This window comes from Butyrivibrio sp. AE3009, from assembly GCF_000420845.1.
Classification (GTDB): domain Bacteria; phylum Bacillota; class Clostridia; order Lachnospirales; family Lachnospiraceae; genus Butyrivibrio.
On record NZ_ATVS01000003.1, the window covers coordinates 173,015 to 224,669 of the forward strand.

Below are 51,655 nucleotides of genomic sequence, written 5' to 3' on the forward strand. Positions count from 1 at the left end.
TCCCACAGTCCCGACAACACTTCTTGTTCCGATATCCAGTCCGAATACAATTTTCTGATCTGCCTGTTCCAAACTAGCCATCATTCTCTCCAATCCCCGATTTTGTCATCTATCTGTTTAGCCGAGTAAGAAAGATCGCCGCTGTTGTCTATTACAAATTCGCAGTGTTTTCTGAAGGTTTCATCGTCCAGTTGCTTGCTGAAGATATCCGTAATCTTTTCATCGCTGTAGCCCCTGGAACTTTTAAGTCTCTGCCTTCTCACATCTTCGTCGGCATAAACATACCAGAGTTCATCGGCTATTCTGTCGTAGCCGTTTTCGATAAGAAGGGCTGCTTCCACAAAAACAAAGTCATGCTCCTTCGTCTCTTTTTCCCTGTCTATATTATTAATAATAAAGGTATTTACTGCAGGATGCAAAATATTATTTACTGTTTTTAGTTTATTTTTATCATTAAAAATAGCAGAAGCCATTTTTGCCTTATCTATTTCGCCATCAGATCCCAAAATCTCTTCTCCCAAAAAGGCCACCAACTCGTCATAAGCGGGATATCCCTTCTTCTTGATGTCATTGGCCACGTCGTCGGAATAGATTATCAGGCAGTTATAATGCTTATCTATGTAATCCAGGACTGTGCTCTTGCCAGCTCCGATTCCCCCTGTTATCCCGATAATATTGGTTCTGTCCTTAGAAAGCACTTTTTTCATCCCCTATCACTTAGCCTCATACCAGTCAGTGCCGGTATGGCATTCAACCTCAAGCGGTACTGCAAGAATCGCTGCATTCTCCATCTCTTCCTGTAAAAGAGCTGTTACTTTGTCCTTCTCATCGGGCGCAGTCTCTATTACCAGTTCGTCGTGAATCTGAAGTATGAGTCTGGATTTAAGCTCCTCTTTCTTAATTCTGAAGTAGACATTGATCATTGCTATCTTCATGATGTCGGCGGCGGTTCCCTGAATAGGTGCATTCATTGCAACACGTTCTCCGAACTGTCTGAGGTTAAAGTTGCTCATCTTAAGCTCCGGGATAGGTCTTCTTCTGCCATACAATGTCACGCTGTAGCCTGTATTCTTGGCATCGCTGATGACCTTGTCCTGATACTCCCTGACTCCGGGGTAGGTCTCAAAGTACTTATCCATATATTCCTTGGCTTCGCCCCTTGAAATTGACAGATCCTGGGAAAGGCCGAAGGAACTGATTCCATAGACGATACCGAAGTTTACAGCCTTGGCATTTCGTCTCTGAAGTGGTGTAACCTCATTCAAGGGCACATGGAACACCTTGGAAGCTGTAATGCTATGAATATCCTCACCTTCGTGATAAGCACTGATAAGTCCCTGATCCTGAGACATATGAGCCAGAATACGAAGCTCAATCTGGGAGTAATCCGCATCTGCAAAAACGTACCCTTCCTTTGGAACAAATACTTTTCTGATAAGCCTTCCAAGCTCTGTTCTCATGGGAATATTCTGAAGGTTGGGCTCTGTGGAGCTGATTCTTCCTGTAGCTGTTATGGTCTGATTAAAGCTGGTGTGGATCCTTCCGTCCTCCTCTATGAAGGCAGAAAGGCCATCCGCATAGGTTGACTTAAGTTTGGCAAGTCCTCTGTACTCCAGAACGTCAGCAACAATGGGATAATCGGGAGCCAGCTTTTCCAGTACATCTGCAGCTGTGGAATATCCCGATTTGGTCTTCTTCTCAGCTGGAAGCCCCAGTCTCTCGAACAATATCTCGCCCAGCTGCTTAGGGGAATTGATATTGAACTCAGTACCGGCCGCTTCATAGATCTTCTTCTCCAGCTCTGTGATTCTTACCTGGAGCTTGTCTCCGTAGGACTTGAGTTCGTCCCTTCTGGCTATGATTCCTTCTTTTTCCATGGCAAAAAGGATATAGGAAAGAGGCATCTCAATCTCATAGAAGAGCTTGTCCATTCCGGTCTTCTCAAGCTTTTTCTTAATCGCAGGTGCCGCTGCAAAGCAGGTGTAGGCAGCCTTGGCAGCATATTCGGAAAGGAGCTTGTCATCTGCATTTCGTAGCGATTCCTTGCCGAAGTAGTCCTCTTTTTTCTTCAAAGGGAGCTTTAGATATTCACCGGAGATATCTTCAATCCTGTAGTCGTTCTTGATGGGATTGTTCACATAAGCGCCGATCAGAGTATCGAAGGCTCTCGGAGAAGTCTTGTAGCTCTCATCCTCTTCGGAATAGCCACTTACTCTCTCACTGATCTCAGAAGGAGTAAAAAATCCAAAGCTGTCCTTGATATCGAAGGTGGCAAGTGATACGCTCTTACTGAGCTCTGCAAGCTTCTGCCCCAGATAATTCTCTGTAATAAAGCCCTGAGGCTGTATAAAATACGCGCATTCTTTGTCAAAGCAAAGCCCAAGTCCCAACAGGTCCTTCTGCTTGGTATCCTTACTCTTATATTCTGTTAATGGGAAATAGGCGACAAAATTGTCGATGGACTTTTTGCCGTATTCAAGTGCCCTTGCGAATATATCTTCAACCTCATTCAGATCTGAGGTTGTCTGTATCTTAAGGCTTAAGGAAACAGAGCTTTTTGCATCGTTAAGAGGTGATATCTCGAAGAGCTTGTCCAGAAGTCCCTGCGAAAAATCCTCCGTAATTGCAACTCCGCTGCCTTCCTCTTCACTACCTGTAAGGGAAGCATCAAGCTGTGAAAGAGAAGCCTTCAAATTCTCCACCTGAGATGCCACAGCCACCGGCGTATTCTCAGCTCCGGTGATGCTCACATATACAGCTTCGTAGTCGCCGGATCTAACCATCCCGGAAAGTTTGTACAATGCTCCGTATATTCCGTTAATCGGGTTACCCTCTCCATCATAAAAAACGGGAAGAGAATAATAAGCATCTTTTATAAGTTCGTTACCATTGATAATCAGTTTCTGCTTAGTCATAAATCCTCTTTTGTCATCCGTGTCAGCTAAGGGTCATTGCAAGTATAACGGTAACCACCGTCATCGCTGCCACCAAAAGCTCAAGTACAATGCTGGTGGCCACAAGATATCTTCTGGCCTTGAGCTTCTTCCTGGCATCCTTTAGCATATTATCCAGTTCATATTTAAGATTAAAAGTATTACCGTCCTCAAGTCTCTTCATTCCTACCAGCACCAGGAATTGTATGGTTAGCTCCTCCCTGCATTCATCGCAGCTCTCCATATGTTCCAGGAACTGAGCCAGATCCTTGTTGTCCAGGTCGTCCTCAAGAAACGGCGATATCATTTTTTCCGCATCTTTACAGTTCATAATGAAATCCCAACATCTTGTATATTATAAAGCGTTCAAAGTATCTATTTCTACAATATATAGAATACAACAAAACACGCTGTTTTACAATGGTTTGGCACTGTTCAAAAGAGACGGAAGTGCTAGATCATTTAGAAAAATGACCTGCTACCTCCGTCTCTGAAAGTTCATTTTATGAAGCGAAGCTGTCCTTAATCCATGCCTTGATGTCAGATACACCATGAAGCTTGGTATAACCTTCCTCAGAAGTAATTACCAGTGTAGGTGCCTGCATGATTCCGAATCTCTCTACAAGTTCGGGATTCTCGTTAGCATCGAGAGTCTTGTATACTACTCCGGCCTTATCCAGCATTGCCCCTGCTATCTTGCAGTTGGGACAGGTCTGGGTCTTAAACAGCATTACGGACTCAGCAGTGATGTTATCAAGACTGTTTCCGGCTTCCTTGTTGGCCTTCTTAACTGCAGCCTCTACAAAGCTTGATGCCTTGGGACCTTCATGTGTAAGGACTGAGGTTCCGATATTGTAGACCTTCCTGTCCTTGTATTCCTGAGCCTTGCCGTCGTTCCAGTTGGCAACGGGACGATAATATCCTGTAATTCTGCTGTAGACTTCGGTCTTCTGTCCGCAGTGAGGGCATACAGCCTGCTCTCCGGAGAGATAACCGTGTTCCTTACATACTGAGTATGTAGGAGACATAGTGTAGTAAGGAAGCTTGTAGTTCTCGGCAATCTTTCTTACAAGGCTGGCAGCTGCCTTCCAATCAGGGAGCTTCTCACCCAGGAACGCATGGAATACTGTTCCTGATGTATAAAGTGTCTGAAGCTCATCCTGGATATCGAGAGCAGAGAAAATATCCTCTGTGTAGCCAACGGGAAGGTGTGATGAATTGGTGTAATAAGGTGTACCGTCCATATTGGCTGTGATGATATCGGGATAAAGTTCCTTGTCATGCTTGGCAAATCTGTAGGTTGTGGACTCTGCGGGAGTTGCCTCCAGATTGTAGAGATCTCCGTACTTCTCCTGATAATCGGAAAGACGCTCTCTCATGTGGTTAAGAACATCCTTGGAGAACTCCTGGGTTCTTGCATCTGTCATATCAGCACCGATCCACTTTGCATTAAGTCCCACTTCGTTCATGCCGATAAGGCCGATGGTTGAGAAGTGATTAGCAAAGGTTCCGAGATACCTCTTGGTATAAGGGTACAGTCCCTGGTCAAGGAGCTTGGTAATAACCTGTCTCTTGGTATGAAGACTTCTTGCCGCAATGTCCATAAGATGATCAAGTCTTGCATAGAAGTCCTTCTCATCAGCAGCCTGATAAGCAATTCTCGGCATGTTGATGGTAACAACACCGATAGAACCTGTAGACTCACCTGAGCCGAAGAATCCACCGGATTTCTTTCTGAGCTCTCTAAGGTCAAGACGGAGTCTGCAGCACATGGAACGCACATCGGAGGGCTCCATGTCTGAATTGATATAGTTTGAAAAATACGGTGTTCCGTATTTAGCAGTCATCTCGAATAAAAGCTTGTTGTTCTCTGTCTCACTCCAGTCAAAGTCCCTTGTGATGGAATAAGTGGGAATAGGATACTGGAAGCCTCTTCCGTTGGCATCGCCCTCAATCATGATCTCGATGAAGGCCTTGTTGACCATATCCATTTCCTTCTGACAATCGCCATAGGTGAAGTCTACTTCCTTGCCTCCGACAATGGCATTAAGGTTCTTAAGATCGTTAGGCACAGTCCAGTCCAGAGTGATATTGGAGAAAGGAGCCTGTGTGCCCCAACGGCTCGGTGTATTCACTCCATAGACAAAGGATTGAATGCACTGCTTAACCTCATGCTGAGACAGATTGTCTATCTTAACGAAGGGTGCAAGATAGGTATCAAAGGATGAAAAAGCCTGTGCTCCTGCCCACTCATTCTGCATGATTCCAAGGAAATTGACCATCTGATTGCAAAGAGTTGAAAGATGGCATGCAGGTGATGAAGTTATCTTGCCCGGAATTCCGCCAAGTCCTTCCTGAATAAGCTGTTTAAGTGACCAGCCTGCGCAGTAACCTGTGAGCATGGAAAGATCATGAATATGAATAGCAGCGCTTCTGTGAGCTCCGGCTATCTCCTCATCATAGACCTCGGAAAGCCAGTAATTGGCTGTGATAGCGCCGGAGTTGGAAAGAATAAGGCCGCCTACAGAATATGTAACTGTAGAATTCTCCTTAACTCTCCAGTCATTGATCTTGAGGTAATCGTCCACCAGATCCTTGTAGTTAAGAAGCGCAGAGTTGACGTTACGAACCTTTTCTCTCTGCTTACGATACAGAATATATGCCTTGGCAACATCAGCATAGCCGGATTCTGAAAGAACCTTCTCAACGCTATCCTGAATCTGCTCAACTGTAATTTTTCCATTGGAAATCTTGCTCTCGAAATCGGAAGCAACGCGAAGTGCTACAAGATCTATAACACTTGAATGATAGTCCTTATCCAAAGCAACGAATGCCTTGGTAATAGCCGCAGAAATCTTACTGATGTCAAAGTCAGCGACCTTGCCATCACGCTTAACCACCTGATACATATGAACCCCCTTCTATTTCAAAAACAACACATTTTCTCTCTCATATTTTGTGTTAATAATAGGGTAACATTAATACGTATCATCGTCAATATATAGTAAACATTTAAATATAAAATACTATATATTGTGGTTTATATTCAGAAAATTGGTTCACAAAGCCGCTAAAATAAATGAGAATTCATTCTCAAATGCCCCTGGCTTGGGCATTTGGTACATTTTGGGAAAGAACCACAAGATATTGTTTGATGTCCTCTTCGGATGGCGGATTTAGCGTTTTATCCGGCACGTTTTCCCGACAAACGTACTGTTGAAGGAAATATTTATTCGCGCCTTTTATCAATTCACCAATTTTTGCAATGTCGGAAACGTCATGATACTCCTTCACAAGCGTGGTACGAAATTCATATTCCGTTTTGCCTTGAAGAAGAATCTTTATGCTCTCCTCAACAGGCCTGGTGTCCAGATCCTTAACGCCAACGGTCATGCCGTATTTATCAAGGCTGTTCTTAATATCCATGGCGACATAATCCACAAGGCCTTCATCTGTAAGTTCAGCCAAAAGCCCAGGATGATAGCCGTTTGTATCCAGTTTGATAAGGAACCCTCTATCCCTGATCTTAATGATAAAATCCTTAAGTTCCTTCTGAATACAAGGCTCTCCGCCGGATATGGCAACTCCGTCCAAAATGCCCTTTCTCTTGTCCAAAAAAGTAAAGAACTCCTCCTCTTCCATGTAGTCATCAGTCAGATTCTCAACGAGCTCAAAGTTGTGGCAAAAGGGGCATCTGAAATCACAGCCGCCCAAAAAGACTGTGCAGGCCACATGCTCAGGAAAGTCCAGTAATGTCATTTTCTGAAGTCCGTATATCCTCATGAATTAAGTCTCCGTTCTCAAAAATCACTCTAATTATAGCAGATTGAAAATATTGGAGCAGAGAAAAGACCCGGACAATGCCGAGTCTTTTCTCTGTTATTTAATATAACACCCCAATCCGAAATGTTAGTCAATAATCTGTATATATCAGATCTCTTCGCTTCCCTTGAGCTCTTTGATTCTGCCAAGGAGCTTTTTCTCGTTGTAAGCAAAGAATAATACTGCTCCGATAAAGCAGGTAATAAGAGCTACTACAGCTGTTGTTCTGTAGCTTGCAGGTGTCTTGTCCACTGTGATTGAAGTAAATACTACAAGTGCAAGAGCCTGACCCATCTTGAATGCAAAGGTACGAGCTGCAAAGAACATACCGGATCTGTCCTCACCGGTCTCAAGTCTTGTGCACTCAGCTACGTCTGCAACACAGGCCTGAGGAAGAATTCCAAGGATAGCCATAGGAACAGCTGCCACTACAGCAACTATAAAGCCCCAGTGAAGTCCCTTGCCGCAGATGGATGTGATAAGGAATACAACGCAGTATGAAAAGAAACCGATAATGATAAGTGGCTTCTTGCCTATCTTCTTGGCAAAAACGTTAACAAAAGGATACAGGCAAACACTGATAAAAGTCATTGTTGCTGTAAGCAGGAATGTCCATGAATCCTCGATCTCCATGAGCTGTGTCTCATAGAAGGCAAGACCTGTCTGGAAAAGTGTGAGGGCAAAAAAGTAAATAACATCACTGTATACAAAGCGTCTGAACTGTCCGTTTGAGAAGGTGCTGATAAGTGACTTGAAGGGCTGTGTCTGACTGGGTTTGCTGTCAATATAATCCCGCTCGTTGATGTAGAACGCAGGGAAAATCATTGCAAGACATGCAATAGTTGCCATAATAGCAACAGCCATTCTGATCCCGCCTGCCTGTCCAAAGCTGCCCTCAAGAGCACCTGCAACGTTAGGAAGAAGGAATGAAATACTCTGTCCAACGATGAAGGTGAATGAAATAAAGGTTGATACGTTGATCCTGTGCTGCTGTGTATCTCCAAGCTCTGCAATAAGTGCGTTATAAGGTGTGCAGAACATTGTCATGAAGAGATAGAACACCATCAGAAGGATGAATAAAAGTGTATCGTTAAATACTATGCTTCCTGTCTGGGGAAGAACAAAAAGTGCGATAGTGCAAAGTGAAAAAGGAATAGCCATTACGCGCATAAAAGGAATTCTTCTTCCACCCTTATAGTTACTTCTGTCAGACCATCCTGCAATAAGAGGATCTGTTATAGCGTCAAATATACGTCCGCAGGCAAGAACAAGACCAAACAGAGTAAGCTTGAATACAATAGGATTCTGTGTGATCCCTGCTGCAAAAATACCCGTGTTGGGATTAAGATCACTTGGTTCACCTGTATAATAGTAAACCATCCAGTTACTTACGATTCCGGAAAGAAGACTCCATCCGAACTGTCCCAGTGCGAAGATCCATAATAATGCGTTTGTAATAGGTTTTAGCTGTTTCATTTCTTGTTTTCCTCCTTAAGCTTCATTGCAAGCTCAATCACTTTCTTCGCCCCATCATAAATTCCCGCCTGCTTATTTGCGACAATTGCTTCGCACATCTCATCCAGAAGGCTTGTCTCAAGGAACTGATCAAGCATCTGAATTGTATGCGGTATATCCCTGCACTCAAGTGTTCCGTCACCAATTTCAGCAGAGTGGATAGCCCCCCACATCTCATGCTTTCCTACTCTTTTGATAAAGAGCTTGGGTACAGGATAAAATGCCAATTCACTTGGCTTGGTTACAAGTACATCTGCGCTTCTCATAAGAAGGTTGGTGGCATATACAGCCTGGAAAATGTCCTTGTGATAAAAACCGTGAATTCCGGTTATTTCCTTATTCTCGTCAAGAGCATTGGTGGTGAAGTTAAGTGTATCCTCCCAATCATCCATATGCTCCTTCTTAAGAGCTGCCATCTCGGGAATCTCTCTTACGAGCTCATCCCAGACATTGCGGTAATCACCTACGTTTACATAAAGAGCTGCTTTCTTCTCTTTGATGTAAGGAATGAGGTGCTTAATTATCTCGGCAAAGATCTCTTTCTGAGCTCCTGCTCCACCGATGGTGAGAAGGAATCTCATGGGCTTGCCGTTTTTCCTGCGATTAAGTCTTGCCTGACAATCAGCTTCGATGTTGCTTACCAGCTCATAATCAATGTAGTGGCCTGTATAAACAAGGTCCTTCTGAGGCATGGGTTTGCAGACATTCTTCTTGTTCATTCCATTGAGAATACGATATCCCATATATGCATTTCTGCACTGTATTGTATGAAGTGAGCCCTCGGAGAGGTGAAGGGCCATAGGCCAGTTGTCGGGAATTGCATTGACAACATTCTTCATTCCTGCGTGAATGGCTGCCTGGGCGGGCCATACATGTGTTGCTACAACAGGCACTTCCTTGGGAACATTTTTATAAACAGGTGCCATAAGTTCGGCATTCTTCTGATCCTTGGCGTTATATGAAAGAGCTCTGAAGCCTTCATAGTTCGTAGGCTCCCAAACAAGCTTATTGAAAATAGGATTTTTGGAGAGCCTTGAACCTAATGAATAGAGATCATTCTGATGTCCTATTACCTTGGTACAGGTGGTCTCCGGATAGGAATTGAGATCCATCCAGTAAGGAGTGTAGCCAAGATGGTGAGCATAGGATGCAATCGCCATTGAGATACGGTAATGGCCAAAGCCCATGCGGATGTTACCTACGATAATACCCTTGTCCTTATCAATCTCCCCCCCTGAAGAATTGGCAGACACGACAATATTCCGGACACCCATAATAGGTCCAATCACTTGGTTTTCGGTAACATTTATCTTGTAATCTACAGTAGAATCATCCCCAAACTTTTTGATATAACTTTTTTTCGACTTCAAAGCGGCTTTATAATCGCTGTCCTTAACCCTGTTGCCAAATATCACTTTTGATTTTTCAGTCATCGCACTCCCTTTTCCGCCGACTAACCCTATCGGCTTTTCATAACATCTCTATCAAGGAAACCATGTTTTGTTTTTCAAGTTTCCACATTGAAATATTATCTTAATATGCACGAAAAAACAAGAAACGCTTTTTACAATTTTCGTTTCCTGCTTTTGTGCATTTTTACTTTTATGGAATGTTTTATATGACTGCAACGATGGCCAGATTCTTATTGGCCGCAAGATCAATAAATTGATTTCCGCTCTTTACAACAGGTCGTGACAGATGCACCGGATTGATGAAGATGATCTCTCCGGTCTTGCCGTTGTTGAGCATAACTCTGTTGGCTATAAAGGTGTTAACGATATTACTAAGGAACGTCATTATTGCATTTGGATCATATTTGTAGAGGCCCTCAGCCTCAAATCTGGCAATAACGTCAAAGGGGCAGACTCCCTCCCTGTAGGTTCTCTTGGAGGTCAGGTTGTCGTAAGTATTAGCAACAGCAACTATAGATGCTATCTCATCTATCTGCTCACCTTTAAGATGAAGAGGGTAACCTGAGCCGTCTCTCATCTCGTGGTGCATCAGAATGCTCTTTCTGATATGCTCGTCAATGTCCAGGCCTTTAACAAGTTCATAGCCTTTGGTAACGTGCTCTCTCATTGCGCGCTGCTCATATTCGGTAAGTTCCTGCTTCTTATTAAGAATATCCTCCGGAACATAGAGCTTACCTATATCATGCAAAAGCCCTGCCGCTGTGGCCACCTGTATCTTTTCCTCCGGAAGTCTCATCCAGGTAGCGAGCGTGTTACAGATAAGTGAGACATTCAAGGAATGAACATATACAGCATCGCTGTTGTCCCTTAGGTTATGGAGCATGTCAAAAATGCCGGCTGTTCCTCCCGCTTCCACGAAAAGATGATAAACCGGCTCAGTGAGCTTATCCACATCAAGCTCCATGGACTCGTTCACGATCATCCTGAAGGCCTCCTCAAGTTCCTCGGCATATTCCTCCAGGTTCTGTTTAAATCTGATGAATTCCTCCGAGCTCTTGACACGCTCGGCATAGGATGGAGATGATCCGGAAGCGCTCTTGGGCCTTGCCGGCGCTTCCTTCTTCACATCCTCCACAAAGACATTATAAAGGGAATAGGCCTTGATCCTGGCTATGTCCTTTTCATCCAGAATCGTACCCTTAGGCAGAACAAGTCTGTCATCGATAGTATAAATATTTTCCGAGGCAACCATCCCCGGCTCTAACTTATCTACTGATACCAGTCTCATAAACGCCACCCTGTCAGCTTAAAATAATGGAACTTTCCAACTATATTATAGCATACAGTTGACGGTATTGCGTCCGCATGTTTCAGCTGAATTTCCAGTAGATTCCGTAGCTTTCTTTATACTGGTTAAAATGGGTTGTGAACACAAGAGGTGTCTCCACTCCGGTAAGATCAAACTCTGTACCTTCCTCTCTTTTTATGAGATGCTGACCGATATTGCCGATAAAATCATCTACCGTCTCACCAGTGGTGATCTTAAGTTCATCGGATTCACAGCTCTTTCCTGCTGCAACACGAACAGCCACGCCGTGGCTTGTCTCGCTTATCTTAGCTGTTCCAAGTCTCGCAGACAGAAGGTAAGGTCCATAGCAGAATGCGTAGGTGTTCTTCCCGTCCTGAAGATTGTGAGCACATATTCCCATTGGAAGCTTCAAAGTGATACTTGCGCCTTCCCTGACAGCGCTTCCGGGCACGATAAAGAAACCGTCCGCCTCTTTGATCTCAGCCTCCTTGCCGTTTATTGTAAGCTGAGCAGCACCTTTAAGCCACTGAGGTTTTCTGAAGTAAATATCATCTTCCGCATTTCTTCCCTCATGAGGAATGATCTCAAAACTGACAACATCGCTCTTACCAAAATCACAGCTCTGAACCAGTCTGTAATCATCCATGTCAAGCTCCGATGAAATGTACATTGCCACCACAAGCTTTCTGCGGAACCTGAAGTAGATGCCTCTCTGAAGCTTGGTGAAATTCTCATAGCCCGTGCCGGTGCAGCACCAGAAGTTGCCATCCAGTGTATTGAAGACCTTATGGAATCCAGTGGCCATAGGCTGGAAATAGGTGGTAAAACCGGTGTCATGATTAAAGGACGCTGCAATGGCATTCAGAAAAGTATTGGCGGAATAATCCAGATACTTCTTATCTCCCGTCACCGCAAAGAGTCTTCTGGCAAATTTCAGCATATTGTAGGTATTGCAGGTCTCATTATTGACATTGGTCCTCTCGGCGTCAAGGATATTGTCTTTTCCGAAGTGCTCATCCTCGCTGTTTCCGCCTGTTACATAGGTGTGCCTCTGGATCACCATATCAAAAAAGGCTTTGGCATATTCAAGATATCTTGTTTCATTATTGTCTGCTTCATATCTTGCCAGAGCACCGATGAATTTTGGAATTGTGGTATTGGCATGAACGTTGTCAAAAAGATCCGTTCCATCCGCAAGGATCTTCTCAAACAAAGGCTCCTCATCAAAGGCATGAGCAGCATCCATTATCCTTCCCGGGAACTCAATGGCAAGGGGGCTTCCTTTTTCGCCCAACTCTTTATTTATGAGATAAAGCTCGTAAAGACAGTCGTTCATTCCGCCATATTCAATGGAAAGAACAGTCTTTCTTGTTTCCTCAGACCAGCTCTCACAGCGGGCTGCGATCCAAAGCCCCAGAGCGTTGTCGATCTTAAGCGCCTTCTCATTGCCTGCGAATTTATAGGCAGCGTTAAGGCCGGACATGATCTTGTGCATTGTGTACCACGGAACCCAAGCCTCTGTAAAAATCTCCCCAAGTCCCTTCTCCACATTGTCAAACTGAAGGGCCGGATTGTCTCTGAATTCCTTTGACGGCAATGTAGCCGCAAACAGATATCCCTCATAGACGGTTCCGCTTGTCTTCTCCTGACACTTAGCGAGGGAATCGATTATATAGTCAAGTCTTTCACTCACCTTCTTTTTGTCGGAAGCACTTATTCCGGGGTACGCAAAGGCCTGAGACAGCGCTGTGATGTAATGTCCCATGGTATGGCCTCCTATGAGCCCGTCTTCCCACATTCCGCCGTAGCGCTCCTTGTGCTTCATAAAAGCATTGAGTTCTTCGCCTTCCATTCCGGCGATGATGCCTGCCGTCTCACGAAAGCCCGCAAGAAGGCGGTCGGGATCAAGAAGAAGCAGGTTACTTACTTCTTTTTCAAAGGCTTCTTCAAAGTATCTGTCGGTAATCTTTGAATTAAAAAATCCTATGTCAATCCAATTGTTTTTCATACATGATTCTCCTAAAAAAATGTGATGTCATATCTCATTGTCTAAGAATAACATCACATTTTTATGATTAGAATGTTATAAAGTTTGAAATGGTATCAATTTGGAAGATGGATCATTCCTCCTCCAAATCATAGCTGATCTCATCCAGCTCCGCGTGGTAGAATTCGGACCAGCTGTACTGGTTCATATAATCTCCCACATATTTGTACTTGGAATCATTACCGTAGTCAAGCCAGTCGTAGAGATCACATTCAATCTTGTCCTTGGCAATTGCCATGCTGCCACGCTGCTTGAGAATGATACCGTCAAGCTTAAGCCTGGTGAAAGTATTCTGAAGGTCCTGCCTTAGGTTACAAAGATATGACAGCTTCTTTTCCGGATCTCCGTCATCCTCCCAGAGGGATGCGATGATCTCACCGTTGCTGGTCTGGGCACCTCTGTTATTTACAAGAAGTGCCACTATTTCCTTGGTCCTTGTATACTTAAAGGCCACAGGCTCCCCGTCAACAAATAGTTCAAAATTGCCGAAGGTCTGGGCAAAAACTCTTTTGTATCTCTTTTTGGTCTCGGGATAACGAAGCTGCTCCAGTTCCTTTTTTACCTCATTCCCGGAACCGGGCTTTTTTAGATATCCACTGGCATGAAGCTTCATGGCTTCGAAGGCATAGTCGGTATTATCCGTGAGATAAATCAGATTTACAAAGGGATTCAGGTCCTTCAGATACTTGCCGAGATCAAGTCCCGTCAGCTCGGGCATCTCCACATCCAGAAATGCCACATCTATCTCTTCTTCTCTTGCCTTGGCAAGAGCTGCCAGAGAACTGTCATAATAATAGCAGGTTGCATCGGGAATGGTCTTGGATAATAATTCCTTAATCTTTTTCAGGGATGCGCTGTCACTGTCTACTGCAAGTACTCTCACTGCGCACCTTCTTTCGGCAGGGATACGCTTTTGACCTGCTGATTCTTCCTCTGCTCCGGTGTCATGTGAAGAGGATCTGCCTCTCCCACCACCAGGGTTTCTCCGTCGTTAAGAGCCGCCTCATGAAGTGGCCCCGAGTTCATGTCTGCCAGTACCAGTGCAGCAAACCTGTCATAATTATCATCGTCTATAACGGGAAAATGATATTTCATTCGATACCAGTGCTCCGGATCGTAGCCGGCGTCACCGATGTAGAGCCTGTCAGCGGTATCAGCAACCTCTTGAACCCCGGCCTTTTCCCCGGGCTCCAATCCGGCGTCCTCACAAAAAAGAACACCGTAGGCCTTAAGGATCCTGTCCCTTACAGTTTCATCGCTGCCATTTTTATTTTTTCTCCCCGTAGGAGTGTCCATTACTTCGTAGTAATAGTCCTGGGACTCCTCACTTTCTTCAAAACTCACAATCGCATCGTAGAACTTTCTGATGTCGATATCTTTAGCTAATGATGCCATTGGTCCTCCTCATAAAATGTTTTATTATTCTATCTTATCACCAAAGTGCATCGGAAAGTACACTAGATCAGATAAGCATATTTCCCCAGAAGATCAAAGGTAAAGGCGACACTGCTCCCCTTGGAAAGCTCCATTTTAAGGGCCTTCATCAGGTGTCTCATGGTCAGCCTGTCACCCTCCGCAGCAGCCATTGAGCAGGCATTCAGGAACACAGTCTTGATAACGCTGCCGGTGAAATCCTTGAACTGCTCCGCCAGAAAATCGATATCGATTTCATCGTGGGGAATCCTGTCATTAATAAGGCTCTCCCAGATTTCCTTCCTCATCTCTGTATCAGGATTGTCGAAATGAGCCACATATCTGATCCTTCGCATAAAGGCAGGATCAATGTTTCCCTTTATATTCGTCGCCATTATGACGATCCCGCTGTAGGATTCTATGCGCTGCAAAAGATAAGAGATCTCATTGTTGGCATACTTATCCTTGGAATCCTTCACTTCGCTTCTTTTTCCAAATATGGAATCCGCCTCATCGAAGAACAGAACCACATTGGCTTTTTCCGCAAAAGAGAACACTTTTTCCAGGTTCTTCTCGGTTTCGCCTATGTACTTGTCCACTACATTTGACAGATTGATCTGATATAAAGGAATGGCAAGCTCTCCTGCTATGGCATTGGCGGTCATGGTCTTACCGGTTCCCGGAGGGCCGCTTAGAAGAAGACTCATGGCGCTTCCGTAGATGTAATTCTCCTTCTGGCCCCATTCATCGAATACCTTGTTGCCTATCCTCACGCTCTTGATGACATTTTCAATAACTTCCTTTATATCCACATTGAGCTTCACATCCTTAAGCCTGATCCTGGGATAGATTATCCTTCCCAGCTTAAGGTTTTTCTCCATACCACCCGCAGACAGTGCAAGCCTTGACAGGAACATGTTCCTGTCTTCACCGTCTCTTTTCTTTATGCTTTCCAGACCTCTTATAACGCTCATGGTCTCGCTGGCATTAAGGTGATAGCGCATGGCTGCTTCATTTGGATCAACATCAATATCATAGAGCTTTGAAAAGCCTGTCCATAAAAGCTTTCTCTCATCATAAGACAGCCTCTCGGGAAGCTCCAGAATGAGCGCATCTTTCCTTCGTCTTTTCTTGATCAGAGCAGCTGACGTGTCGCAGCAGATGATAAGCGGCACCTCATAGTCAACAATGACATCCGCCACATCCCTCTCAAAGGCCTCAAGTATATTCTCATCATTATCATTTGTAAGCTCATCCGTAATGCCGTATATGCAGATGCCCGCATTCTGCAGCATTGCTTCTCTCACAAGCTCACTTCGTAGTCTTAAAAAAAGCTCACGCCCGGAGCCCGTAAGGTCTTTAAGACTGATAAACAGAAAATCCCTGGCTATGCTTTTGGCAATATGCTTTGCCAGAAACCTTCTGCCTCCCTGCCTTGAGAGCTGAACTACCTTGCCGCCCTTATCAAAAAATTCCGAGCCCTCCTTGAGAATATCCAGGTTAATAAAGGGCTCATGGAGATCTGTGTCTTTATCAAACAGCTCACAATACATGGATAAAAGACCGGTCATTTCATCACTTCCTTCAAGGAAAGAGACCAGCCTGTCATCAAGCTTAAGCTGCTGATACATTATGGGAGAGGCGGTGGAATCAAGGTTAAAGAACACACGCAAAGGGAGGGCATATTCCAGCACCTCCTTCTCGGAGGGAAAAGGAACACCCTCGATTGCATAAGCCAGTCCCAGGCATACTCCGCATTTAAAGTATTTTTGAATATAATCATTGAGATCGGAATAGAAAAAAGCTGCCAGTGACAGATCAAGAAGTGATCTCATCACATTACTTTTTCCCAGCATATCAAGAAGAGCAAAATATCTTACGGCCTGATGGTCTGACAATTGTCTTTCCTGCTGCGCCCAGTTGTCAATGGCGTCCTTGTCCCCTCTTGAAACCGCATCCAGAAGCTGAGGATATTCCGCGACGGAATCCTCATAGCCCTTTTGTCTGAGTACTTCATCACAGCGCATCAGGATGAAGCTTACGTTGGTCTCCAGGTAAGTCATGTCTTTTACTCTTTTCCGAAAAATTGATCCAGCTGTCTTATTTTCTCTTCCAGTTCACCCAGTTCAGAAATATCCCTTAAATAATTCAGGTAGGAATCCAGAGTCGTGATCTGATTTCCCCCTGCCACATACAATATCAGATCGATAAAAACGTCCAGCTGGTCCAATACAGTGGCCAGGAAAAATCTGATATTCTCTCTTTCATACTCTGCTGCTCCGATGTTTATGGGCTTTCTGTAGCCGTAAAAGATCTGTCTCAGGGGCTTGTAGAGACAGAAATTTCCGAAGGAAGGAAACTCGCCTGTCGACAGTATCACATTGATATCGTTGATGGCAGATGCCACGATTCCGAAGTTTTCAGGTTCAACTTCCTTAGCCAGAGTAATATTAAAATGCACCGCCGGGTAGGGATAGTCCTCCCCGTTTGGGATTGCCTCAATGGCAGCTTCAATTATTGCCTCGGCGTCATTGACTCCTATGTGCTCCGCAACTGCCCTCAGTACGCCTTCACTATCCTCGCATTCCCCAAATAGCAGCTCAAAATCTTCCTTAAGATTTTTTCTTATCTCGTTAAATCCTGATACATCCTCATTGTTTGTTCCCATTTTCTCCCCCTTCAATTATGAAATAGATTCAAGAAGTACATTTCTCCAATCAGATGGTGCGCCTACGGAATCAAGAAGCTTTTTAAAGCTTACTCTTTGAACAAACTGATTGTAGGTTTCACCCTCGTTTCTCTTAAAGAATGTGCTGACCACTTCTTCTGCAAGCCTCCTGTCACCTTCATTTGGTGAGGCCTTAGAATTCATCAAAAGAGCATGAGTATCCACAGCCATGAAAACGCGCATCAGTGGAGCCAGGTAATGCTTATTATTTATACCGGTCTCTTCCTTTAAGATATCATTAAATCCGGAAACGCTGTCCAGTCCGCTGTCTCCAAGGACATAACCCACATTACTCTTTCTAAGCCCTTTTCCGATGGCGGCGTTAACAATTTTCCCAAGAAAACTTGTTACCTTGCCGGCAAGCTTAAAAGGAAACGATATCGGGTTAAACCAGGACATTTTTTCTCCAAGTCCCATAGTTGTTCCTGTGATATTCAGTCCCTTGGCAATACCATCAATAACAGAATTCGGAATTTCCCTTCCTGATTTCTGCTTTGCAAGTCTTAAGTAAAATGCCGCCTGGGAATTCTGATTGGCAGCATTTCCCAATTGCTGGGCATCACGCTCTTCATTACTGGGATTGACAATTACCCGCTTTGCTGTCTGCATAGCTGTATTAATTCGTTCGGAACTACTGCCAAGTCTGTTTAAGGAACCCCAGGATGCGATTACCGAAATTGCATCTTTCAGAACTCCAAACAGATCTTTTACAATTGAAACAATACCCTTGACGGGATCCGGAATCCATTTGAGAGAATCGAGTATGTCCGCTCCCCCGGAAATAAATCCCAGGACATTGTCAATAATCTTGGATATATGAGGCCATTTGTCATCCCCGGGCTTGATCTTTCTGAGCTTTCCCAGTGACTCAATGGCGTTATAAATATTCTTTATCATCAAAATTACAGTGTTGATCACATTGCTGATGCTAACGCCAAGGGTAGCATCCCCCAGCATTGCCATGACAGGTAAAGCCGCAGCGGAAATACCTCCCGCAATTCCAAAGCCGTACTTTTTGTCAAATTCCATGAGACTGCTGGTGGTACCAATATATTTAATATATTGTTTATCCATGAGTTCCTTGTTAACTCCGGGCAAATTCTTTGAATCACCCAAAGCAGCGCTTGTAATTCCACCCAGCGTGTCGATAAGTGATCCGTCAAGAAGGCTCTGTCCCAGATTGGTAAAGGAAAAAACGCCTTCTCTTCTGGACATAAAGCTCCTCTTAACATGCTGGTCCTGAACCACACCGGGATTCTCGTTATAATTGAGATAGTACTGGATGCTGGCGCTGTTGACATGCTTAAAAAAGTCAGACCTTCTGATGGCTCTTCTCAGTCTCTCCTGTTCATTGGTCTTTTTCCAGTTAGGGGTTCCGAAATACGTCGTCTGGGACTGATCCAGAATATCGTCTTTATTCTCGGAGAAAAATTCATCATTGATAAAAAATCCCCTTACCCTGTTGCCGGTTCTTTTGGATTTGGCAGTATAGATCTTGGAAGATTTCTGAGAAAAGAGGAGACTTCCGTTGGAGGCACGCTCATCCGCCACAAGATTGAAGGCATTCATTGCCTGTCGCTCGTCCTTGTTCACCTCGTTTTCAACCATAGCTCCGCCGGGGCCCACCTGATGTCTTGCCAGATATCCCTTGAAATTGTTGTCGATCTTAACGATTCTTCTGGGAGCATTCCCTTCCTGCTCATCTCCAAGGTTATTGATTCCTGCAGCGAAGGCCTCGAATTTGGCCATTGTGTGACGCTTGACCATGCCCTCCAGGACGTTATTTGAATTTTCATTCAAAGCTCTGGAAACACTGAATTCAAAATTGCTGTCATTATATGGATTATTGCGGGCATCATTGGCAAAGTTGTTGATGTTTTCAATGTTATATACACCTATATACTCAGATATATTCTTGGCAACAACTTCCTGCGGTGCCGGATTAGCAGCATCAGGTCGTTCAAAACCGGTCTTTAACTGATCCTCGGTCTTCTCCCTGGACATCATGTAATAATTTGCCATAAGCTTGTCATAAGCTCTGTATCTGGGCTTAAAAGTGTTCCTCTTATAATCTGCCAGATAATTATTCCAGCTTTCATTCAAAGAAGCAATCTGGGAAACGGCATTATTTGCTTCAACACGAGACTTTTGATAAGTTGCGAGAGCACTGTTTGTTTTACCTTCATACCTTCCGAATACTCGTTTAAGAAAACCCGGGTCCTCTGCCTGATGGGCCTGAATCCGGACTTTCAGACGCCTCAGCTCATCCGCATCCTCATTCTGGGCACTGGCTATCAGATTATCAATTGTTGCCACCATAGCATTAGCATCTGCTACACTCATGCGACTGCGGGCAAGAAGATATTCTCCGTACCTGATCTTTGACTCACGAATTTTTCTCTTGGCTAAAGCTGCCGCAGGAAGCATCTGATTATTTTTGTGATCCTGGTGCTGCCTTGCCATTTCCGCAGCCTCTTCAGCTGACAGTCGGTTTTCCTGTGCCATACGGGCCCGCAGAGTATTTCTTACGCCAACAGCTACATCTTCTCTATCAGCAGCGCCGCCGGCAAGTGCATTTTCCCCTGAATCCATAAAATTGTGTTTGTTAACAAGAGCATTACCGTTCAGGGTGCCAACATCACTGACAAGACCCTTTTCAAAAGACATTTTTTTCGGAGCTGCTTCTTTTACTTCAGGTGGCATAATATAACCTCCGTGTCGAATAGATCATTCTTCGCAGAATAGTTGATATATCGATTATTAATAGTGTAACATAGCAATCATACTCGCTCAACCTTGGGCAGTGAATGAGGTTTTAAGCTGTTTAAGCAGTAATCATGCTGCCTTCATCTTGTCAAAAATTCCGGTGATGGCAGATGCATCGGTCTTACCAATCTGATCCTTAAGTCCCAGTACCAGCATAACTGTCGTTGCCATTACCTTGGTCTCCCTTACGGGATTGAACTTGCTGGCGCAGTATGCAATGGAAGTTGCCATCTTCATACCCGTATCCCGGACAAGCTCATCCTCGTTTTCATATCCACTGCCCTTGCAAACGATATCAAGAACATCCCGGTCCATAAGCTCTGCCTGCATAACCTCCTTAGAGCCCGACAGCTGCTCATAGCTGCCTTTGATATCGGACACGAGCTTTTGTCCCTTATCTGTCTCGGTATAATAGCTCCTGAGCATTTTTCTGTCTTTGATACATCTTATGCAGTAAAAAGCAAACTGAACTCCAGCGTCCACAGCGCTCTTAACAAGGCTGGTGGCCACACCTGCATCAAGCTTTCCAAAAATTTCTTCGCCAAGGGCCATGCTCATATCAATGACATCTTTGGCAATAGCCATGTTCTGGATGGTATTGGCGGTTTCTTTGGACATGTGCTGAAGGTCTCTGTGCTCCTCCACAACATTTTCTTTTATCTTCTTTTGTCTCTCGTTCTCGAAGGCCTCCGCATCCTTAAGGGTCTTCTTATCCTTATCTCTTGTCTCCTGGCTGTTTGACATGTTCTCAGCCTTGTTAAGAAGCCTCTTATTTTGGATACTAAGGGCAATATCCCTGAAGCCGTCGATATATACCTTGTATTTATTTACCTTTCCCACAACCCAGGATACCTTATCCAGCATACTTTCTGCGAAGCCTGTAAAGAGCTCTGTGGAACTCTTGATAAATTCCACGCCCTCCTTGCCTATGGCGCCTTCTATAATGCCGGAAGTGACTTCTTTGGCCTTATCCTGTATAAGATCCACGAATTCCTGAGGCTTTTTAAGCAGCTCATCAACTTTCCCGTTGGCTTCTCTGTACTTGCTGATGGCAGATTTCACCACATCCAAAGTCTGTTTAACAAAAGGATTGGTGTCGTTATCTTCCTCAACTTCTCCCGTGTCCGGATCCACCTTGGACAGGACATAGGCGATGGCTTCGGAATATTTATTCTCAATGGTCTCCTTGATCGAAGTGGAAAGGGCTATTTTGACCACCGAATCGATGTCATCCATGTGTATCTTGGCATAGATCTTTTTCTTCATCTCCTCAGGCATTGCCCGAAGCTCGTTGTACTTGCCGGTGATGGCATGAATCTCATCCCTGATATCGCCGTACTGCTGCTCCACTTTATAATCGCCGATTATCGCATCAAGTCTCTTATCCTTGGCAAGCTCAGGCTTTTCCTCCATCTTTTTCCTGATAAGGTCACCTATCTTGTCAACCTTGATGCCCTCGGAGAAGGCTCCCACAATAAGCTCGTTTATCTCGTTGCCTAGGGAGGAACCGCTGGTGTACAGCTTTCCCACAAGCTGCTCCGTGACCATTCCCTCGATGTCGTAGCTCCTTGGATCGGTGGTGAGTATCTTCGGAAGATCCTTGATCCTCTTCTCTTTCTTCTCCTCATCGAGCTTTAACATCTCATCCAGCTTATCCATCCTTCTGTAGAGGCTGGGGCAGATAAGCTTGGTGACATCCTTTATTCCATTCTTAATATCAAAAATATTTACTCCGCCGACAGTGGCCAGATCTCCCAGGGCATCCTTGGTGATAAGCTTCTTGCCCTGCTGAACACCGGCTCTGAAGAACTGATTGCCGGTATTATGAATGTTCTGGCGAAGAATGCTGTAATCCATGGATAACTGTCCGTGCCTTGTGATATCACCGGCGCTTCGATACAGCTCTTCGTTACCTTCGCGAAGATCCAGCTCGTAGGTAGCTCTGTTGACAAACTGAAGTGCACGAATGAACAGCTTCCAGTCCACAGCCGTATCTCTCTTGAATATGTAGTATTTCTCCTTGGCAAGCACATCCTCAACAGTTTTGGCACTCTTAAAGTCCGCAGTGTCATCAACCTGCGTTGACAGCAGAGATTTAAAGGCATCGGCATACGCCGTCTCGGAGAGGGTCACACCCTTGTTGCCGCTCATGGTCTGATCTATGTACTCATCCATAAGTCTGAATCTTCCGGTCTCATTGGCAAAGCATCTCTCCTTGGAGGAACGGAAAATATTGAAGTAAAGATTTTTCTTTGATATATCAAGGAAATCTCTTCTTGCCAGGACCTTGATGAAGAGCTTTTTCTGGTTCTCATTAAGTCTGACATAACCGGAAAGAGCCAGCTTGGCATCCTCATAATCCTCGGAGACTCTGTCTTTTTCCGATTCCTTTTTGAGAAACTCCTCCAGTGAATCTCTCGTTATGGAGGCCGGATCCTTGTCCTTTACATGCTCTCTGTAGGCTTCAATGGCTTTCTTGTTACCGGTGGCCTCAATATATTTAGGTGCATTCTGAAGTGCATACCTTGTAAGCCTGTCTTTATCAAGCTCATCCAGAAGGTCGATGGCCTTGCTGAGTATGTGCCAGTCCACCAGGCTCTTTCTCTCATAGCTCTGTGTGTCAAAATCCTTCTTGCCAAGTCTGCTGTCCTTGAGGGACCTGTTGTCCTTTACCTTGAAGCTGAGAGCCGTGATGAGAGCCTGCATACAGGCTCCTCCGCTTCCAAACTTCTCCAAAGCCTTCTCCTGATTGTCTTCGGAGAACAAAAGCTTAAGCTCTTCCCTCTTATCCTCATCGATATGCTTGCCCGACTCCTTGGAACTGTCATCCAGAACAGCTCTGTTCTGAAGAATGGCGATAAGTCGGTACATATCAATGGCGTCCATCTTCTCAAGCCTCTTGGCTACCTTTTTCCTGTCCTCGATCTCACTGTTTGCTTTCTTTAGGGCAACTTTTGCCAGCAGAGGTGCTCCCATGGTAAGGGGCACTTTGGCTGCGGTCTTGGAATAATCAATGGCTTTCTCGTATTTTGACAGCGCCTCCTTATCAAGCTTCGCATACTCAAGGAGCTTGTCCTTGACGGCAACGGTATCAAATCTGTCCTTTCTGAGCTTGTCCACCTCATCCATCTGTTTTCCCTTGCCCAAAAGGGCAGCCTCATAGATGGAAGAGATACCGTCTCCCATTCGGGTCTTGTCTTCCTTGGTGATAGGATCCTTTTGTGACTTCATCTTGCCTGTTATGGACTTTGCAAATACCCATGCTTTTTCAAAGGCAGAGCTGCTGAAGGCCTCCTTCTCGTCGCCGAAGAAATCAAGACCTGTATTGGTAAGCTTGTAATAACCAAGGGCATAATCAATCTTAAAGTCATAGTCCTGACCTGCCATGTACCTGGTCAGCTCCTTAAGTCTTGGCTCCACTTCCCTGTCGCGAAGTGTGCTGCTTGTAAGCACGGAAACAGAACCGGCATCAAAGCCGATGGCTCCTTTTTCCATAAGCATAAGACCAAGGGCAAAGAGTTCCTTTTCCTCCTCGGTAAGCTTGTTATACTTCTTCTCGCAGCCGTGACTTCCTTTCTCCCTGATGAGCTTCTCTATGCTGTCTCTTCCCATAAGCTCGGAGAAATTCCTGTTACTCTTGTTATAGACCTTGCTGCTGACGGAATCATTGATGGCATCCCTGCAGATGTATCTGAGAGCCGTCTTGTCTGCTGCAAACTTTGACAGCTCCTCTTTCCATGCATTCTCATCAAAGCCGGAGCTTTTTCCCACACTCACTTCACTTATGATCTTCTCATGGAAATACTGCCTTAGTGCCAGCAGATAATTATTCTTGATAACCCTGTTTTCCTTCTTGTAATCCGCATCGGTATCAAGGGCCTCATCTGCGCACTTCATGAATCTGTTAACATAATCTATATAGGCATAGGCCTTTTTGGCCTTCTCCTCGAAGGTCTCCTTAGCCTTTTCATCCTGATCCTTTATTCCTATTCCCGTTGACAAAAGAGCTCTGAGATCCCTGGTGATATTGATTCTCTCCTGCTCAAGGGGAGCATAGCCGATTTTCAGATCTTCAATCTTTTTAAGCTCCTTGTAGTTCTTTCTGAAGGTCTTGTACCACGCTCCTTTGACGAAGCTTCTTTCTGCCCTGTAAACGCCCTTTATATCCTTATTTTCAAAGTTCTTCATGTTCCTGTAGGCATTAACAAGAAGGAGCCTCTGCTCGTCCTGACTGATCTTTTCTTCCTTTTCATCCGCGGTTCCAAGAACCCCCGCCATGTCATAGAGCCATTTCGCGTGCTTCTTGATCTCTGCTGAAAAAAAGCCATTTACATTTTTTTCCACAATAAGATCCGTCAGGAAGGGATCAAGGTCATAGTACTTTGATATTTCTTTTTTGATATAGTCCCTGCTCTTTTGCCAGTTGGTGTGGGAGAGGGATGTGCCCTTATCTGTTCCGATGGTGACCAGGGCTTTTCTCTTGAAGATATCCTCCAGCTCATCCGATACATTATCAAGTCCGATGAACTTATCCCTGCCCTCTCTGATGGTCTTCCTGTCAGCCTTCTTATCAATAATCTCCTTGCCTTTTTCCTTCATCTCATCGGAGATAACGGGTGTGCTGCCAGCGGTCTTTTTGTAGGTCTTCTCATAGTTCTCGATAAGAGCAGGAAGTTCGTTTAAAAAATCTTCCCTGGCTGTGAACATCATCTTTTTGGAAAGAGTCTTCATGAAGCTTGCGGCATTGAGATAGCCGGAGGTGGGTACATTTCTTCCTACTTTTCCATAGCCGAAGAAGATGCTTCCCGCTTCATTTCCAAGCTCCTTGATCTTCCTGTCAACAATATCTTTGTTGCTGTCAAATCTCTCGTAGGTCTTCTTTATCTCATCCTTTAGCGCCATTTTGGACGAAAGAACACTGAGTTTGGACTTGTCATTGTAACAGTCGGAAATCACCGCCTCGGCGCAGCTATAGACAGCTCCTATCTTCTTTGCCTTGCTCTTATCCTTTCCGACTACATCCTTCACCACAGAGTCTGTTGCCTCGGATATGGTTTTGTTTATGGAACCTTCATTGTAGCCGCTCTGACCAAAAAAATTCTTCTGCTCTCGCAGCATATCCTCTTTGATATGGGATATTTCGCCTTCAAGCTTGCCGTCATAGATAAGATCGAATCTCCGGTCTACGTAGATCTGCTTAAAAGCCTTCTGCATCTTCGAGGCATTAATCGCATCGATGTAACGGCCGAGCTTTTTGTCCACTTCACTCTTAAGATACTTCTCAAGAGTCTTCTGATCGCCGTCCATCATTACCTTGAACACTTCATTTTTTGAAATGAGCTTATCAGCAAAAAGCTCATACTTACCAAGCCCCCATTTCTTCAGAAAATCAAGCTGCTTGATAAAGTGCGTATATCTTTCCTTGGAAAGGGTTGCATCATTGGAACCGCCCGCCTTCAGGGCTTCCATCATTTTATCCTTTTCCTCGGTCACATGACCGTCAAAGGCATGTTTTTCAAGGACCTGAGTGACAATGTCATTAAGGTCAGAAACATCCAAAAGCTCAGGAGACATGGTCATCTCCATAAGCACTTCGTTGACTATGGCCTTGTTGTCCTTATGCTGTTCCCTGAGGTCCTTGACAAATTCCTTGTTATTTACAAGGTTTTTCTTGAGCATCACAGAGATTGATCTGATGGCACCTGTGGGCAGGAACTCAAGATCACCGATATCCTTTCCGCCGTTTGATAACTTACTTATAAGATTCTGCCTGAAGTATTCAATCTCATCTTTGTTAAGGACTGCTTTTATATCCTTACTGTCAAGAAAGAACTCTCCCATGATCCTGGCAGTAAAGCCCACGTCATGTCTCACTCTTTCTTTGCCAAGACTCTTGTAGTATTCAGCATAGGAAATATTGGGCTTGCTGACATCTATCCTGCCGTTCTTGTCGGACTTAAGGATTTTATCGAGCTCTTTTTTAAAGCTCTTTTTTTCATAGGTTCCCATGTTGTTCTTGAGCTCTTCGAGCTTGCCCCAGTTTTCGGCAGTGAGCCTGAGCTTCTTGTTCCTGCTGACCTTTTCTGCCTCACGGACTCCCTTGAGATTTGCATAGTAGGTATCGGCCCTCTTCCTTAGCTCAGAGGATTTCTGCTTAAGAACACCGCCTACGGTGCCATCTTCAGACAGGAATTTGGCAAATACGTCTCTGTCGGTCTTGGGGATCTGCAAAGTGTTCATAAGATGGCCAATCCTGGTTTCTGCTTCATATTCATCAGCAGCAATATATTTGATCCTCCTGATGCTGTCCTTGACCATGGCTGCGACCTGAACTTCTCCTCCGTAGACCAGAACAGGACCAATAAAGCTCTTAATCTTCTCTTTGATGCTCTCCGCTGATATCGAGGAGTAGCCAAGCTCCTGCACGAACTGATCGATAATAACAAGATTATCTGCGCTCTGGGCATTAAGGGCCTGCAGCTTGTCGGCAAAGCCGTCGTCCTCTGATCTTACAAGAAGATCGTTGATATCACTTTTGCTCCAGTATCTCTGGTCATTTTCGTCAATTCCCAGCTCCTGCGTGAACTTCTTTTTTCTGGTCGTAACTTTCTCAATAAGATCCTTGTTGTCATTCTTATAGTCTTTAAGGAGCTTATCTATATGGGCTCTGAAATCATCGATTTCCTCAAAAATTATCTTTTTGCTCTCATCATCGGTATTGATCTTTTTGGAGAGATAGTCATTGAGCTTATCCTTCATGGATGAAAGCTGTAATGTAAGATCAGGATGCTCATCGCAGACCAGCTTAAGGGTAACCTTGTTGGCGATAAGTCTTCTGTTTTTATCAGCGACGATTCTTGCAAGAGTCAGCTTGTCCTTCTCAAGGAGCTTCTGATCCTTGAGAATTTTCTTAAGGACAGATTTGTATTCCTTTCCGCTCTTTAACCAATCACCGATAACGATACCCTTTTCCTTGTCGGAAAAGCTCTGCTCATCTATGACAAGATTAACCTGGGCATCATCAACTTTTTTCTGAGCTGTGTTTATCACATTCGTTACATTCTGCTGGGTATAACTCTTAAGACCTTTGATGATATCAAGGATCCTGCAGCTGAGCTTGTATCTCTCTTTGCCGTAGTCATGACCATACAGTATCTTTTTGTGGCTCACCTGATAATATCTGGCAGTGGTCTCGGCAATTCTGAATACATCGTTAATATCCAGGGGGATATTGCCGCTTTTTTTGGCCTTGGAATAATTCTCGCCATAGTTTACCAGGGATCTGAAAGCGGATTCCATTTCCATAAATTCCTTGTGCTTAAGGTGGGTATCATCCTCCATGGCCTTCAGCACTTCCTTCATGGTCATGTTCTCAAATTTGTCATATTTGACATCAACAGCCTTCTTTTCGTCCTGATCCTCCTTAAGGATCTTCTCATATTTTCCAATCGCTCCTCCCACTATTTCATTAAAGGTGAGAATCTCAAGGGGAAAAAGAGGCACTTTTTTCTTAGCGGATTTATCCGAATGCCTCTCAAGTTCTTCATTTATAACCGCAGCAGCACCTGCGTTTACCGGTATTTCCGAAGTCTGAGTCCTTATCGCACTCTGCTTTTGTTCCTTTTTTTGTTGCATCAGGTTCTGATCGCCGCCCATTGTATAACCCCTCTTTATCGAAAAATTGTTATATCTGAATATTCAAAGCTTCATCTGCATCAGACTTCCAATAAAAGCATTGTCACATCATCTGCCTGATTGCAGCCGTTTTGGAACTGTGATATATCGTCCCAGAGCTTGCCGATGATCCCATCTCCCTCAAGGGACGTATCCTCGTTAAGAGAATTCAGGAGTCTGTCCATACCAAAGAGATTCTCATGATTGTCCATGGCCTCTGTAATGCCGTCGGTATACATAAAAAGCCTGTCTCCGGCTTTGAGCATAAGTTCCTTATGGTTAAACTGTGCGTCTTCAAACACTCCCAGCATGACGTCGTGCTCTTCATCCTGTATTCTGTATCTGTCCGCTTCCCTCTCGTAAACGATAAGATCTTCGTGTCCTGCATTTATATAAGACAAGGTTCTGCTCTCCGAGTCATATATACCCACAAACGCCGTGACAAACATCATATCCTTATTGTTTTCGCAGAGTCTTCGGTTCGCTTTTTTGACAGATTGCTCCAGATTGGCGGGATTCTCCTTCATCTCATTTTTCAGGATTGTCCTTGAAACCACCATAAACAAAGAAGCCGGTACTCCCTTGTCGGAGACATCGGCAATCACCAGCCCCACCTTATGTGCATCAATCATGAAAAAGTCGTAGAAATCGCCACCCACTAATCTGGCAGGCCTCATAAAAGGAAACAGCCCAAAATCATTTTCCGGGTTTTCAAGCTTATCCGGAAGCATATTTGCCTGTAGTTTGGCGGTGATCTCCAGCTCCGTGGACATCCTCATTTTTTCCTTTGTCACAGCTTCAAAATCTTTGATGTACTCATGAAGCTTGGACTCCATGCCTTCCATGGCATCCTTAAGGTCTTTTACCTCATCATTGCTCTTTATCCGCAGATGTCGGAAATAATACTTATCCTCAATGATATCTCCCGCAGCGCTCCAGTCATCTGCAGCATCCGACAGCTTTTTGATAGGTCTTATGATTTTCCTGTTTATGTAAGAGTTAATGACAAACATGACAAGCAGTGCGATAAAGGCAAAGAACAGCATGTAAATAATAGTGAAAATGTACTGATATCTGCCAATTTCTTCGTTGTAGCAGTCAATGTACATACATCCCTGCAGTTCACCTTTGTAATTACTGCTTACCGGGATCAGGACCTTGAGAGTCAGATCTGTGAAGCCATCATCGCTTTTGCCTATCCTGGAACTATATATCATGGAAGCGCCTCGCGCGCTAAAGGAAACCGGAGGCGACTCATCAAAGTCCTCCCAGAATCCGATCCTTTTATCCCACAGGTCCTGAACCTGGATTATCCGGCTTTTATTATCATCAAAAAGACATAGTCCCACATCTGTCACATTGGGATTTTTTTCTTTAATTACTTTAAATACATGACTTATCTTTAACTCATCAATCTCGTTTTTTTCAAAATCCTTTTTACTGAAATTATTAAGGTAATCGGGATCTGCTGGATTTTTCCTGTCCTCCTCCGGTATACCTTCGTATACTCTTCTGACATAATCGCAGGCCTTCTCGGAATTGGCACTTCCCACCACTCCGAAGGCGGTATCACCGACAGCGTAAAGATCAACTATCTGTTCATTTACAGTAACGACAAGAAAAAGTACTCTTATGGCCATGATTGAAAAAACTGTAAATGCTATAGTCATAAGGATCACTGCAAGACTTGCCTTTTTTCCCAAAGTAAAACGAAGCTTTCTTTTAAACTTTCTGAAAATCCGATCCTTATCGATTTTGAACATAAGTTACAAAAATCCCCCTACAGTAGTCCCTTGAATGCACTGTCATCATCCTCCTGAGTAAGCTTCTCCTGAAGCTCCGGAAGGAAAAGTATTGCAACACACAGTGCAGCGCTTATGGCAGCAATAATGAAAAGATATACTCTGACTCTTCCCTTAAGGCCGAACAGATCTGGCATTCTAAGCGAAATATCCTCAGTTTCCAAAGCATCATCATCGGTAATGCTCTGCTTTTTGGATATCTGGATTTCTTCCTGCGCCTGCATAAGAGGAATGGAGGTCAGAACAATCGTATAGCTTGATGCATGGTCAAGTTCAAAGGTGGCCACTCCCTCTGAGCTGACGGTATCCGATGCCAACAGCTTAAGCTCGCCGTCATCCTTGTCATAATGATAAAGATTGGCGAAAAGTCCTGCGTATGCGCTTCCCACAGGAAATGACAGACCGGCCTTGAAGCCGAAGTCACCGTCGTAGTTAACATCAAATTCAAAATGGGGATTGGTATCTGTAACATCATTTAATACTTTGTCAGGTATGGCCTTACTTCCAACCTTTACCCCAAGATCCCTGTCAGTAAAATCTTCCTCAAAGAGGGTCTGACTGTCTACACTCCAAATGACATTTTCCGGCATCTTGAACTTTACCAATAATTTTTTATCCCTCATGGTCTCAAAAACCTTGTAGGGAATATTCGAAAGGCCGCTCATCTCGATTTCTATGGTGGAATCATAATCGGCTTTACTGATCTCGCCGGTGATCCTGTCCCATCCGCCTGTTGCGGCAATTCCTATCTTGGTGCTTCCTGTTGCGTCGCTGATATAGGGAATTCTGCTTATCTCCCTGGAAAGCGGTTCCGTTGCGGCAGTGCTTCCGGTTAAAGGTTCTTCGAAGGTGATGCTTCCGGCACTGTTTCCGTATACGGTACCGGCAGCGCCGCTTCCGCCTCCCTGACCGGAGGCAGGTCCCGAGCCTGCTATGCCGTTAGGTGCGGGAGTAAGTCCCGCTCCTCCGGAGCCTGCGCCTGAGTCCTTGGCGTCGTTGCCTGATACATCACCGGCGGCGCCGGACTTGCCGTTTCCTGTAAGGCTTCTTACACTGCTGACATTCCCTGCCTTGTCTATGGCAATGGCAAAGAAGTCATATTCCTTATCTGCTGCAAGATTATCGAAGGTGTACATACCTCCGTAATTACTTCCATCCTCTTCCGAAACTGTTATAAGCACACCGTTGTCCTGTATAAATTTCTTACTCGGCTCCGGATCCTTGGAGGTCTCTCGGCAGATAAGCTTGAATCTGTCCACACCGCTCTCTTCGTCCTTTCCCACCAGGAGCACAAGAGTCCCCGAACCGCTTCTGGGCGAAGATAGTACAATGCTCTTAACCTCAGGGGCTACTGTATCGCAAATTATCTTACCCGTGGAAATATAGGTCTCATTTCCAGCATTGTCCGTTATTCTTGCATAGATATAGTTGTTCCTGTCAACCTTGACGATTATGGAATCGCCCTTGGAATAGATTCTCCAGGCCCTTTGCTCCACGCTCATAACATTATTGAGATCGGCTATCGAAGTAAAAAGCTCCTCGGAAACATAGTAGTTTATGGTATCAACGCCGGAGAGTTCATCCTTGGCTGATATAGTGATCCTGCCATTTTCATTGGCATAGAAAGCCACATTGTTCTTTTTCTGGAAGCTGCTTGACTTATAATTGTCGGAGATTATTGAGCCCTTGGGAGAATCATAGTCGATATTTACATAGAGAGTCCCTGTCTTTTCATCTCCCGTCTCGTTGTTCCTGAAATCCAGCTCCAGTACATTCCTTCCCGGATTGTGGACATCATAGCTATCCTCGTAATCATCCTTGTCCTTTTCGGAAATTGAATATCCATCGGCGGTTATTGATACTGAGACGTTATACCAGTCCCTTAGATCCTCGCCGTTGTAACGGATGACTACCGAATCATCCAGCTCTCCTTTTTTGGGTTTCTCCGGCTCTTCCTGCTTCTTGGGTTCCTTGAAATGGCAATAGATACAATAGCCATCTTCATAGGTACAGTCCTCGGTTACCTTCTCCTCGGTGCAGCCTTCTACCTTACACTCCTTTATATGGGTCCCGTCCTCATTGGAGGTGTATACATACTCATGATTGTGATCATCCAGCTCCGGGTCATCCTCAGGATTCTCAGGGTCTTCGGGATTCTCTGGATTCTCAGGATTTTCAGGTTCTTCGGGATTTTCAGGATTTTCAGGATTCTCAGGGTCCTCGGGATTTTCAGGATTCTCCGGATTCTCAGGATTCTCCGGATTCTCAGGATTTTCAGGATTCTCAGGGTTCTCCGGAGTATCAGGATTCTCAGGCTCCGGTTCGGGCTCGGGTTCCGGTTCCGGCTCAGGCTCGGGCTCAGGCTCTGGTTCAGGTTCAGGTTCCGGCTCAGGCTCTGGTTCAGGCTCAGGTTCCGGCTCGGGCTCCGGCTCTGGTTCTGTCAAAAAACTTCCCTCATCATCCGCATAAGCAAATATGCTTCCAATACCCGTCGCAGTGCAAATGAGACATAGTGCCATAAGCCCTATGAATACTCTCTTTGCCGCTGCTTTTAAGTTCTTGAATTTTTTCACAAGTTTCATAAGCTCACTCCTCGAAGGCATTCATCCTATGATCAAAGCCCCACGTCCTCCGAATAGGGTTCAAAGTCGGACTTGGTAAATACCTTGCCAACCTTAACAAATTCGTACTTAATGGCGTTCAGATAATGCTTCATATGTACCTGACCTCCGGCATTGGGATCCGCTGCCGCAAGGAAAGCCGCATTCAAAATGCAGTTCTTGATATTACCACCTACAAACTCAAACTTCTCCGCCAGGAATCTGATATCAACATCCTCAGCAAGCGGCGTATTCTTCGGTATTGTTGTTCTCCAGAGCATTTCTCTGGTATCCACATCCGGGAACTGGAACTCGACGATATACTTCATACGTCTGAAGAACGCCGGATCGATATTGTGCTTGTAGTTAGTTGCCAGTACACAGACACCGTCATAAGCTTCCATTTCCTGAAGCAGCAGGGCCGTCTTGTTGTTGGCGGAGGCCTGGTTGGAGCCACCGTCATCGGAACGCTTTGCAAAAATGGTATCGCACTCATCGAAGAAAAGGACGACATTACACTTCTTGGCTTCTCTGAATATCATAGACAGTGATTTCTCGGTCTCACCGACATACTTGTCCACAACCTTTGAAATATCTACTCTGTACAGCTCAAGGTTAAGCTCATGGGCGATAACCTGTGCCATCATTGACTTACCGGTACCGGGAGCACCGAACAAAAGAACTGTAAGTCCTCGGCCGTAGGGATACTTCTTGGTATAATCCCAGTTCTCATAGACCTGTTTTCTGTAAGTCATCTGCTCAATGGCATGGGATATGGTCTCTCGCTGGCTTTCGTTCATAACGATATCGTCAAAGCCAAACTTGGCCTCTACTCTCGTTGCCTTCTGAGACAGCTCGGAGCTCATCTGGGCGTAGCACCCCTTAAAGAGGTTGGACCTTGATATCTTGTCCTCCCTGTCCATATTTGAAAGGGATTTGGCTTTTACAAGGGCGTCGTGAATCTTGCCGGAAGTAAACAGAAACTTCGTTGACATCTCCAAAAGATCCACATCCTCCGCCAGATCATAAGCTTTTGCAAAATACTCCCAGCAGGCCTGCCTCTCACCGGTATTGGGTGTCGGGAGCTCTAAATCTGTGAACTGACTCTTGGTAACTTCTCTGAAATCGATATAGAGCTTACTCATGGCAAAAACAAGTACGTCCTTCTCCGTAAGCTTGGAAAAGGCAAGATCCATGTATCCGAAGAACTTCTCTTTTTCCTCATCTCTGTAATTAAGCTCCGTGAGGCAGCAGCAGCTCTTGGTCAATATGCATTCTCTTGTCACCGACCACAGCGCCCTGTCCACGAACTGGAAATCATAGTTAAAGAGCTTATTACAGTTCATGGCTATGGCCCTCAGTCCCTTTTCTCTGCAGAAATGCTTTACGAAGAAGCGCCTTCCGCTGCCATCATCTCCGTAGTAATAAAAGATCCTTACTCCGTCCTCATAGGAGGTCTTCATAGCCTCAAGCCTTCCTACGTTGGCCATTATGGGATCCAGCTCCTTGTCGTCTGTTAGCATATACATAAAACGGCTGTAATTCTCATCCAAAAGCAGAGGATTTCGGCCGAACAGAAAGTCTATTATTCTCTTGTCTGGGGAAATAATTGTGGAAAAAGGCATGCTTCCCGCAACCTGCAGCGGCAGGATGGGTAAAAGCTGCTCAAGAGCGGCACTCATATCACCATAGGCATTGGTGATTGAGAAGGCATCACCATAAAACACCTTGGCTGCAGACTCAATCGTAGGTGCCGAGAGATTGCCGTTTTCATTTACAATATGAAATACACCGGCGTAATCAGTCTGGGTGGAAGCCAGGATTCCGCAGGCGAAACAAAACTTGGTAAAAGGCTCATAGGACAGTCTCTTGCACAGCTCGTAAAAGGGAAGTTCAATACCCTTTTTAAGCGTAAGCTCTGCTCTTTCGTCTATTACTCTGAGCCTCTCCAAAATAGGGATCTTGATATCTTTGTTTATCTCGGTCCATACATTGGATTCAACTTCTTCTTTTTCCTTATCCTCTCCTTCCGAGGAATAATCCGAAGCAAAATTTCCCAGAAGATTAAGAAGATCGCTGTCCAGTTCCTCCTCTTCTTCGTCTTCCTCCGATGAAGAATCCTGATCTTCCTCATCGTTAAAGCCTTCTGATTCCGATTCTTCGTCATCTTCGGAATCATTGACTCCCATTCTGTGTTTATAAGATTCGATCAGTCTGTTTTTACAGGCATCCGAAGCCATCTCAATATCGGGATACAAAATGTTTTTGTATCCGCCTTCGCCATTGGCATATAAAACTTTTAACTTTCCAATGTAGCCGTCCAGAGAGCCGTTTACACAGTCAAAGATATACTGCATGTATTCGTTGTAGCTCTCAAAGGGCTGCACGTTAAGATCATTGTTAAAACTAGCCATAGCTCTTCCCCTCAAAATCGCTAATTGCCTGTTCTGAATGTTCCTTTATCAAAAACGCTTTTTGCCGTGTTGATTCCCGTCTGTTTTTTTATGTCAAAAATTCCGCCTTCCGAATCGTTAATAAAGCCAGTTTTTTTCCTGACGGCGTAGGTGTAGGTCTCCTCTTCTTCATCGGGCGAAGGCTGTTTTCTTATCTCATCCTGTCGTCTGTTCTGCTTGTTGATCATATCATCCAGGTTCATATAACTAACCTCCATGGGATTTAATAATCAAGGTCTTCCTGTGGAGGCTCAACCATTTGGATAAATTCCGCAGGAAATTCCTCCTCGCTTACTTCCACCATATTCAGATACTCTGTGGCACAATATCCAACAGTGCCTGTGGACATAACAACCTTACACCACTCATTTCCCGGAAGGATTACATAGCCGGGAGTACGTTTATTCAACTTGGCCAAAATATCCGCATCTAATGACGGTGCAGAGCGAAGCCTTAAGATCGTATATCTCGTTCCCGTGGTGAAGGTAAAATATCTCTTTTCTCTTGTATTCTCCGCTTCTGCCAAAGTATCTTCCACTGAAGCTCCGGCATCTGACTCAGCTGCCTCAGGAACTGTTCCTTCATCTGCCGCGGCATCCGCATCCGATAACAGCTCCGATGCTTCCACAGTCTCTTCATCACTGAAATCATCCTTAATTGATAAAGAGGTTGCTGATTCATCTCCGACAATTGTCTTACTCATTACGGCAGGCGAAGCCCCCGGAGTTCTGTTGTCTTTGTTAAAAACAGAACCGGTATCGCTTAGCATGTACAGTGCCCCAAATGCCACCACAACAAAGAAAGCAAATAAGGCCATAAATAATCTGGAAGTATGTTTCATATCTATCCCCTCAATGTTTAGTCCGAAACCAATTATCAGGTAGTAGGAAGCTGAATATAGATTCCCATTCCGTTGCCCTGCGGGCTTCTGGCGTAGATTGTGCCCCCGTAGTGTTCCACAATTGCCTTGGCCTGAGTAAGTCCGAGGCCGTTTCCGCTGATTCGGTTGGAGCCCTGGAAATTAAGCTCAAATATGTGCTTGGTCTCGTTTTCGGGAAGTCCGTTGCCGGTATCCTTGAGAACTATAAATATGTCATCCTCGATGGTGGATATAGTAACCACCAGTGTTCCTGCCTTCTTCATGTACTTGATTGAATTATCGATGATATTCCTGAACATGATAAGAAGTCTCTTGGCACTGGCGTGAACTATCAGTTTCTCCACAGCACTGGAAATGGTGACTTTAAGTCCCACTGCCTTGGCGTCTTCGTCCAGCTCTGCAATGGCCCTTCTTGCCACTGCAATGATGTCCACATCCGCTGCGTCCTCGTCATCCGGCGGAAGAAGACTCTCATAGAGATTATCCATTGTCTTTTGTGCCTTTACATTTCTGGAAAGCTCCTCCTGTGCTTCTCTTGATGATTTCTCAGCGCTTTCCGCCTTCTCCGTAAGCTCTTCTATGCTCTGTTTTGCTCTCTCAATCTCCTCATTTTTGTCATTGATCACTGCCTCAAATTCTTTGTTTTTCTGCTCGATTTCCGCCTTCAGAAGACCTATCTCCTGCTGCAGATGCTCCGCACCCGTGTAATCGTTGTGGGCCTTGTAGCACAGGTATGCGAAGTAGGTCATGCTGATGGTCGCTGCCATAAACATCAGCACTATCAGCGTAAGTGAAAAATAAAAGAATCCGAATACTGTTGCTGCGTAAAACACACATGCCAAAATCAAAGCGATCTTTTGTTCACGAGACATATAACTTACCCCCACCAGTAATATTTTTATCAAGACTTATCTGTCTCTTGTTTTTTATTGAAAGTGCACTCATATCATGAGTTGCCATTATAACCGTCACTCCATGGTCGTGTATCACACTTAAGAGCCGCAGTATCTCTGCGGAGGATGCCGGATCAAGATTTCCTGTTGGCTCATCCACCAGAAGATACCTTGGATTGTTTATCATGGCCCTTGCAAGACATACCTTCTGCTGTTGCCCACCCGACATCTCCTTGGGAAGTCTTTTATGAAGGCTGTCGATTCCCAGCATCGTGAGCACATCCACAATCTTCTTCTCCGCCCCGGTGACCGCACCGCCGGTGGCAAGAATCGCAGTCAGAAGATTGTCGTATACCGACAGCTCCTGAATAAGCCTGTAATCCTGGAAGACCACACCGATTTTTCTCCGGTAAAAGGGAATGTTTCTCCGCTTAATTCCCTTGAGGTTCTCACCGTCCACATAGATGCTGCCAAGGTCCGGTTCTTCCTCCTTGAGAAGCATCTTGAGAAGCGTGGTCTTTCCGGAACCGCTTTCTCCCGTAAGCACAATGAATTCCCCGTCGTTTATCACCTCGGAAAAATCGTTGTATACATCGATCCTGCCATGATCGGTTATATAGTTTTTAGAAACCTTAGAAATATTTATCATCTTACACTCAGAATTTTCTCAAGTCCTGTGACCCGAAGCACATCAACGATACCTTCATTGGCATTGATTATGGACATGCTGCCACCCTTGGACTGAGCGGTCTTTTGCCCGATGATCAGTGCACGAAGCCCCGCGCTGGATACATAGGTGGTCTCGCTGAAATTGATGATGATATTGGAGCTTTTTACAAACGCCTTCAAAACAGCGTTTTGAAACTCCGGCGCAGATACGGCATCAACCTTGCCCTTGACATTAAGCTGAAGCTTATCCTCAAACTTTACTTCCTCAACTGTCATATTTTTCTCCTCTATAAGCGATAGTTTATTATCCGGCTTCTTTTAAGCCTTACATGAGAGTGATTGCTCCGTCATAGATAGCCTCTTCGTCCAGTACAACATGCTTCTGCTTCGGAATTGCCGCATTCATATCAAGATAGCTGTTGCCATCCACAACAGCCTCTTTCTCCATCTGAAGAAGCCTTATTCTCGTTCGCAGAGGCCTGAACTGATCAAGCAAAAACATCAGCTGGTGCCTCAGATTCTCAGACAGCTTTTGATTTATCATCACTGTAACATCAAAAATGCCGCCGTCCTGAAGCCTGTTCTCCACAATTACCGAATCCTCGCCCACCAGTATGTCCACGATTCTTTGAAGAGCCCATTTGGTGCCCTTCATGCGATTCAGCTGATAGGCTTCCTTTACAATCTGACGCAGGGTCTTCTCCGGAAGAAATCCTCCCTTCAGATCTATTCCGAACCAGGAGCCGTACATCTCAAGAAGCGAGGCATCGCACTTGTCCAGGTCCAGAATCTCGTAGAGCTTCTCGTTCTGATCGCTGTAGTCATTGTAAACACTTGAAAAAATGGATATATATCTGTGGAAAAAACTGTTCCTGTCGTGATATACCGCCGGGAAGGTGTCCATAAACACATCTCCCCTGACTCCGACTCTCATTTTTCCAACACAGGCGCTGCCGCTTCCTATCATCTCCAGCGCTATGAACAAATACCTGCCGGAGAGTTCATACAGAAGTCCGTCCTTTGTGTTGACAAACCTCTTGGCGCCTAGCTGTTGAAGGAGCTTAAACTTGGAATAGCTGTTTTCGGAAGGATCCTTGAGATAATCCCACAGTGATCCATGGTCTTTATCTACGTAATAATCCAAATTATCAAATGCTATAACATAAATATAACATACTATCTGCTCTGCCAAAAGTAGTTCGCAGGACAACCGCCCCCACTCTGAGCCGGGCTCCACTCCATCCAGAGGATGCAGGAAAACACTGTGTTCCAGCTCATTTTCATCAAGGATCAGCTCCCCGTCTGCTCCCTGGGTGAAGCCCTTCACCAGACTCTTTTTTATTCTGTTATTCCTGATTGAATACCAAATGTCGTTAGCCATTAATTCTCCCCGTCTTATCTGTCAGATGATACTATCTCAAGGTTTATCTCTCCCGGATAACATAGCACATCCTGACGCGGATAAATATCAAATTCCTTTAGCTGTGCCAGGTTATTGTTCTCCGAAAACAGAGATAATTCATACACGTATTCCACGCATTCAAGATCCTCGATACCGTGAAATACATCCTCAAACTGCAGCTTATCGCCAAAGTTGTGATCGGAGTTTATATAATCCAGAATAGTGCGTATTCTCTCGATTATCTGCTTCCGGCAGTCCGAATAATGTCTTTTAACATAGACTGTGCACTTGACTCCCACCGGAACAAAGGAGGGCTTGATTATCATGAACTTGGAGGTGATAAGCCTCCTGTCCTCAAGTCTTGCCTTTACCCTGTCAATGTAGATATTGGACAGCTTCGGAAAAGTCTCATCGGACTCCGGAAGGATCACCAGTCTTACCAGATTCTCGTTCTCTGACATGATTGCCTTGGCCTTTTTGATGCACAGGCCCGGGGTTGTTATGGCCAGCTTCTCGTAATCCGCTGCGGTGACTGCCCTGTAGGGAGTTCTCATATCCATAAGGAACCTCTCCCTCACCTGATCCAGATTCTCTCTGAAGCACCCGCCTGTGGCAGCACCGGGATTATAGAAATGAATACCGCTGTCACCCTCGATGGACAGTCTGTTTCCGGCGGCTATGTTTCCCAGATTGCCGGCGGTAACCGAAACACCACCCATGAAGAGATCCGCATCTATGAAATCTCCGGCATCCTCGATGATTATTCTCCCATCTCCCTCAAGAAGGTGATAATAGAGGGCTCCGTCAGCTTTTTTCTCAGGTCTTACAAAATCGTAGAGATAGCCGTTCTCATCCTTTCTTCGTGCTATCAGGAAAAAGGTCTCGTGAACAATCTTCTTTATCGGAAGCTGTATCTCCTGATCATCGTAACCTATTACCTTACCTACGTTATAGCGCCGCATTACCTCTTCGCTGTAGAGGATTACTCTGACTGCGTCCTTTACCTTTATGGGAGCGTAGCCGTGCTTTTCTTCCGAAAAAGTAAAACTTACGCTTCCGTCATCGTTTTTTTCGTAGTTAACAAATCGTCCATTTCTGTAATCTTCGGTTGTGAGCTCGTATCTTCTGTAGGAAGAGCCCTTGTTCTCCTTTCCGAAGATGAGGTAATGTACATCCTCACCAATGGGCGATGTAACCTTTATAAGATCGTTTTTGTTGGAGGTGGTGCTGAAGGACCTGGTATCCTTCTGCCAGACCTCAAACAAAAATCCGAACACATTTGTTATCTTGGGGACAATATCATAGTCGGCTCTTTTTAAGGTGGCCCTTATGCAATAGCCCTTTTGCGGCGCTTCATCACAGATCTCCGGTTTCCTGTCAGGAAGGGCAACTCTGATCTCACCGCTGTTTACAAAGGCATTGGTAAAATCCCTTGCACTTATCTTTACAAACCCCTCTGCGGTGTAGCACTCCCATTCAAGGTCGGCGAAGATGTGCTCAAGTCTGTCCACTGTCTTGTTTCGATAGGACTTCTCCACCATTTTTATATATAGGATTATCTCTTTAAGAGCTGCTATATCGCCGTCAATAATGAAATACACACTGTTTCCGGCTTTTGGCGAATCCCCGAAGAGCTTGGCGGGAACGCTGATCTCTTTGTCCAACACATAGCTTATATCCCTGAACTCTCCGCCGCTACATGCGAATACATCTGTGATCCTGCCGCAGCCAACGGAAATATCCTTATTTGTTTCGAAGCAAAGGTCGCCTATATGGAACCTCTGTCCGGCTCTGAGGATCCCGGGCCGTGTGATCTCTTCATCCGAGAGAAGCACTCTTGCACACTTTCCTCTGGCGGGAACGAAACCTGCCATCTTAAGCAGTGCCATTTTTGCTCTGTAGCTTAAGTTGACGATCTCAGCTCCCTGCAATGCGGAAAAAGCCGTGAGATTCTCAATTATGGTAATACCGGGATCGGAGGCATTATAATTGGTCCATTCGGAAGACCTGATGGGGAGCTCCCTCATCACATCTTCCATCCTCTCTTCATAGGTTCTGCCCTTTAAATCCTCAACATTCAGCATTCTTTCGTCCTGCCCATCTTTTATTTATTGGTAACAATAACCTTGTGATTGCCGCTTCTTGTAACCATAAAGGGTGTCAGCTTGATATCCTTGGCATCCACTTCATGTTCCCCTTCGCAGTCCACGTACCTGGCCGTGATGGTGATTCTCTGGATAACCGCTCTGCTCCTCAGTACTCCCAGTCTCATAAGTATCTGTGACTGCTTGGGGAGCGTTCCAATGGCCCAGCCCTCATGCTCCGGACTTGATACGGGATTCAGATATTCAGCCAACACATTCTTGGCTTCATTCTGAACCTCAAAGCTGTCATCCATATCCATGACCATAGCCCAGACATTTACTGAAATATCCACAAATATAGGCTCCACGATATGGAGGTTTTCTTCAGTGACCGTAAGCTCGCAGTTCTTAAGTATTTCCTTCTTAAGCCCCCCTGCGATCCTGTGATAGGAAAAGGCTCCGTCTGCGAAATCCTTCATCAAAAGAACTACAGAGATATCCGAAGGATTAACCACACCGTCTATGGTCTCTCCCACCACTACCTTAACCTTGTCTATGCTGTCCGAGTACTCCATTACAAATCTGATGTAATCATTCTCAGATACCAGGCGCCATCTGGAATTCATGATGCCTGCGCACCTCATAAGAGCGTGGTCCATAGTCTCCAGATTGCTGCCGCCGTGGGCTCTTATGGGATTGGACACGGAATCTATAAAGGGCGCTGCACCCACCAGATCCGTTATCATTCCTTCAGCGAGATTGCCGTATTCGCCGTCGGTACTTCTGATTCTTGCCTTAAAGGCTATATCGTCGGTAACTCTTGGAATATCGCACTTGGCTCCGTCGGAAAAGACTATATTGCCCCGCATTCTGTCTATGCGATAGCTTCTTCTGTCCACGGCGTCGTCGAAGCTTTCAACCTCGTTCCACAGTACGTAAAAAGCGGATATTCTTCCCAGGAAATCATACTCGGCCCTTACTCTTTCCGGCTCCTGGGCCATTAGTCTGTCCATTTCCTCTTTTCTTGTATAACCTCTTTCATTGACCCATACATAAGCGTCAAGGATATTCTGAGCCCCCAGAGCCACCGTCATATTGGGCATGACCTCTTCGATGTAGTAATCGTTCTCATCGCTGGTCTGCACATTGGTGACTATCACTGCATTAAGACAGAGTCTTACGATATGCGGAAGGAAAATATCGTTAAAATCACTCTTCTGGGCCCTGCTCCTCTTTAGCTTGATCCAGTAGAGATTGTTGCCCTCAAGGCTGCACTCCTGCATATCGGATGGCGGAAGAAACATCAATGTTCCGGACCTTGTGAAGTCCTCTGTGAGATCCGTAAACCTCATCTGGGCAAAGCCTGTGGGACTATAGTATTCAAGGTTGCATCTCACCGCATTCTGATTGCTGGAATCTGCCAGCTGGAAATAGATGCTTATGGGGCCGTCGGTGAGCTTTTTATCAAGTCCGATAAAAAGTGCATCCTCATGGTAATCTATCCCCGAAAAAGCCGTGAAGGGCTTATTTGATGTAAGTGCGTAGGTAATGTCTTCCTTGGTGGTTCCTGCTATTTTCTCAAGTTTACTGGGTGATACAAACTTACCCTCATAGGAATATGTTATCTTTAGCTTTTCTATTGTCGGATAAGTATGAAGCGCCGGGCGAAGGTAGCAGTTGTCGGATTTGGTTATCCTCATTCGAAGACATCTTCCGCTGTAGGGGCCACTCTCTGATTCCTCCCAGTCCGAGGGGCAGATAAAGGAGAGCTTGTAATTTCCATCCTCACAGTTTACGAACAGTCCTTCGTATTCGGAGTCGCATTTAAGCTTCTTCCAGCCGATTCCGTTGAAGTATTCGATGGAAATCTCATCCACAACCGCCGCTGCCTGGGCATCAAGAGGAGTCTTCTTTGGCTTTAACTTGATGATGGCAAGCTCTGCGTCCTCCTGCTCCGGTGTAAGTCTTATATGATTTTCCTTAAAGGACACCCTGAAATCCAGAAATACTCTAGCTTCTCTCTTGGAAAAGCAGGGATTGTGGCCTATGTAGCACTCGTTATACACAGATAGTGTGTCCGAGAAGGGCTCAAATTTCTCGGAATTTAATTCAACAGCTCCGTCTCCCACATACTCCGGAGCTCTGCTGTCACCGGCCGCTGAAATCTGAATGTTCTCAATCTCCAGATAATCGGTCATTATCTCCTGACACTCCAGGATCACCGCCGACATCTCAGTGCCTCCCACCCTGACTTTATTGGAGGGCTTGCTCTTTATAAGCTCATAGGTTATTCCGTCCTCAAGGAGCTTTACACTGTCAAATTCCGTAAAACTCTTTTTCTCGGGATATTTAAACAAAAACTCTTTTTTCTCGATTCTTTCTATAAGAGCCTTTGCTCCTTCCAGTCTTACATATATCGGTTCGTTCACACCTTCCAGAAGTCTGTCGTGGTATATGATGAGTACGCTCTTTCCGACATTTTGCTTTTCGCCAAAAAGTGTAAAAGGCTTGATCTTGAAGCTCTCATCCAGAGGTTCCAATGTATGGGTGCTCTGGCTTTCTCCTTCCTGTGGCTCCTCCGTCAGATCCTTTTCCATTATTATGTCCTGAGTCGGGATTATCTGAGGTACCGCAATGTCTCCGTAGATAGGGGTGAGAGACCCTTTTTCCGCATCTGTCATAAATGCGCATTTGATCCTGGACTCGGTGACATAGAGATTTCTTTCTGTCTCATATATCACAAAACCCGAATCGGTATAGGGCGAATCCGCGGTAAGCCTTGTCCCCTTCGGCACCTGGGTTCCCATAATGGAATTGCCGTCAAGGTTAAAGATGACCATGCTTGCTGCAGGCTGTGCCGGTCTTAAGTTGGAGTCCAGCATATTTACGAACTCCATGTGATATCGCTCAGGCATCTGACTCATGAGACGATTGTTCTCCTCCAGCTGCCTTGCGAATATCTGTGCTATCACGGAGCCTGCGTCGGGATTGTATCTGTTAAATCTCCACTCAGGTGTATAGCTTTTTGCCAGTCTTTCTATTCTGTTTTCAATCTCTTCGATAGATTGTGGTTTGAATGCATTGTTCATAGGTTACTCTTCCATGTCGATTATTAGAGGCTCGTAGTATTCTTCTTCCTCAGAGGGTTCAGGTTCCGCATTCATGTAGAAGGGGAATACCATATTGTCAGTCTGATTGGTCTCTGCAAGTGTATAGTCGATATTTATCAGAATATATCCCTGCTGTGCCTGCATTTCGGTTGTGATATTAACATCCGATATTCTCGGCTCCTGTGTCAGGACGCTCTCTTCAAGCTCTCTTTTCATAATAGTAAGCTCTGTGAGATTCATGTCCATGAATACGTAAGAGGCGCTCCTTGTACCGAAGGAGGGTCTTGTAAGTCTCTCGGTAACCTGCGTCATCAGTATCAGATACACCGATTCCTTCACCGACTGCTTCCCTGCGCTCATCTTAAAGCGCCCCGTTGCCGGGTCTATCTGGATTGGAAAAGTAACTCCGGTACCCAAAAATGTCTGTTCCATACATTTTCTCCATATCACTAGCCAAGCTTAACCGGTGTTCCCTCAACTGATACGGGACCGGAGCTTGAAAGCTTAAGCATTGAATTACCGTTTGCCGAGACGTTACCGCCTTCAATAGTAACTCTGTTGTTTGATTTGAGCTCTGCGGTATTGGTGGCTTCTACCTTGACCTTGGTGGCTTCAAGTGTAACGGTTCCATTACTTCCGTTCATGAAGAGCTTAATGTTGTCTCCCACCCTAACGGTCAGCTTCTGTGCGGCAAGTACTGTCATCTGGCCGTCTTCCGTCTTAATCTCTATCTTGTTGTTTCCATCTTTATCGGAGAGAAGGATCAACTTCTTTTCATTGTCCATCTGGAACTTGTGATTATCCTTGGCAGTTGTGATGGTTATCCTGTCGTTATCTCCCTCTCCTTCGTGATTGTCGATAATATCTATTTTGTTGCCGTTTCTGGACTGTATCCTTTTTATATCATTATTCTCATCAAAAGCCTTGCTCATGAAGGTGGAATTGGTCTTTGGAACCGCCCCTATCACAAAGCCCCTCTCGATATTCCCCTGCTCGAAGATGACGATCACCTGATCCCCAACCTCGGGAATAAAATACTCTCCCCACTTCTGTCCGCCGTAGGGAAGGGCCATCCTTGCCCACACCAGCTTGTTTTCCTCATAGTCCCTGGTCGTGATGTTTACCTGAACAAAGCCCTGTTTCTCTTTCTCATAGTTCTTGGTCACGGTACAGACCAGAGCTCCCATTATTCTGTTATCGCCCATGGCACTTTTTTCTACCTGGTGCCTGGCTACTTCGTCGACCACATCAAAAAACGGCATTTTGTCTTCCCCCGATTACTTATAATGTTGATGCCTTTCCTTCTATTTCTGTCAAAAACTTTCCGCCCAAGGTGTAGGTGTGGTGCACATCCGTTATGTAATACTTGTTGGACAGTGCATCTCCGAAACCTTTGAGGGTGATGAATCTTCCCGGTACTATCTCCGGAATTCCCACGATGGTCATTCTGATACTTCCCAGTCTGTAGGACATTTCCTCCAAAAGGTAATTTGCTCTCGTCTCAGCATCGGCCTGAGTGTTTATTGTGGAATCTATATACACATAGGACTGTCCCGAAACAATGGGCTTTGCCTTGCCTCCCAGTGAAAACTTTCCGTTGTTTTTCTTTTTGACCTCAATCTTGCTGGCCTTACCTATATCAAGGGTTCTTACCTTAACTTCACCGGGAAGTCCCGTTATGTCATAGCTGATATCGTAGGTAATAATAATATTTGAGGGAAAGAATTCCGCCAGCTCCTGCGTGTTGGCTTTGGCCTTTCGAAATACAATATTTCCGCCCACCGAGAAGAACTCATAATTAAACTTCTTGGCCGCCTTGCAGACGAAATCATAGTCGCTTTCAGCCACCATCTCGATCCTAAGGTCCACTGAATTGTCCTGCTGTGTACCTCCCGGCGGCTTATCCGGAGTATCGGTGACATCGATGCTGGTAATGACCTCATTGTTCTGAAGAGTCTGATAAGGAGACTGATTCAGTATCTCCTTGACGGCATCGCTGTAATAGCTTGCTTTGAGCCTCTTTGAACTGTTGTTGGCCATCATGATTCCCTTGACATCCATGGCCGTTACCTTGACGTTAATGTCCATAGGCGACTCATCGTTGTAGGAAAACTCAATTCTTGCTACATAGCCCCTGAACACCTCCGTCATATCTGCGGAGTAACCCATGAGAATCTTCACAGAGATCCCCAGAATAAGGTATTTCTTGGTCTTTCCCACCGAAAAGGCTCCTGTATCCGGATCGTACATGCCCGCAATTGAAAAGGAAGCAATGCTTGCCTTCAGATCGCTGGTGATCTGTACATCCACATCCACTATGGAAAGATTCATCTTCTTATCCTGTATCGGATCCTGATCACCAAGATAAATCCTTACGGAAGGATAGTAAAAATTCTTATATCTTTTGTATAAGCTTTCAAAATCAAGTGCTGCCATATTCCCCCACAATCACAAATGCTATTCTCCGAAACTGCTTTTATATACTTTTCTCCAATGCTTTTCGGAGGATGGCAATTCTTCTTTATCCAAAAGTACTATTCCTATGCTGATCACTGCCCTGCAGGGAGTCCCGTCCACATTAAACATGGTATACTCCGCATTTACACTATGGACCAGCCCTTCATAGATCATGTCTCCCCAGACAAATCTGCAAAGACGTTTGCTCTTATCTCTTACTATTGCTGTCAGAGCCTCCACGTCCTTTTGCACCGAGTACGCATCGGGATCATTTTTGAAGGCCATCTTAAGCCCCTGTTTAACAAGTGAAGTCTGCCCCAGAGTGTATTTTTCAGCAAAAAAAGCTTCCTTTACATCAGCTTTATCCAATACAAGCTTGAGGTTCATATCAATACGGGAGTTGGCTGCCGCCATACGGCTTGATGGCTTTGGCCTTCCGTATTTACCAAGCTTTGGAGGTATGGGGATATTATTGGCATCTCTGGGAATCTCCTTCGGCGCTTTGTCCTCTCTCTTTTTTCCGAAATCCTGTATAGGCACTTCTTCACCGCCATAGCCGTTTATGGTGATGTCCTCAGGATTAAACTGAACATGGTATCTGTACCATTGAACCTTTTCCACGTCGATGAATTCGCCTTCCTGAGCATTATCCTCTCCGACGGCATCTTTAAGCTTGCCCTTGGCATTATTTACGGCATCCTTGACCGTATCAATATTGAACTTACCGACGCCGGAAAAGCCAGTTTTCGTGCCGTTACTTGGTCTGGGAGCATTTGCTTCCTTGGGCATTATTCCGGAAAAATCGCATATTTCAAGAACAGCCTTTTCATTTATTCCTATAGCTCCCTTAACGGAGTCTGCCGCGTATCCTAAAAAATCCATAGACTCTGCATCCTATCTTTTTTAAAGATTTAAATTGAGGAAGTTGTTGTTGGTCAGAGCATCAAAAGTACTTCTCTTGCCAACCGCGCCCTTATCAAATTTTGCATAAAATGCCTTATCCCAGTAATCCTGTTTGTAGACCAGCTCACCGTTTTTGCTGGCTTCCTGAGTTATCTCCAGATGCACAGTTCCTCTGACAGGATTGCCTCTTGTGTTGAACATGGTGAAATGATTGTTTACGTTCGTAAGAGTTCCGCGAAAATGCATCTTCGCCCAGCTAAAGATCACCTGCTGCGCATGACAGCTTGAAATGAGTGATAAAAGAGCATCCATTCTCTTTCTCACCGAATGCCCATCAAGTCCATGGGTGGTCAGATCCTTGGCCTTGTTGTAGACATTTCCCACATTGGGAGTAAGATTCTCCAGCATGAAGGCATCCGCCGGATCCATGTCATCAAAGACCAGGTCAAATGACAATTTGCTCTTTCCCGTAAAATTTGCAACCTCCATGTGATTCAGACCACTTGCGTTATTGAAATTCTGCTGTTTACCGGTAAGAGAATAAAGTCTTATTGTAGCAGGATTGTACTGAACTGACATTTTTATGAATTTATTAGTATCGGAAGACTCTTCATATATTTTGTCAGTGGTTTTTTTGCTGCCCCAGCCGGATGCTTTTTTGAGCATCTCGCCGGCACTTGCCGCAACCTTGTCTGATTTACTGAGCTTCTCCACCAGTTTATTCGCTTCATTGCCGATGTCTGTCAAGGTCACCTGGCTGTACAGATCGGGCTTTAGGATATATAGAACTGCTTTCTGTGTCGCATTATCGGAAAGAATTCCCGTAGCATCCTGAAGTAATCCCATTCACATACCTCCTTTTATCAATAGCCGCGCCTTGCTTTCTCATTTCTCATCTGTCTTTCTATCTTGTTCATAACCCGGTTGCTGATGGTATTCATTTCTGACTGGATCTTGCTGTCTATCATTCTCTGAATATTCACTGCATTTAACTGTTCAGAGACATTACTGTTAGTAATAACCTCTCTGGAGTTTATGTAATTATTGGAGGTTATCACGTCGGACTTAACGTCCTCCTTGATCTGCTTTGAGATATTATGCTGCATGAGCTGAAGCTGTTCGTTGATCTCATCGCTGGTAAGGCTCTCCTGATATTTATGAATCGTCTCAACGGGCCTTATATTGGCGTGTTCCTCAGTAAGAACCTCGCCTCTGTCAAGTCTTACTCTTGCTCTTTCAGCCTTAATCTCCTCAGAAGCTTCGATCTTACCCTCTTTTTCAGGCTCCGGAGAAGGTTCCGACGCATGGTTGATGTCGTAGATGAGCTCACCCACTTCTGCGGTTCTAAGGCCCTCAGGAGTCTCCGGGTTCTCCTCATTTCTCTGATACTTTTCAAGAAGTCTGTAGATCTCGTAGGACTGCTCCGGGAAAATATCCTTTATACGGGAGAGGATTTCCTTTTCCCTGGTGCTTCGGATCTCCTTCTCATGATTCAGGGTCTCCATGAGCTTCTCGGGGGACTCCAGTGTAAGAGCTGCTACCTGTCTTGTCTTTTCGAAGGGCAGCTTTCTTGGTCCGCTCTCTTCAAGGCTCTCCCTTATCTTGCTGATCTCCTCTATGTATTTGGTCCTTCTCTGCTCATTCAGGGCCTCAATCCTGTTGACACTCTCGGTTATCTTCCTGATATCGGCATCTGTAACATTATCGCCTTCCTTTACCGGAGGGTTCTCTGTCTCTGACGGCTCCACCGAGATTTCCGAAGAAGGGATAGTATCGCTCTCAGCTACAGGTTTATATAACTCATAGCCTGAGCCGCTCTCCACATAGCCGGAGGTCCTCTTTTCACCTTCACTTCTTATCTGCCGGATATAGTCTCTGACGTTTTCCCTGGTCATAGTCAGGGACTGCATCTCTTTGGTGTTTTCTTTGATAAGAGCTATCAGCTCGTTCCTGTTTATAAAAAGGTTACTTCCTTCGGCCTGTCCTTCTTCCTCAGTGACTCTTTCGAAAATAAGCTCTGCTCTTTCGAAGGGCGCCTTCGTATTTTTACCGGAAGAAGAAATCTCTTCGGACTCACCTGCTCCCGGTAGTTCCCGTTGATCTTCTTCAAAGAAAACAGTGACCATCTCGGGAGTAATTCCCAGCTCTGTGATAATCTCCTTTATTCTTTGCGTTTTTTCCTCGGAAACCTTAACCTTCTTACTTTCCTTTAAAAGCTTGATAAGCTCCTGCTTCCTGTCGGTTTCGGCCTTGACTGTAGTAGTGAGCTTTTCCAATGCTTCCAGCTCATGGAAGGTTATGGTATCAAGGTAGTATTTCTTATCTTTATTTGTTATCTCCATGGAACTTCGAATATAGTTCTTTATAAGTTCCAGATTCTCCAGTGAAAAATCTGCGCTCTCTTCGCCTCCAAGAAGCTGGATCAGCTGAAGATTTTCACTCATTAGCACGGTATTCTCAAATATGTCCCCGGAAGGTGCAGCACCTTCGATGATATTGGAATATCTGTTTAGTATCTCCTGTATATTATTGCCTGCCGCAACCTCATCTCTGAGGAAGAGAGCTGCTTTTTTGAGTTCCTCAGCTCCCCTTATTTCTTCTATGGTTACGTTGCTGTCACCACTGATGAAATTTTTGATGATCTCGGGATTTTCAATCTGCTCTGATACAGCTTCTTTTCCCGTAATGAGGTTTATGAGCTGAATCACGCTGTTACTAAAGCTATTGCTCTGTGTTAAACTGTACTGCTCTTTGCTGCCGCCGTAGAGACTGAGATACCGGTTAAGAATCTCTCTGGTCTCTTCATCTTCGTGGATCTCATTTCGAAGGAAGGTGACTGCATTTCTGATCTCTTCGCTGCTCTCTCCGGCTTCGCCGCTGCTGATAAGTCCCTGAATGTTATTTTCCGTTATCAGCTTTCGGATAAACTCGTTTATAATATCCGTGCTATTCATGGACTCAATATATTCGGAGAGGACTTTATATATGTCACCGGATTGTCCTGCGGTCTCCATGATCTTTTCCGATATAGTCCTTATGGTCTCGCTGTCAGATACCTGTCCCAGTATCCTTAAGACCTCCAGCTGAAGCCTTGTAAGCTCCTTTTTCTCAGATGTGACTTCACCGGTTCTGTAGCTGAAGGAAGCGCTGTTATATTCTTCAAGAAGCTGGCCGGTTCTGCTGCTGTAAACGGTGAGCTGATCGATCATTTCCTGAATGCTCTCTATGTCAATTCTGGAGAGCTCATTCATAGTGGCATAGTCAAAGAGACGGAACTCGTTACTGATCTGACTTTCATTTACATTGATAACCTGCCTGGATATCTCGTTCTTTATCTGTGATGCTCCGATATTGGTTATCAGCTTGGTGACAATCTCATCGGAGGCCTTATAGAAGGTATCCTCAAACTTAAAATATGTATTCCTGTCAAAGTAGAACTTGTCAAAACCGGTTCTGTATATATTTTGCAGAAGTCTCATGAGAACTGCGCTGCTGATCTCATTTCTCACATTCTCGGCAGAGGTTATAAAGCTCTCAAGCTCCTCCTCATAGGTATTGGTATTAAGAAGGACAAGATTGCTGTCTCCGGGGAAAACCCTTTCTCTCATCACTGAAAGAAGAAGGTTCTGGGCTGCGTAGGTCTGATCTGATATGGAGTACTCTGCCTTTTCCATCTCATTGTAGTTCTCGGAGCGGTTGAAATTGGAAACTATCTGATAAATAGCACCCGTGCTTAATCTGTCAAAAATTGTGTTGAAGAGGTAATTCTCCCTTTCCTTCTGAAGTCTTTCCCTCTCGCTTATTCTTTCTCTCTCAAGGGCGTTTAAAGCAGTTTCACCGGATTTTGTCTCGCCTTCTCCTTCGCTGCCTTCGTAGCGAATCTCTGCGTTTCTTACATTAGTTACGCTGATGTTTTCAGCTCTTGATTCATTATTGGAAACAGATACATCAGTGACATATTTCTGATTTTCTCTGTCAAGGAGCTGTCTTTCCATGGTCCTTCGGCTCTCGTTGTAGTTGTTCACCGCCTCCAGCATAATGCGCAGATTCTCGCTTTTTTCCAGATATAGATTGATCAGAGCATTTACATCCCTTGTCTGCTGTGACATCTCATAAAAAGCGTTCATGAATTTGTGATCGTCTCTTATGCCCAGTCTGTATAAGGAATCCGTGATAAATACTCTGTCCTGGTAAGTAAGATTAACTGACGCAGAGGCAACTATGCGGTTCAAAACATTGTTTAGAATCTCAACCTTGTTGTAGTTGTTCTCGTTTCTTACGGACTGATTAAGGACACTTGATATTCCCTCCCCCTCAGTTACATAGATCTCAGGAGGAGTGTTAGTGATATGAAGCAGGTCCTCTTCGTCGACGCGGGTCTCCATCAGAGAGTAGTTGCCCATGATCCTGTGATAGAAATTCTCTGAACATTTGACGTATGAAGTTTTCGCTGTAATCTCTAATGGTGCCTTGATCGTCAACATAGGTTATGTCCTTATCGTTTTTGTTTTATTTTTTGGAAAGAGCTTCTGCCATCAGCGCTCTTCTCGTGGGTGGCCAGATGACCTGAGGAGCTCTCTCGCTGTCCTTTGGAGAAACTTTGGCGTACTTATTCTTGGTGCCGTCCTTTTGCATCTCATACTGAGGTTTCTGTTCAGCCTTTTCCGAATCTGTTTTGGACTTAGTCGCATATTTAGCCGAAGTATTGTCCTTCTTCATTTCGTACTGAGGCTTCTGCTCCGGTTTCTCGGAATCCTTCTTGGACTTCTCCGCATACTTGGCA

General features: G+C 44.9%; 34 protein-coding genes (1 of these 34 only partly in view). All 34 read right to left on the bottom strand.

Annotated features, from left to right (window positions below; translation table 11 throughout):
- Positions 1 to 84, bottom strand: the 5' portion of a protein-coding gene (locus tag G588_RS0102945) for a cell division protein FtsA (protein ID WP_242830330.1). It extends 2,085 nt beyond the left edge of the window; 84 of the gene's 2,169 nt are visible here — the first part of the coding sequence; its start codon is at positions 82 to 84; its stop codon lies off the left edge, out of view.
- On the bottom strand, positions 81 to 707 hold the full coding sequence (gene coaE, locus G588_RS0102950) for a dephospho-CoA kinase (protein WP_022777271.1): 627 nt from the start codon (positions 705 to 707) through the stop codon (positions 81 to 83). Before coaE ends, G588_RS0102945 begins: the two co-directional genes overlap by 4 nt.
- A gap of 6 nt (positions 708 to 713) precedes the next feature.
- The gene (polA, locus tag G588_RS18925; protein ID WP_022777272.1) at positions 714 to 2,915 is read right to left on the bottom strand and encodes a DNA polymerase I; all 2,202 of its coding nucleotides are present in this window, start codon (positions 2,913 to 2,915) and stop codon (positions 714 to 716) included.
- Between the two features lie 22 nt (positions 2,916 to 2,937).
- Positions 2,938 to 3,264: a zf-HC2 domain-containing protein gene (locus G588_RS18930; RefSeq protein ID WP_022777273.1), complete on the bottom strand. Its 327-nt coding sequence runs from the start codon at positions 3,262 to 3,264 to the stop codon at positions 2,938 to 2,940.
- Positions 3,265 to 3,436: 172 nt separating this feature from the next.
- Positions 3,437 to 5,842 (bottom strand): ribonucleoside triphosphate reductase, encoded by a 2,406-nt coding sequence (locus tag G588_RS0102965; RefSeq protein ID WP_022777274.1) that lies wholly within the window; start codon positions 5,840 to 5,842, stop codon positions 3,437 to 3,439.
- Between the two features lie 184 nt (positions 5,843 to 6,026).
- A complete protein-coding gene (locus G588_RS0102970; RefSeq protein ID WP_022777275.1) occupies positions 6,027 to 6,716 on the bottom strand; it encodes an anaerobic ribonucleoside-triphosphate reductase activating protein in 690 nt (229 codons plus the stop codon).
- Between the two features lie 147 nt (positions 6,717 to 6,863).
- Entirely contained in the window at positions 6,864 to 8,231 is a 1,368-nt protein-coding gene (locus G588_RS0102975) for an MFS transporter (protein WP_022777276.1), read from the bottom strand.
- Positions 8,228 to 9,703 carry a DUF6937 domain-containing protein gene (locus G588_RS0102980; RefSeq protein ID WP_022777277.1) on the bottom strand — a complete coding sequence of 492 codons (1,476 nt, stop codon included), beginning with the start codon at positions 9,701 to 9,703 and terminating at the stop codon, positions 8,228 to 8,230. The genes G588_RS0102975 and G588_RS0102980 overlap by 4 nt, the downstream gene beginning before the upstream one ends.
- A gap of 181 nt (positions 9,704 to 9,884) precedes the next feature.
- Entirely contained in the window at positions 9,885 to 10,970 is a 1,086-nt protein-coding gene (locus tag G588_RS0102985) for an HD-GYP domain-containing protein (protein ID WP_026668554.1), read from the bottom strand.
- Between the two features lie 82 nt (positions 10,971 to 11,052).
- A complete protein-coding gene (locus G588_RS18935; RefSeq protein ID WP_022777279.1) occupies positions 11,053 to 12,999 on the bottom strand; it encodes a beta-L-arabinofuranosidase domain-containing protein in 1,947 nt (648 codons plus the stop codon).
- 112 nt (positions 13,000 to 13,111) lie between these two features.
- Positions 13,112 to 13,921 carry a response regulator gene (locus G588_RS18940; protein WP_022777280.1) on the bottom strand — a complete coding sequence of 270 codons (810 nt, stop codon included), beginning with the start codon at positions 13,919 to 13,921 and terminating at the stop codon, positions 13,112 to 13,114.
- Positions 13,918 to 14,433, bottom strand: coding sequence for a hypothetical protein (locus G588_RS0103000; RefSeq protein WP_022777281.1), 516 nt, complete (start codon positions 14,431 to 14,433; stop codon positions 13,918 to 13,920). The genes G588_RS18940 and G588_RS0103000 overlap by 4 nt, the downstream gene beginning before the upstream one ends.
- 62 nt (positions 14,434 to 14,495) lie before the next feature.
- Complete coding sequence (locus tag G588_RS21190) at positions 14,496 to 16,514, bottom strand: ATP-binding protein (protein WP_022777282.1); 2,019 nt, start codon at positions 16,512 to 16,514, stop codon at positions 14,496 to 14,498.
- A 5-nt stretch (positions 16,515 to 16,519) separates the two neighbouring features.
- On the bottom strand, positions 16,520 to 17,119 hold the full coding sequence (locus G588_RS0103010; protein WP_022777283.1) for a hypothetical protein: 600 nt from the start codon (positions 17,117 to 17,119) through the stop codon (positions 16,520 to 16,522).
- Between the two features lie 15 nt (positions 17,120 to 17,134).
- The gene (locus G588_RS0103015; RefSeq protein WP_022777284.1) at positions 17,135 to 19,882 is read right to left on the bottom strand and encodes a hypothetical protein; all 2,748 of its coding nucleotides are present in this window, start codon (positions 19,880 to 19,882) and stop codon (positions 17,135 to 17,137) included.
- 132 nt (positions 19,883 to 20,014) lie between these two features.
- Positions 20,015 to 27,601: a hypothetical protein gene (locus G588_RS0103020; protein WP_022777285.1), complete on the bottom strand. Its 7,587-nt coding sequence runs from the start codon at positions 27,599 to 27,601 to the stop codon at positions 20,015 to 20,017.
- Positions 27,602 to 27,660: 59 nt separating this feature from the next.
- Entirely contained in the window at positions 27,661 to 29,382 is a 1,722-nt protein-coding gene (locus G588_RS0103025; protein ID WP_022777286.1) for a PP2C family protein-serine/threonine phosphatase, read from the bottom strand.
- Between the two features lie 17 nt (positions 29,383 to 29,399).
- On the bottom strand, positions 29,400 to 32,003 hold the full coding sequence (locus G588_RS22365) for a hypothetical protein (RefSeq protein WP_022777287.1): 2,604 nt from the start codon (positions 32,001 to 32,003) through the stop codon (positions 29,400 to 29,402).
- Between the two features lie 32 nt (positions 32,004 to 32,035).
- The gene (locus tag G588_RS21200; RefSeq protein WP_022777288.1) at positions 32,036 to 34,435 is read right to left on the bottom strand and encodes an ATP-binding protein; all 2,400 of its coding nucleotides are present in this window, start codon (positions 34,433 to 34,435) and stop codon (positions 32,036 to 32,038) included.
- Between the two features lie 20 nt (positions 34,436 to 34,455).
- Positions 34,456 to 34,677, bottom strand: a complete 222-nt coding sequence (locus G588_RS0103040; protein ID WP_022777289.1) for a hypothetical protein — start codon at positions 34,675 to 34,677, stop codon at positions 34,456 to 34,458.
- A 20-nt stretch (positions 34,678 to 34,697) separates the two neighbouring features.
- Entirely contained in the window at positions 34,698 to 35,315 is a 618-nt protein-coding gene (locus G588_RS0103045) for an SH3 domain-containing protein (RefSeq protein WP_022777290.1), read from the bottom strand.
- A 35-nt stretch (positions 35,316 to 35,350) separates the two neighbouring features.
- Positions 35,351 to 36,226, bottom strand: coding sequence for a sensor histidine kinase (locus G588_RS0103050; protein WP_022777291.1), 876 nt, complete (start codon positions 36,224 to 36,226; stop codon positions 35,351 to 35,353).
- Positions 36,216 to 36,896: a cell division ATP-binding protein FtsE gene (locus tag G588_RS0103055; RefSeq protein WP_022777292.1), complete on the bottom strand. Its 681-nt coding sequence runs from the start codon at positions 36,894 to 36,896 to the stop codon at positions 36,216 to 36,218. Before G588_RS0103055 ends, G588_RS0103050 begins: the two co-directional genes overlap by 11 nt.
- Positions 36,893 to 37,192: an STAS domain-containing protein gene (locus tag G588_RS0103060; RefSeq protein WP_022777293.1), complete on the bottom strand. Its 300-nt coding sequence runs from the start codon at positions 37,190 to 37,192 to the stop codon at positions 36,893 to 36,895. Before G588_RS0103060 ends, G588_RS0103055 begins: the two co-directional genes overlap by 4 nt.
- 49 nt (positions 37,193 to 37,241) lie before the next feature.
- Complete coding sequence (locus G588_RS0103065) at positions 37,242 to 38,297, bottom strand: phage tail protein (protein WP_022777294.1); 1,056 nt, start codon at positions 38,295 to 38,297, stop codon at positions 37,242 to 37,244.
- Between the two features lie 14 nt (positions 38,298 to 38,311).
- Positions 38,312 to 40,402: a baseplate J/gp47 family protein gene (locus G588_RS0103070; RefSeq protein WP_022777295.1), complete on the bottom strand. Its 2,091-nt coding sequence runs from the start codon at positions 40,400 to 40,402 to the stop codon at positions 38,312 to 38,314.
- Between the two features lie 20 nt (positions 40,403 to 40,422).
- Entirely contained in the window at positions 40,423 to 43,491 is a 3,069-nt protein-coding gene (locus G588_RS0103075; protein WP_022777296.1) for a hypothetical protein, read from the bottom strand.
- A 3-nt stretch (positions 43,492 to 43,494) separates the two neighbouring features.
- Positions 43,495 to 43,944: a GPW/gp25 family protein gene (locus G588_RS18960; protein WP_022777297.1), complete on the bottom strand. Its 450-nt coding sequence runs from the start codon at positions 43,942 to 43,944 to the stop codon at positions 43,495 to 43,497.
- 17 nt (positions 43,945 to 43,961) lie between these two features.
- On the bottom strand, positions 43,962 to 44,774 hold the full coding sequence (locus G588_RS0103085) for a phage baseplate assembly protein V (protein WP_022777298.1): 813 nt from the start codon (positions 44,772 to 44,774) through the stop codon (positions 43,962 to 43,964).
- A 19-nt stretch (positions 44,775 to 44,793) separates the two neighbouring features.
- Complete coding sequence (locus tag G588_RS0103090; RefSeq protein ID WP_022777299.1) at positions 44,794 to 45,948, bottom strand: phage late control D family protein; 1,155 nt, start codon at positions 45,946 to 45,948, stop codon at positions 44,794 to 44,796.
- A gap of 21 nt (positions 45,949 to 45,969) precedes the next feature.
- Positions 45,970 to 46,851, bottom strand: coding sequence for a CIS tube protein (locus G588_RS0103095; RefSeq protein ID WP_022777300.1), 882 nt, complete (start codon positions 46,849 to 46,851; stop codon positions 45,970 to 45,972).
- A gap of 21 nt (positions 46,852 to 46,872) precedes the next feature.
- Complete coding sequence (locus G588_RS0103100; protein WP_022777301.1) at positions 46,873 to 47,718, bottom strand: CIS tube protein; 846 nt, start codon at positions 47,716 to 47,718, stop codon at positions 46,873 to 46,875.
- A gap of 17 nt (positions 47,719 to 47,735) precedes the next feature.
- On the bottom strand, positions 47,736 to 51,356 hold the full coding sequence (locus G588_RS0103105) for a hypothetical protein (protein ID WP_155830726.1): 3,621 nt from the start codon (positions 51,354 to 51,356) through the stop codon (positions 47,736 to 47,738).
- Between the two features lie 25 nt (positions 51,357 to 51,381).
- Positions 51,382 to 51,655, bottom strand: a 274-nt coding sequence (locus G588_RS22675) for a hypothetical protein (RefSeq protein ID WP_026668555.1), incomplete at its 5' end; no start/stop codon positions are given.

Excerpts from the sequence above, each read along its gene's own strand:
- coaE (WP_022777271.1), bottom strand. The coding sequence starts at position 707 with ATGAAAAAAGTGCTTTCTAAGGACAGAACCAATATTATCGGGATAACA.
- polA (WP_022777272.1), bottom strand. The coding sequence starts at position 2,915 with ATGACTAAGCAGAAACTGATTATCAATGGTAACGAACTTATAAAAGAT.
- G588_RS18930 (WP_022777273.1), bottom strand. The coding sequence starts at position 3,264 with ATGAACTGTAAAGATGCGGAAAAAATGATATCGCCGTTTCTTGAGGAC.
- G588_RS0102965 (WP_022777274.1), bottom strand. The coding sequence starts at position 5,842 with ATGTATCAGGTGGTTAAGCGTGATGGCAAGGTCGCTGACTTTGACATC.
- G588_RS0102970 (WP_022777275.1), bottom strand. The coding sequence starts at position 6,716 with ATGAGGATATACGGACTTCAGAAAATGACATTACTGGACTTTCCTGAG.
- G588_RS0102975 (WP_022777276.1), bottom strand. The coding sequence starts at position 8,231 with ATGAAACAGCTAAAACCTATTACAAACGCATTATTATGGATCTTCGCA.
- G588_RS0102980 (WP_022777277.1), bottom strand. The coding sequence starts at position 9,703 with ATGACTGAAAAATCAAAAGTGATATTTGGCAACAGGGTTAAGGACAGC.
- G588_RS0102985 (WP_026668554.1), bottom strand. The coding sequence starts at position 10,970 with ATGAGACTGGTATCAGTAGATAAGTTAGAGCCGGGGATGGTTGCCTCG.
- G588_RS18935 (WP_022777279.1), bottom strand. The coding sequence starts at position 12,999 with ATGAAAAACAATTGGATTGACATAGGATTTTTTAATTCAAAGATTACC.
- G588_RS0103000 (WP_022777281.1), bottom strand. The coding sequence starts at position 14,433 with ATGGCATCATTAGCTAAAGATATCGACATCAGAAAGTTCTACGATGCG.
- G588_RS21190 (WP_022777282.1), bottom strand. The coding sequence starts at position 16,514 with ATGACTTACCTGGAGACCAACGTAAGCTTCATCCTGATGCGCTGTGAT.
- G588_RS0103010 (WP_022777283.1), bottom strand. The coding sequence starts at position 17,119 with ATGGGAACAAACAATGAGGATGTATCAGGATTTAACGAGATAAGAAAA.
- G588_RS0103015 (WP_022777284.1), bottom strand. The coding sequence starts at position 19,882 with ATGCCACCTGAAGTAAAAGAAGCAGCTCCGAAAAAAATGTCTTTTGAA.
- G588_RS0103020 (WP_022777285.1), bottom strand. The coding sequence starts at position 27,601 with ATGGGCGGCGATCAGAACCTGATGCAACAAAAAAAGGAACAAAAGCAG.
- G588_RS0103025 (WP_022777286.1), bottom strand. The coding sequence starts at position 29,382 with ATGTTCAAAATCGATAAGGATCGGATTTTCAGAAAGTTTAAAAGAAAG.
- G588_RS22365 (WP_022777287.1), bottom strand. The coding sequence starts at position 32,003 with ATGAAACTTGTGAAAAAATTCAAGAACTTAAAAGCAGCGGCAAAGAGA.
- G588_RS21200 (WP_022777288.1), bottom strand. The coding sequence starts at position 34,435 with ATGGCTAGTTTTAACAATGATCTTAACGTGCAGCCCTTTGAGAGCTAC.
- G588_RS0103040 (WP_022777289.1), bottom strand. The coding sequence starts at position 34,677 with ATGAACCTGGATGATATGATCAACAAGCAGAACAGACGACAGGATGAG.
- G588_RS0103045 (WP_022777290.1), bottom strand. The coding sequence starts at position 35,315 with ATGAAACATACTTCCAGATTATTTATGGCCTTATTTGCTTTCTTTGTT.
- G588_RS0103050 (WP_022777291.1), bottom strand. The coding sequence starts at position 36,226 with ATGTCTCGTGAACAAAAGATCGCTTTGATTTTGGCATGTGTGTTTTAC.
- G588_RS0103055 (WP_022777292.1), bottom strand. The coding sequence starts at position 36,896 with ATGATAAATATTTCTAAGGTTTCTAAAAACTATATAACCGATCATGGC.
- G588_RS0103060 (WP_022777293.1), bottom strand. The coding sequence starts at position 37,192 with ATGACAGTTGAGGAAGTAAAGTTTGAGGATAAGCTTCAGCTTAATGTC.
- G588_RS0103065 (WP_022777294.1), bottom strand. The coding sequence starts at position 38,297 with ATGGCTAACGACATTTGGTATTCAATCAGGAATAACAGAATAAAAAAG.
- G588_RS0103070 (WP_022777295.1), bottom strand. The coding sequence starts at position 40,402 with ATGCTGAATGTTGAGGATTTAAAGGGCAGAACCTATGAAGAGAGGATG.
- G588_RS0103075 (WP_022777296.1), bottom strand. The coding sequence starts at position 43,491 with ATGAACAATGCATTCAAACCACAATCTATCGAAGAGATTGAAAACAGA.
- G588_RS18960 (WP_022777297.1), bottom strand. The coding sequence starts at position 43,944 with ATGGAACAGACATTTTTGGGTACCGGAGTTACTTTTCCAATCCAGATA.
- G588_RS0103085 (WP_022777298.1), bottom strand. The coding sequence starts at position 44,774 with ATGCCGTTTTTTGATGTGGTCGACGAAGTAGCCAGGCACCAGGTAGAA.
- G588_RS0103090 (WP_022777299.1), bottom strand. The coding sequence starts at position 45,948 with ATGGCAGCACTTGATTTTGAAAGCTTATACAAAAGATATAAGAATTTT.
- G588_RS0103095 (WP_022777300.1), bottom strand. The coding sequence starts at position 46,851 with ATGGATTTTTTAGGATACGCGGCAGACTCCGTTAAGGGAGCTATAGGA.
- G588_RS0103100 (WP_022777301.1), bottom strand. The coding sequence starts at position 47,718 with ATGGGATTACTTCAGGATGCTACGGGAATTCTTTCCGATAATGCGACA.
- G588_RS0103105 (WP_155830726.1), bottom strand. The coding sequence starts at position 51,356 with ATGTTGACGATCAAGGCACCATTAGAGATTACAGCGAAAACTTCATAC.